Source organism: Achromobacter sp. (assembly GCF_050285585.1).
Lineage (GTDB): Bacteria > Pseudomonadota > Gammaproteobacteria > Burkholderiales > Burkholderiaceae_B > Achromobacter.
The window spans coordinates 1-54508 of sequence record NZ_JBLZXF010000029.1 but is presented as its reverse complement, the minus strand read 5'-3'; the positions used below and the strand labels follow the sequence as shown (position 1 = coordinate 54508).

The window sequence follows — 54508 nt, the reverse complement described above, 5'->3', positions numbered from 1 at the left end:
TCAGGCCGGCGGTCAGGAAGGCATGGTCCAGCCGCGCACGCAGCGTATTGGGCAGGCTGGGCAGGACCAGCGGCAAGGCGGCGAAATCCTCGATCGTCAAGGTGCGGCGCGGCAGCGCGACGCTGGCGTGGGCCAGCAGGAAGAGGCTTTCCCGCAGGAGCGGCGTGCGCAGCAGCCCCTGCATGGGCTGCTGGTCCGGAGACAGCGAAAAGTCGATGCGCCCCTGCAGGACCAGCTTGGTCAGATCGGCGCTGGGCACGTCGACGATTTCCAGCACCACCGAAGGCAGCTCCGCCTTGGCGCGGCGCATGAGCGGCAAGGCCAGCATGCGCGCGGTGCTGGAAGCCAGCCCGATCGACACTGTGCCGGTGACCTGGTCGGCCGTCTTGGACAACAGGCTGCGGGTGCTGTCGACCTGGCGCAGGATGGTCTGGGCATGCCGGTACAGCAGCAGGCCTTCCGCCGTGGGCTGCACGCCTTTGGCGCCGCGCACCAGCAGCGCGACGCCCAGGCCTTCCTCCAGCAGGGACATCTGCTGGCTGAGCGCGGGCTGCGCCACGTGCAGGCTTTCCGCGGCGCGGGTCATGTTCTGCATTTCCACGACACGGATGAAGTACTTGAGCTGGCGCAGATTCATGGAATAAGAAAAACTTATGGAATGATCGGAAAATAGTATTTTCTCTGCCTCTGAGGCGCTGCCTAGAATGGGTTTCGTATCAGAGGAGAGTGACGAGATGAGTCTGCCATTGGCCGGGCTGAAGGTGCTGGATCTGACCCGGGCGCTCTCCGGGCCTTTCTGCACAATGATTCTGGGAGACCTGGGCGCCGAGGTCGTCAAGGTGGAGCCCATGCCCGCGGGCGAGATGGCGCGGCAATGGGGGCCCTTCGATGATGATATAAGTGTTTATTATCTTAGCGCCAATCGCAGCAAGCAAGGCATAGGCGTCGATTTCCGCAAGCCGGAAGGGCTGGCGCTGCTTCGCAGGATGGCGCTGGCATCCGACATCGTGGTCGAGAACTTCAAGGTCGGCACGATGGACGCGATGGGCCTGGGGTACGCCTCCCTGTCGCAGGAACATCCCGGCCTGATCTTGGCCTCGATTTCAGGCTTCGGCAGCAAGGGGCCGGCCCGCGACTGGGCGGGCTTCGACCAGGTGGCGCAAGGCTATTCCGGTTTCATGAGCCTGACGGGCACGCCGGAATCGGGGCCAACACGGGTCGGCGTCGCCATCGGCGATCTGACCGCGGGAATGTGGCTGGCCATCGGCATCCTGTCCGCCGTCGCGCAGCGGGCGTCGACCGGGCGCGGGCAGCACGTGGAAACGTCCCTGCTGGCCGGGCTCATGGCGCTGCTCAGCGTGCAGGGCCAGCGCTATCTCAGCAAGGAGGAGGTGCCGCAGCCCTGCGGCAACGTGCACCCCGTCATCGCGCCCTATGGCACCTTTGAAACCGCCGATGGGCCGCTCAACCTGGCGCCCGCGACCCAGGCGATGTGGGTCAAGCTCTGCGGCATTCTCGGGCTTTCCCATCTGGTGTCCGACGCGCGCTTCCTCACTAACGCCGAGCGCATGCAGCACCGTTACGAGTTGAAGCTGGAGCTGGAGGCCGGGCTCAAGCGCAAGACGCGCATGGAATGGACGGCGCTGATGATCGAAGGCGGGATTCCCGCCGGACCGATCAACACCCTGGAAGACGTGTTCGCCGATCCGCAGGTGCAGGCCTGCGGGCTGGTGAAGTCGCTGACGCATCCGGTGCTGGGCGAATTGCGGCAGGTGGGCTTGCCGCTGGGCCTGAGCGGCGCGGAAGCGGCAAGCCACCGCGCTCCTCCCGTATTCGGCCAGCACACGCGCGAGGTCTTCGCGCGCTATGGCATGGCGCAAGCCGAGATCGACCGCCTGCTGGCCGACGGCGTGGCGCATCAAGCGGAGGCCGCCGCATGACAACCGCCTCCGAGACGCCCAGCCTGTCCGTCGAGGGGCGCATCGCTACCATCCGCCTGCGCAGGCCTGCCCATGCGAACCGGCTCGGCCCGCAGGACCTGGACGTCCTCCGGGACCACGTGGCCGCGGTGAACGCCAACGATGCGGTGCTGGTGCTGCGCATCGTCTCCGAGGGCAAGTACTTCTGCAGCGGCTACGACATTTCCTCGCTGGCCTCGGACAGCGCGCCCAGTTCGCTCTATTTCGGCCAGACCATGGACCTGATCGAGGCGGCGCGGCCCGTCACGATCGCGGCGGTCCAGGGGGGAGCCTACGGCGGAGGCACCGACCTGTGCCTGGCCTGCGATTTCCGCATCGGCACGCCGCGGGCCGACATGTTCATGCCGGCCACGCGTCTGGGCCTGCATTTTTATGCGGGCGGCATGTCGCGCTACGTGACGCGGCTGGGGCTGGCCCAGGCCAAGCGCCTGTTCCTGACCGCGGAGCGGATCCAGGCCGACGAGATGCTGCGCATCGGCTTCCTGACCGAGCTCGTGCCGGAGGATCGCCTGCAGGGCCGGCTGGACGCGTTGAGCGCCCAGATCGCCGCGATGGCCCCGATACCGCTGTTCGGCGTGAAGGCGCAGCTGAACCGCATCGCGCGGGGAGAGATCGATCTGGCCGGCATCGAACAGGCGGTATTGCGGTCAGAGCAGTCCCGGGACCTGGCCGAGGGCGCGCAGGCCTGGAAGGAGAAGCGCGCGCCGACCTTCACCGGCCGCTGACGCGGCCGGCGCATCCACGGAGGGCCGCGCCACAAGCGGCTCCGGATCCATCAAAGGAGACTCCCATGAACCCCGCAATTTCCGCCTGCGGCGCCTTGCTCGCCGCCGTCGTCACGTTGTCCGCGCCGCCAGGCGGCGCACAAGCCGCCGCCGCGTATCCGTCCAAGCCCATTACCCTGGTGATCGGATTTCCGCCTGGCGGGGGCGCGGACCAGGTGGGCCGCGTCTACGCGAATGCGCTGGCCAGGCAGCTCAAGCAGCCGGTCGTCGTCGAAAACCGCCCCGGAGCCGGTTCGACCATCGGCGCCAGCCTCGCGGCGCGCGCCGCCGCCGACGGCTATACCTTGTACCTGGGCAATTCCAGCGTCATGGGCAGCGACAGCGCCCTGTACAAGGTGGACTACACGCCGGACAACTTCGTGCCCGTGGCGCAGCTCACCACCGGTCCCATGGTCCTGATCGCGAATGCGAAGCTGGGGCTCAAGAGCGTGCAGGACCTGATCGACCGGGCGAGGAGCAAGCCGGGAACCATTAACGTAGCGTCGTCCGGCAACGGCGTCATCACCCATCTGGCGGCGGTCGAATTCATGACGCTCGCCGGCGTGAAGCTGATGCACATTCCATTCAAGGGCGGGGCTGCCGCGGCGCAATCCGTGGCGGCGGGCGATACCGATGTCTCGTTCGCGACCGCACCTTCGGCCAAGGCGGTCATCGATACCGGCAAGGTGGTGGCGCTGGCGGTAACGTCCGGCCAGCCTTCGCGGCTGTTGCCGTATCCTCCCATTTCGCAGACCGTGCCGGGCTACGATCTTTCCAACTGGTGGGGCGTCTTCGCGCCCAAGGGCACGCCGCCGGAGGTGCTGGAGGCGCTGTTCAAGGCGAGCAATGCCGTGCTGGCGCTTGAAGAGGTGCGGCAGGGCATGGCGGCCGGCTACGAGGAAGTGACGCCGTCCGCGTCGCTGGAGGCGTTCGGCGCGTTCGCCCGCAAGGAGGGAGGCAAGGGTTTAAGATTGGCCAAAGAGAGTCTAGATACTGCCAATTGACGGAGACACCATGCCCTACGCAACCCCATTGCAGGACTTCCGCTTTGCCTTGAAGGAACTGGCCGGGCTGGAGGAAGTCCTGAATCTGCCTGGCTTCGAAGAGGTGACGCCAGACCTGGTGGACGCCATCCTGGAGGAAAACGGACGCTTCGTCGAGCAGGCCGTCGCGCCGCTGAACGTGCCGGGCGACACGCATCCGCCGGTCTGGAAAGACGGCCAGGTCACGACCACCCCCGGGTATGCGCAGGGTTTCAAGGACTACGCGGCCGGCGGCTGGCAGGGGTTGCAGCATCCCGCTGCCTGGGGCGGGCAGGGGCTGCCCAAGGTGGTTGCCGCCGCGCCCGGCGAGAACATCCAGGCGGCCAGCCTGGCCTTTTCCCTGTGCCCCATGCTGACCGACGGTGTGATCGAGGCCATCCTGACCGTCGGCTCGGATGCGCAGCGCAAGCAATACGTGCCGAACCTGATCGGCGGCAAGTGGACCGGCACGATGAACCTCACCGAGCCGCAGGCTGGCTCGGACCTGGCCCAGGTCGCGACGCGCGCGGTAAAGCAGGACGACGGCAGCTACCGGCTGACGGGCCAGAAGATCTTCATTACCTACGGCGAGCACGATCTGGCCGAGAACATCATCCATCTGGTGCTGGCCCGGACCCCGGACGCCCCTGCCGGGGTGAAGGGCATTTCGCTTTTCATCGTGCCCAAGTTCCTGGTGCAGGCCGACGGCAGCCCGGGCAAGCGCAATGACGTCTGGTGCGCCTCGCTGGAGCACAAGCTGGGCATCCACGGCAGCCCCACGGCGGTGCTGTTGTACGGTTCCGGCAAGGGCGAGGTGGGCGAGGGCGCCATCGGCTACCTGGTCGGCGAACAGAACCGCGGCCTGGAATACATGTTCATCATGATGAACGCCGCCCGCTATTCGGTGGGGCAGCAGGGCATAGGCGTATCGGAACGCGCCTACCAGCATGCCCTGGCCTATGCGCGCGAGCGCGTGCAGGGGCGGGCGGTGGAAGGCTCCGCAGGGCCCGTGGCCATCGCGCGCCACCCGGACGTCCAGCGCATGCTGATGACGATGAAGGCGCTGACCGAGGCGGCCCGCGCCGTCTCGTACGTGGCCGCCGCCGCCCACGACAAGGGCACGCATCATCCCGATCCGGAGCAGCGCGCGCGCAACCGGGCCTTCTACGAATACCTGGTGCCCATCGTCAAGGGCTTTTCCACGGAGAGCGCCGTCGAGGTCGCCTCGCTGGGCATCCAGGTGCACGGCGGCATGGGGTTCATCGAAGAGACCGGGGCGGCGCAGTTCTACCGCGACGCGCGCATCCTGCCCATCTACGAGGGCACCACCGCCATCCAGGCCAACGATCTGGTGGGCCGCAAGACGCAGCGCGACGGTGGCGCCACGGCGCATGCCGCCATCGCGGCCATGCGCGACACGCTGCGCGCGGTCGAGGCCGAGGCGTCGTCCGCCGCGGCGGACGAGCGCGACGGGCTGCGGCTGTTGCGCGACAACCTGGACGGCGCCATCCAGGCATACGAGGCGGGCGTGGCATTCATCCTGGAGCAATCCGCGGCCAATGTCCGGGCGGCCTATTCCAGCAGCGTTCCCTACCTGATGCTGGCGGGCGTGGTGCACGGCGGATGGCAGATGGCGCGGGCCGTGCTGGCCTGCCGCCGCCATCTGGCCGCCGGGTCTACGGATCCGTTCCATGCTTCGAAGATCGCCACCGGCCTGTTCTACGCCGCGCACATCCTGCCGCGTTCGATGGCCCTGTCGGCCGCCGTGCGGTCCGGGGTCGTGGCGGACGCGTGCGGGGCCAGCTTGAATATTGCATAAGGTTATATGTCTTGCGTATTTCCCCGGCTAAAGGTTTGATGGAAGAATCGTTTTCCAGGCGCTAATCTTCGCCAAGAGACGAGTTCCCGCGTTGCCCGCTCCGGCGGGCAACCAGGCCTTCCCACCTGAATCCGCACACAGGAGACATCATGAGTCAACTACGCCTGGGCGATACCGCCCCCGATTTCGAACAGGAATCCTCGGCTGGGCCGATCCGCTTCCATGAGTATCTCGGTAATAGCTGGGGTGTCCTGTTTTCGCATCCGGCCGATTTCACGCCGGTCTGCACCACCGAGCTGGGCTATACCGCCAAGCTGGCGGACGAGTTCGCCAAGCGCAACGTGAAAGTGCTGGCCCTGTCGGTGGACGACACCGATTCGCATACGCGCTGGATCGACGACATCAACGACACGCAGTCCACCAAGGTCAACTTCCCGATCCTGTCCGACAAGGACCGCAAGGTGTCCGAGCTGTACGACATGATCCACCCGAACGCCAACGCGACGCTGACTGTGCGCTCGGTGTTCATCATCGATCCCAACAAGAAGGTGCGCCTGACCATCACGTATCCGGCCAGCACCGGCCGCAACTTCAACGAGATCCTGCGCGTCATCGACTCGCTGCAGTTGACCGACAGCCACAGCGTGGCCACGCCCGTGAACTGGGAAGACGGCGACGACGTGATTATCGTTCCGTCCCTGCAGGACGAGGCCGTGATCAAGCAGAAGTTCCCGAAGGGCTACAAGGCCGTGCGCCCGTACCTGCGCATTACGCCTCAGCCGAATAAGTAAATTCGGCATCCGCGGGGCAGGCCCCCGCGAGCCGCCGGAACCGCCGCGTTCCCCCCGGGGACGCGGCGGTTTTTTTTTTCGTCCCGCCCCGATCATGGATTGACGGCGGCCGGGAGGCGGGCCGGATTTTCCCATTGCTGGGACAGCTGTCCTATATGCCTGAGAGCGATGAGCAATCAAATAATGATTCGTTCCGTTCAGATCGGGCAACCCGCAAACTTGCTCCCACATTGTCAGATACAGGGAGCAGGAATGTCTTTCAGGAAAGCCGGTTGGCTGGCCGCCTTGGCCGCGGTCACGATGTCGTTTGCCGTGATGGCGCCCGCGCAGGCCCAGCAGAAGCAGACGCTGCTGAATGTTTCGTACGATCCGACCCGTGAACTCTATCGCGCCATCGACGATGCCTTCGCCAAGCAATACAAGGAAAAGGCGAACGTCGACCTGACCATCCGCCAGTCGCACGGCGGCTCGGGCCGCCAGGCCCGTTCCGTCATCGACGGCCTGGAAGCCGACGTGGTGACGCTGGCCCTGGCCTACGATATCGATGCCATCGCCGACCGCGGGCTGCTCCCCGCGGACTGGCAGGCCCGCCTGCCGCAGAACAGCTCCCCCTATACCTCCACCATCGTGTTCCTGGTGCGCAAGGGCAATCCCAAGCAGATCAAGGACTGGGACGATCTGGTGAAGGACGGCGTGCAGGTCATCACCCCGAATCCGAAGACCTCGGGCGGGGCGCGCTGGAACTACCTGGCCGCGTGGGCCTACGCGCTGGAGAAGAACGGCGGCAGCGAAGACAAGGCCCGCGCCTTCGTGGGCGACCTGCTCCGGCACGTGCCGGTGCTGGACACCGGCGCGCGCGGCGCCACCACCACGTTCGTGGAACGCGGTGTGGGCGACGTGCTGCTGGCCTGGGAAAACGAAGCCTTCCTGGCGCTGGAAGAGCTGGGTCCGGACAAGTTCGACATCGTGGTGCCGTCCCTGTCCATCCTCGCCGAGCCGCCGGTCGCCGTGGTCGACAAGGTCGTGGACAAGAAGGGCACCCGGGCGGCCGCGCAGGCCTACCTGGAATTCCTCTACACGCCCGCCGCGCAGGAGATCATCGCCAAGAACTACTACCGGCCCATCGACAAGACGGTGGCCGCCAAGTATGCAAGCAAGTTCCCCAAGGTCAAGCTCGTGACCATCGACGACAAGATCTTCGGCGGCTGGCGCAAGGCGCAGAAGGATCATTTCAGCGACGGCGGCACGTTCGACCAGATCTACCTGCCGCAGAAGAAGTAACCCCATAACGATCGGAACGACGGCCATGATTTCAGCCTCGAACCCCGCGGCAAGCGGCGCGCAAGCGCCTTTTGCCTTTCGCCGCAAGAGCCCGGGCGTGTTGCCCGGATTCGGCATCTCGATGGGCTACGCGGTGCTGTACCTGAGCATGCTCGTGCTCATCCCATTGGCCGCCCTGCCCATCAAGAGCGCGGGGCTGGGGTGGCAGGGCTTCTGGGACACGGTGGCCTCGCCGCGCGTCGTGGCGTCGTACCGGCTCACCTTCGGCGCCTCGCTGGTGGCCGCGCTGGTGAACCTGGTGTTCGGCACCGTCGTCGCCTGGGTGCTGGTGCGCTACCGTTTTCCCGGCAAGAAGATCCTCGACGCGCTGGTCGACCTGCCGTTCGCGCTGCCCACGGCGGTGGCGGGCATCGCGCTGACCGCGCTGTATTCCGAAAAGGGATGGCTGGGGGGCCCGCTGGCCGAATGGTTCGGCTGGAAAGTGGCGTTCACGCCGCTGGGCATCGTGGTCGCCCTGATCTTCATCGGCGTGCCCTTCGTGGTGCGCACGGTGCAGCCGGTGCTGGAAGACGTCGAGCGCGAGATCGAGGAAGCGGCCGCCAGCCTGGGCGCCAACCGCTGGCAGACCATCCGCCGCGTGCTGATGCCCATCCTCCTGCCGGCCCTGATGACGGGTTTCGCGCTGGCCTTCGCGCGCGCGGTGGGCGAGTACGGATCGGTGGTGTTCATCGCCGGCAACATGCCCATGGTGTCCGAGATCACGCCGCTCTTGATCATCGCCAAGCTGGAGGAGTTCGATTACGCGGGCGCCGCCGCCATCGCCACGGTGATGCTGCTGCTGTCGTTCGCGCTGCTGCTCGTCATCAACCTGCTGCAGGGCTGGCAGTCGCGCCGCAACCTCGGGAGGCTGGCATGAGCGCGTCGGACCGTCCCGCCCACCTGACCGAGCCGCGCTGGGTCCGCGGCGCGCTGCTCGCCGTCGCGCTGGCATTCCTGGCGCTGTTCCTGCTGGTGCCGCTGGCCGCGGTATTCGCCGAGGCCTTCAAGAAGGGCTGGCAGCTGTACGTGGCCGCCATCGTCGAGCCCGACGCGCTGGCCGCGATCCGCCTGACGCTGCTGGTGGCGGCCATCGCCCTGCCGCTGAACCTGGTGTTCGGGGTTGCCGCGGCCTGGGCCGTCACGAAGTTCCAATTCCGCGGCAAGCAATTCCTGGTGACCCTGATCGACCTGCCGTTCTCGGTGTCCCCGGTGGTAGCCGGCCTGGTATTCGTGCTGCTGTTCGGCTCCCAGGGCTGGTTTGGCGGCTGGCTGCAGGACCACGACATCAAGATCGTCTACGCGGTGCCCGGCATCGTCCTGGCGTCTCTGTTCGTGACGTTTCCCTTCGTCGCGCGGGAGCTGATACCCCTGATGCAGGCGCAGGGCAGCGAAGAGGAGCAGGCCGCGCTGACGCTGGGCGCCAGCGGCTGGCAGATCTTCTGGCGCGTGACGCTGCCGAACATCAAGTGGGGGCTGCTGTACGGCGCCATCCTGTGCAATGCGCGGGCCATGGGCGAATTCGGGGCGGTATCGGTGGTGTCGGGACAGATCCGGGGGCTGACCAACACGATGACCCTGCACGTGGAGATTCTCTACAACGAATACCAGTATGCCGCGGCCTTCGCCGTGGCCTCGCTGCTGGCCTTGCTGGCGCTGGTGACGCTGGTGGCCAAGAACATCGTCGAGTGGCGCAATGCGCGCTTCCAGCAAGCCGCCGACCTGCCGGTCGAGCATCCCGGCCAGGCGGCCGCCATCAAGCCGGCGGTCGCCTGAGGCGGCCGGCAAAGACGGAGACAAACATGAGTATCGAAGTCCGCAATCTGTCCAAGCGTTTCGGCGAGTTCCGCGCGCTCAATGACGTTTCGCTGCATATCGAGACGGGCGAGCTGGTGGCGCTGCTGGGGCCTTCGGGCTGCGGCAAGACGACGCTGCTGCGCATCATCGCGGGCCTGGAGTCGGCCGATTCCGGCAACGTGCTGTTCGCGGGCGAGGATGCCACGGCGGTGGACGTGCGCCAGCGCCAGGTCGGCTTCGTTTTCCAGCACTACGCGCTGTTCAAGCACATGACGGTGTTCGAGAACGTGGCCTTCGGCCTGCGGGTCAAGCATCGCTCGCAGCGCCCGTCCGAGGACCGGATCCGGCGCAAGGTGCATGACCTGCTTGGCCTGGTGCAGCTGGACTGGCTGGCGGACCGCTATCCGGCGCAGTTGTCCGGCGGCCAGCGCCAGCGCATCGCCCTGGCGCGCGCGCTGGCCGTGGAACCCAGGGTGCTGTTGCTGGACGAGCCGTTCGGCGCGCTCGACGCCAAGGTGCGCAAAGAGCTGCGGCGCTGGCTGCGGCGGCTGCATGACGAGCTGCACGTGGCCAGCGTATTCGTGACCCACGACCAGGAAGAGGCGCTGGAGGTGTCGGACCGCGTGGTGCTGATGAACGCCGGCCGCATCGAACAGGTCGGCACGCCGCGGGAGGTCTGGGAAGCGCCGGCCACGCCGTTCGTCTATGGATTCCTGGGCGATGTGAACCAGCTCCAGGGCGTGGCCACGCGCGGTGTCTGGAGCGGGGCGGGCCTGTCGCTGCCCGCGCCGGAGCTGGCGCAGGCCGACGCGCAGCGCGCGACCGCCTACGTGCGGCCGCATGAATTCGATATCGAACGCTATCGCGCCGGCGTCGACGGCATTCCGGTGCGCCTGGCGCACGCCTACCTGGCCGGGCCCAGCGCCTACCTGGAGCTGGCCCGCGAAGACTCCGCCTCGCTGCTGGAGGCCGAGGTGCCCGAGACCCTGTACCGGGAGCTGGGCCTGCGCGACGGTGAAATCCTTCTGGCGCGTCCTCGGCGGGCGCGCATTTTCGCGGTGCAAGCATGACGACTACCGATCTTCTTCCCGAACTCCATCCCGCCCTGGCCTTGCGCTGGCGCGAGCTGAACCAGCGTCTGTCCGACATCCGGCGGCGCTATCCCGATGCCGCGCTGGCCTCGTCGCTGGCCGCCGAGGACATGGTGCTGACGCATGCGCTCTATACCGCCGGCTCCGGCCTGGAGGTATTCACGCTGGACACGGGCCGTCTCCATGCGGAGACGCTGGGCGTGCTGGATGCGGTGCGCGAACGCTACGGGCGCGAAATCACCGTGTACCGGCCCGACGCGCAGGCGGTCGAGCGGCACGTTGCCGAGCATGGCGCCTACGCCTTCTACGAAAGCGTGGATCTGCGCCGCGCCTGTTGCCAGATCCGCAAGGTCGAGCCGCTCAAGCGAGCGCTGGCCGGACGCGGCGCCTGGATCACCGGGCAGAGGCGGGCGCAGTCCGCCACCCGCGGCGAACTGCCGTTCGAGGAAAACGACGCCGCCTTCGGCCTCTACAAGTTCAATCCCCTGGCCGAATGGAGCGAGGACGAGGTCTGGTCCGTCATCCGCGCGCTGGGCATCCCCTACAACCCGCTGCACGACCAGGGCTATCCGTCCATCGGGTGCGAACCCTGTACGCGCGCCATCCGTCCGGGCGAGGACCTGAGAGCGGGGCGCTGGTGGTGGGAGTCCTCCGACTCCAAGGAGTGCGGCCTGCACGCGGGCAACCGGGTCATTCCCGTCGTGGCGCGCGCCGGGTGACGCCGCCCATGAATTCAACATCTGTCTTAGTGGAGTAGTCATGTCTGCCGTCATTCAACGCAGCCATCTCGATTGGCTGGAATCGGAAGCGATATTCATCCTGCGGGAGGTCGCCGCGGAAAGCGAGAAACCCGTCCTGCTGTTTTCGGGGGGCAAGGATTCGGTGGTGTTGCTGCGCCTGGCCGAGAAAGCCTTCCGGCCCGGCCGGTTTCCGTTCCCGCTGATGCACATCGATACCGGCCACAACTTCGACGAAGTGATCGCCTTTCGCGACGCGCGCGCGGCCGAGCTGGGCGAGACCCTGATCGTGCGCAGCGTCGAGGATTCGATCGCGCGGGGCAGCGTGGTGCTGCGCCGTGAAACCGATTCGCGCAACGCCGCGCAGGCCGTCACGCTGCTGGAGGCGATCGAGGAGTTCGGATTCGACGCCTGCATCGGCGGCGCGCGGCGCGACGAGGAAAAGGCGCGCGCCAAGGAACGGATTTTTTCGTTCCGGGACGAATTCGGCCAATGGGACCCCAAGGCCCAGCGTCCCGAACTGTGGAGCCTGTTCAATACGCGCGTGCACCGCGGCGAGAACATGCGCGTCTTCCCGATTTCCAATTGGACCGAGCTGGATGTCTGGCAGTACATCCAGCGCGAGCGCCTGGCGCTGCCTTCCATCTACTACAGCCATGAGCGCGAGGTCGTGCGCCGCAAGGGGCTCCTCGTGCCGGTCACCCGGCTGACCCCGCCGCAGGACGGCGAGCGGGTCGAGCGCCTGCCGGTGCGTTTCCGCACCGTGGGCGATATCTCCTGCACCTGCCCGGTGGCTTCCGACGCCGCCGATGCCCTGGCCATCATCGCCGAGACGGCGGTGACGGACATCACCGAGCGCGGCGCCACGCGCATGGACGACCAGACTTCCGAGGCCTCGATGGAGCGCCGCAAGAAAGAAGGCTATTTCTGATCGCACAAGACGCCGGCGCCTGCCGGCGGCAAGGGACGCACATGAACGCACTGAACGATTCTTTCCTCTCGGGCGCCGACACCGGCGTGTTGCGCCTGATCACCGCGGGTTCCGTGGACGATGGCAAGTCCACCCTGATCGGCCGCCTGCTGTACGACAGCAAGGGCGTGTTCGCCGACCAGTTGGATGCGATCTCGCGCGCCAAGCACAAGCGGGTGGCGGGCGACGGCATCGATTTCTCGCTCCTGACCGATGGGCTGGAGGCCGAGCGCGAGCAGGGCATCACCATCGACGTGGCCTACCGCTACTTCTCCACGCCCACGCGCAAGTTCATCATCGCCGACGCGCCGGGCCACGAACAGTACACGCGCAACATGGTGACGGGGGCGTCGACGGCGGACGTGGCCGTCATCCTGATCGACGCCACCCGGGCGGCCGACGGCAGGTTGCTGCCGCAGACCAAGCGCCACAGCACGATCGCGCGCCTGCTGGGCATCCGCCACATTGTGGTGGCGATCAACAAAATGGACCTGGTGGACTGGGACCGCGCCGTGTTCGAGCGCATCCGCGACGCCTACGCCGATCTGGCGGACAAGCTCGGCATCGCGCATTTCGACGCGCTGCCGCTGTCCGCGCTGAACGGGGACAACGTCGTCACGCTGTCGCCGCAAACGCCGTGGTACGACGGACGGCCTTTGCTGTCGCTGCTGGAGTCGCTGGATCTCGCCAGCGACGACCGCGCCGCGCCGCTGCGCTTCCCGGTGCAATGGGTGGCGCGCCACGATGGCGATCGCAAGGAGGATTTCCGCGGCTATGCCGGGCGCGTGGCCAGCGGCGTGCTGCGTCCGGGCGACGAGGTCGAAGTGCAGCCTTCCGGCGTGAAAGCCGTGGTGCGCGAAGTGCGGGCTTTCGACCGCGCCTTGGACGAGGCGGTGAAGGGCGACTCGGTAACGCTGGTGCTGGATCGAGACGTGGATGTCTCGCGCGGCGATGTGATCGTGCATGCGTCCGCGCCCGCGCAGGTCGCGCGCGAGTTCGAGGCCGAGCTGTGCTGGCTGGACGCGCAGGCATTGAATCCGGCGCGCAAGTATCTGCTGAAGTCCGGCACGCGCCTGACTTCCGCGAAGATACGGGAAGTGCTGTCGCACCGTGACATCCACGAGTTGCAGGAAGTGGAGAACACCGAAGGCACGCTGCGCATGAACGACATCGGACGCGTGACCTTCACGACGCGCGACGCGCTGGCGGTCGATCGCTACGCCGACGTGCCGGCTACCGGCGCGTTCATCCTGATCGATGAAGCCACGCATCAGACCGCGGCCGCAGGCATGCTGCGTTAACGGACGAATGCCGGGCCGACCGAGGTTTTCTGAGCCGGATATTTGCTGTTGTTTTTTTGCTAAACCCAGTGCTGGTGCGGGTTTCCGGGCGATATCGCGTGGTGAAAACGATTTGTCCGGACGACGCCCGCGTCTTGCGGTAAAGTGGGGTTGTCTTACGAAAAGGCTTTTGGTGCTTGTCAAAACCACTGTGTTTTTGTACAGTAGTTTTCATGGCACGCACCGATCATTCTTTTCCCGCCGGTTCTGGGTCCCCGGCTGCCGCCCCCGCCGCCTTGCGCGGTCGGGGTGCGGTTACTAATGTTCGGCATCGCTTCCAGCGCGATGACCGCGTGCAAGTCGACGACGGCTGGTCCGGCTCCGGATTGCCCGCCGACTTCATAGATTCCGTCCCCGATAATTTTCCCAACGACGCGTCCAGGGTCATTCCGATCCTGCCCGACACGCGGCAGGCGCCTCCCGCCCCCAAGACCACGGTCACGGCGGAGCAGGCCCGCAAGATGCTGTCGCGCAACGATTCCCCCGACATCCCCTTCGAGGCCGCGGTCAATCCCTACCGGGGGTGCGAGCATGGCTGCGTGTATTGCTACGCCCGGCCCACGCATTCCTACCTGGGCTACTCCCCCGGCCTGGATTTCGAGACGCGCCTGGTCGCCAAGGCCAACGCCGTCCAGGCCTTGCGCGCCGAGCTCAGCCGCCCCGGGTACAAGCCGTCGCCCATCAACATCGGATCGGCCACGGATCCTTACCAGCCCATCGAGCGCGAATGGCGCCTGACGCGCGGCCTGCTCGAGCTCATGCTGGAAACCCGGCATCCGCTCTCCATCGTGACGAAGAACGGGCTGGTGGCCCGCGACCTGGACCTGCTGGCGGCGCTGGCCGAGCAGAAGCTGGTGGTGGTGTACATGAGCATCACCACGCTGGACGCCGGCATGGCCCGCACGCTGGAGCCGCGCGCCGCGGCGCCGTGGCGCCGCCTGGAGGCCGTGCGCAGCCTGACGGATGCGGGCGTGCCGGTGGGCGTGCTGGTCGCTCCCATCATTCCGTTCATCAACGACGAATCCATGGAGCACATCCTCCAGGAGTCCAAGGCGGCGGGCGCGCATTACGCCAGCTACACCGTCCTGCGGCTGCCGTGGGAGGTCAAGACCCTGTTCGAGGATTGGCTCAACGCCCATTTCCCCGACCGCGCCCAGCGCGTGCTGCACCGCGTCGAAGACATGCGCAACGGGCGGCGCAACGATCCCAACTTCGGTTCCCGCATGCGCGGTACCGGTGTCTGGGCCGATCTGCTGCGCCAGCGTTTCACGGTGGCCACCCGCAAGCTGGGGCTGAACCGGCATCGCCTGGCCCTGGACTGCGGCCGCTTCCTGCCACCGGCCGGCGCTCCCGGCCCGGCGGGTTCCGATTTTCCATCCCCGGCTGGCGCGCAAGCGTCTTCAGGGGTCCCTTTTCATGGCGTGTCGCCCGCTGCCGGCGGCGCTCAAGGGCGCGTGACGCGCCAGTTGCGCGCCGTGGCCGCAGGCCAGTTGTCATTGTTCGATTGACCGCAGGCCGTGGCCGCGGAGGGTTGCAGGGGCGCCGTGCCCCGGCGCTGGATCGTCTTTTCAAGGAGTTCCCATGAACACCGCTGATATTTCCGTCCTGTCGGATGAGCTTGTCGTTTCGCTGAACCCGCTGCGCCGCGGGGCGCGCCGCGCCCGCGCCGTCTGCGCCAGGCTGGCGGGGCTGGTCTTGCCGTGGAACACGGCCTCGGCCGGCGCGGATCCGCGCCAGCGCTCGCGCTCCGGCGCCGCGCCCGCCCGTTGGCCATTCCCGCCGGCGCCCTCCGAAGAGGGGCTGCCGACCGGCGAGGCTGCAGCGGTTCCGGCGGCCATGCCGGCACCCGTGGCCCGTCCCGTTTCTCCGGTCGTTCCGGTCGCGTCCGGCATGCCGGCGGCGCCCTCCGTGCGCGAATGCAGCCTGGGCAACGCCACGGCCGAACCCGTCACAGCCGGCATGACCCGCAAGGCGATGCTGATCGACGTGGCAATGGTGCTGGCGTGGGGCGCCATCATCCCCGGGCTGATGTGGTTGGGGGCGGCCGCCGGATTCTGAGCGGGCTTGCGCGTTCAGGGCCAGCAGCGTCCCGGAGGATTCCCGGCGCTCAGGTGGATCCCAGCAGAACCACGCCCACCAGGATGGACAGGCAGCCGGCCAGGCGGCCCGGGCCCACTTTCTCGCGCAGCAGGAACATGCCCGCCAGGGTGCCCAGCATCATGGACATTTCGCGCGCCGGGGCAACCAGGCTTAGCGGCGCGCCGTTGCGCAGGGCGTACAGCACCAGGATGTAGCCCAACGGAGACAACAGGCCGACCGCCAATGCCAAGTGCCAGTGTCCGCGCATGGATTCCCAGGCCTGGGCCCTGCGGCTCGCCATGTGGGGAGTCATCATCGCGGTGCGCGTCACGCAGGTGAACCAGTCGAACAGCACCGGGCTGATCAGCAGCACTTTCACGCCGTAGGCGTCCACCACGGTGTAGGCGGCTATGAAGAGGCCGATCACCATGCCCCAGCGCACGCCTACCCAGGCCTGGGCCTGCTTGAAAATGGCCAGCCGCCCTTGGGTGGCGATGAGCAGCACGCCGATCACGACGCAAAGCATGCCGGCAATGCCGGTGCCGGTGGCGGGTTCGCCCAGCAGTAAAAAGGCGCCGGTCGTGGAAAGCAAGGGGCCCGTGCCGCGGGCGATGGGGTAGACCACCGATAGATCGGCCACCTGGTAGCCGCGCTGCAGGCACAGGCTGTAGCCTAAATGCAACAGGCTCGAGGTCAGGATGGCGCCGACCACGGGCCAGGTCCAGGTCATGCCGTCGTGCATCAGCACCCAGACGACCCACGGCGCATACAGCACCGATGCGCACAGGCCGTAAGCGAACACGAAGGGAGCGCCCACCATGGCCGCGCGCTTGGCGAGCAGATTCCACGTTGCGTGGGCCATCGCCGCCAGGACGACCAAAATCAGGGACGAGTACGACATGAGGGGGTAAACCGCGTCGTGTGACGTGTTTGTTACAGAAACCGGAAGGTTACCGCAAACGGCTGCGGGCAGGGGGCATGTTACCTGAGGCCCAGCGGAATTTTTGGTGTAGAATCATTAGTTTGCCAAATCTCATCCTCTGCTTGCGGCACATGCACCGGGGTCCAGCCTAGCGCCGGGCGGCCGTGCACAAGCGAGACAAGGCGCCGGATAGCGGCTTCATTGCTTTCCGACGTTCTCGCGAACAACATCGAACGGCAAAAGTTTCAGCCCGCAACGACATGATGATCTAGGAGTTCTAATGAACCTTATCGCTATCCTGGAACAGGAAGAAATCGCCCGCCTGACCGGCGGTGTGGCCAAGCCTGAATTTGCTCCCGGTGACACCGTCATCGTGAGCGTGAACGTCGTTGAAGGCACCCGCAAGCGCGTGCAGGCTTTCGAAGGCGTCGTCATCGCCAAGCGCAACCGCGGCCTGAACTCCGCGTTCACCGTGCGCAAGATTTCGTCGGGTGAAGCCGTGGAACGTACGTTCCAGCTGTACTCGCCGCAAATCGCCGGCATCGAAGTCAAGCGCCGCGGCGACGTGCGCCGCGCCAAGCTGTACTACCTGCGCAACCGCTCGGGCAAGTCGGCACGCATCAAGGAAAAGCTGGTCAGCAAGCAAGCCTCCGCGGCTTGATCGCTTATCGGCACACGGCCCTACCAGTGTCGGACGCTTACGCCTTCCCGCGTTTTCGTCCGGCACGGGTTTCCGGGTTAAAAAGGCACCTGCGAGGGTGCCTTTTTCTTTTCAAAAAGCCGTATGTCTGATTCCTCGTCTTCCCCGCGGCCCCGGCGGCCGCTGGCGCGCCCCGGCTTCGACCCGGCGACCCAGCCATGGGTGCTGGCCAACGAGTCCCTGCCGGCCGTGCCTTCTCGTCTGCTCACTCCCGACTCCTTGCGCGGCACGCTCAGCCAGCCATCCACCTGGACGCTGGAGTTGTCTCGCGATACCGACCTGCGCTATCCGGGGCGCGAAGGCGCGCCGGTTCCGGCCGCGGTGCTGATTCCGCTCGTGACGCGCGACAACGGCGTGTCGATCATGCTGACGCAGCGCGCCGCCCACTTGCACGACCACGCGGGCCAGATCAGTTTTCCCGGTGGCCGCATCGAACTCAGCGACTCGACCCCCGAAGCCGCGGCCTTGCGCGAGGCGCAGGAGGAAACCGGCCTGCCGGCCAGCTATGTGGAAGTGCTGGGCAGCATGCCGCCGTATCTGACGGCGACCGGTTTTTCCATCATTCCCGTGGTGTCGCTCGTGCGGCCCGGCTTCGATCTGGCGCCGGATGCCTTCGAGGTGGCCGAGGTGTTCGAGGTGCCGCTGTCTTTCCTGATGGACCCCGCCAATCACCGCCTGTACGAGGCCCGCCTGGAAGACGGGCGGGTGCGCCAGTACTACGGCATGCCCTACGGCAAGTACTTCATCTGGGGCGCCACCGCCGGCATGCTGCGCAATCTGTACCATCTGCTGCGCCACGGCTTCGAGCCGCGTTGACCGGCCAGGGCGGGCGCCCACGTCAATAGCGCTGCTGCCCAGCCAGGTTTTCTTCCAGAATGCGTTCGTACAGCGCGTAGCGCGACGGGTCGATGGCGCCCGCCTGCAAGGCGGCCACCACGCCGCAGCCTGGTTCGTGACGATGGGTGCAATTGTAGAAACGGCACTGTTCGATCGGCCCGGTGAATTCAGGGAAGCCGCGGATGATGTCTTCGCGGCTCAGGTGCTGCAGCCCGAAGGCCTGAAAACCCGGGGAGTCGATCAGGTCGCCGCCCGGGGCGGGCAGGTGATAGAGGCGCGTGCTGGTCGTGGTGTGCTTGCCCATGTCCAGCGCGGTGGAGTGTTCGCGGGTGGGGGCGGCGGCATCAGGCACCAGGGCGTTGAGCAGCGTCGACTTGCCCATGCCGCTTTGCCCGAGCAGCAGGCTGGTGTGTCCGGCCAGGCGCGGCGCGAGCGCCTCGTGCACGTTTTCGGGTTCCCGCGCGCTGAGTTCGATCACGTCCACGCCCAGCGCCACGATCGGCGCCAGCCGCGCGCGCGCCGCGGGCAGCTCGTCGGCGAGATCGGTCTTGTTCAGGATGATGAGGGGCGAGATCCCGGCGCTCCACGCGCCGGCCAGGGCGCGCCCGGTAAGGTCGTCCGAGAAGGTGGGCTGGACGGCGACGACGATCAGCAACTGATCCACATTGGACGCGAACTGCTTGGATCGCATTTCGTCGGACCGGTACAGCAGGTTGCGGCGCGGCAGGATGGCATCGATGGCGCCTTCGTCCTTGCCCTGGGGCGTGATGCGCACGAGGTCGCCCACGGCGGCCCCGGCCTTTTTGCCGCGCGGAAAGCACTTGCGCAGCGTGCCGTCGGCAAGCTCCACGGTGTAGTGGCGGCCGTGGGCGGCGATGATGCGGCCTTCGTTCGGCCCGGCGGCCTGCGCGCCGGCGCGTTGTCCGTTCCGGATGGCGCCCTTGGGGCGGCTCGGGCCGCTCATGCGGCCGCCATCAGGTGGCGGATGCGCACGGCGGCGGGGGGATGGCTGTCGTAGAAGGCGGAATGCACGGGGTCGGGGGTCAGGGTGGCGGCGTTGTCGTCGTAGAGTTTGACCAGCGCGGAGACGAGGCGTTCCGGCGAGCTTTGCTCGGCCGCGTAGCGGTCGGCTTCGAACTCGTCGCGGCGCGAATACCAGCTGGCCAGGGGAGTGAGCATGAAGGTGAACACGGGGATGACCAGGAAGAACAGCAACAGCGCCATCGCGTCGTTGCGTCCGCCCAGTTGCGGCAGCACCCCCAGCCCCACATAGAACCAGGGTTGCTGCGAAACCCAGCCCAGGATGGCGAAGAAAGCCAGCGCGGCGGCGAAGCTGAATACGATGCGCTTGATGATATGGCGCTTGGCGAAGTGGCCCAGCTCATGCGCCAGCACCGCCTCGATCTCGTCGCCGTTCAGGCGGGCAAGGAGCGTATCGAAGAACACGATGCGGCGCGAGCGGCCGAAGCCGGTGAAATAGGCGTTGCCGTGGGCGGACCGGCGCGAGCCGTCCATTACGAAAAGGCCGTTCAGCGCGAAGCCGCAGCGCTGCGCCAGGCGCTGGATGCGGCCGGCCAGCTCCGGGTCGGACAGCGGGGTGAATTTGTTGAAGAGCGGGGCGATGAACATCGGATAGACGATCAGTAGCGCCAGATTGAATGCCGTCCAGAGCGCCCAGGCCCAGATCCACCAGTAGGCACCGGCGCTGCCCATCAGCCAGAGCACCGCGGCGGCCAGCGGCAGGCCGAGCACCGCGGCCACCAGCAGGCCCTTCAGGGCGTCGGCGGCGAACAGCCCGGGCGTCATGCGGTTGAAACCGAAGCGGGCCTCCAGGCGGAACTGCCGCCACAACGTGAAGGGCAGGCCCAGGACGCCCAGCAGCAGCGCCACCGCGACGAGCAGCAGCATCTGCCGGATGAAGTCGTTGCTGGTAAGCTGGCCTACCATCAGGTCGATGACCTGCAGCCCGCCCATCAGGGTCAGGCATACCAGCAGGATGGCGTCATAGGTGCGTTCCAGCATCCCAAGCTTGACCCGCGCCACGGTGTAATCGGCCGCGCGCTGATGGCTTGCCAGCCCGATCCGGGGGGAAAACTCCGGCGGCACCTGGTCGCGGTTGCGCGCGACATGACGGATCTGCCTGGACGCCAGCCACAGGCGCACGGCAATATCGGTCAGCAGGAAGGCAACGAACAACAGTGTGAACATAGGCGATGTGGCTTACTCAGGTAGTAGGTATATGTATATGCGAAAATCGCGTTTTTTGCCGCCGGGCCGCCCCTAGGTAAAAACGCCCCCCCCCGGGGGGCAGCAAGCCGAAGGCGCAGCGTGGGGGTATTTTCCACCGCCGGGCCGCCCCTAGGTAAAAACGCCCCTCGGGGGCAGCAAGCCGAAAGCGCCGCGTGGAGATGTTCATTTACCGCCGGGCCCGTCCGAAGGCAGAAAGCACCCCCTTTGGGGCTGCGAGCCGAGGGCGCGGCGCGGGGGTGTTTTTATAGGCAAATTATATGGCTGTGAATGAAAACCGCCTGGTTTGGCTGGACATGGAAATGACCGGCCTGGACCCTGAAAAAGAACGCATCATCGAGGTCGCCGTGGTCGTGACCGAGGCCGACCTGACGGTCGTGGCCGAAGGCCCCGTGCTGGTCGTGCACCAGCCGGACAGCCTGCTCGACGCCATGGACAACTGGAACAAGTCCACCCACGGCAAGAGCGGCCTGATCGACAAGGTCAAGGCTTCCACCATCTCCGAGGCGCAGGCAGAGGATACGCTGTTGGCGTTTCTCGCGCAGCACGTGCCGGCCGGCAAGTCGCCGCTTTGCGGCAACACCATCAGCCAGGACCGCCGGTTCATGTTTGCTTACATGCCGCGCCTGGAGCAGTTCTTCCACTACCGCAACCTGGACGTCAGCACGCTGAAGGAACTGGCGCGCCGCTGGGCCCCCGCGGTCTACAAGGGATTCGAGAAGAAGAGCCGTCACGAAGCGCTGGCGGACATCTACGAATCGATCGATGAACTGAAGTACTACCGCGAACACTTCCTGAAAGTGTAGCCTCAGCGCCCATGCCGACCGCCGCGTTCGCCTGCGAACCGCTCATCGGGGACCATCCATCGATGGCGGCGTTGCGCGATCTGGTGGGCCGGGTCGCGCGGAGCAGGGCCAGCATCGTCCTCATCTACGGCGAAACCGGCACCGGCAAGGGGCTGGTCGCCCGCAGCCTGCACGCGCAGTCGGCGCGGGCAAGCAAGGGCTATACCGAGATCAACTGCGCCGCCATTCCGGGCAACCTGCTCGAATCCGAGCTTTTCGGCCATGAGCGCGGAGCGTTCACGGGAGCCGTGGCGCGCAAGACCGGCTTGCTCGAGGCGGCCAATGGCGGCAGCGTGTTCCTGGACGAGATCCGGGAGCTGGATCCGGTCATGCAGGCCAAGATCCTGACGCTGCTGGACAGCCGGCGCTTCCGCCGCATCGGCTCCGTGCAGGAGGTCTCGATAGACGCCAGGTTCATCGCCGCCACCAACAAGATCCTGCTGGGGGAGGTCCAGGCGGGCCGGTTCCGGGACGATCTCTATTACCGGTTGCAGGTCGTGTCGATCAACCTGCCGCCGCTGCGCGAGCGCGGCGACGACGTGCTTGTGCTCGCGCAGCGTTTCCTGGAGCGGTACAACGCTACCCATGGCAGCGCCTTTACATCCATGGACCCCGAGGTCCGGCGCATATTCAGGGCCTATTCCTGGCCGGGCAATGTGCGCGAGCTGAGCAATCTGCTCGAGCGGATCTGCATCCTGGAGGACGGCGATACCGTGTTGCCGCAGCACCTGCCCCAGCGCATCCTGCGCGACGCGGGCAAGCCCGTGCCCGCGCCGGCGTCCGCCCCGGCCGGCGATTACGCCGAACAGACCGCCCGGTTCCAGCGCGGGCTGATCAGCTCGACCCTGCAGGCGGAGGGCGGCAACCTGGGCCGCGCCGCCCAGCGCCTGGGCTTGACGCGGCATGCGCTGCGGCACCAGATGCTCAAGCTGGGGCTCGAGCGCTGAAGGCTATTCTGAACTGATCCCGTGCTTGCGGGCGATCCCCTGCCAGAGGGACAGTTCATCGCGGACGCGCGCGCCGAATTCGGCGCTGCCCATGCGGGCCGGCGCGGTGCCGTCGATATCGAGCAATGCCGACATTTCCGGGGATGCCGAGATTTCGTTCAACGCCGCGTTGAGCTTCTCGATATAGGGCTGGGGTGTGCCCGCCGGCGCGAACACGCCGACCCAGATCTGCACGGAATAGCCGGGCAGGGTCTGCGCGGCCGGGGGCAGGCCGGGAAAAGCGGGCTGGGGCGAGTCCGCGGTCGTGGCGAGCAGTTTGACCTTCTTGCCCTGGACGACGGGGGCGAGGGTGCTGTAGTTGGACAGCATGACGTCGATAAGGCCCCCGGCGAGGTCCGACGCCGCATTGGCCGCGCCCTTGTACGGAACGTGCGTCATCCTCGTGCCCGCGGCGTCGTCCAGCATCACGGTGGCCAGGTGCGCCAGCGAGCCCACGCCCGCCGACCCGTAGTTGAGGACGCCGGGCCGCTTGCGGGCTGCGTCCAGCAGCTCTTGCAGCGACCCGTAGGGCGTTTGGGCCGAGGTCGCGATCACCAGGGGGCCCTGGCCTATCATCGCGACCGGAGCGAATTGCTTCAATGGGTCGTAGGGCAGGTGCGGCTGGGTGGCGGCGGTGGTGAGGAAGGTCGACGAGGTCAACAGCAGCACCGAGCCGTCCTTGGCCGAGCGCGCGACGTATTCGGAGCCGATCGCGCCGGCGGCGCCGCCTCGGTTTTCCACGATCACCGTATTGCCCAGCCGGGCAGCTAGCTGAGGGGCGATCGCGCGCGCGATCGCGTCGTTGCTGGCGCCGGCGGTAAATGGCACCACGATCTTGACCTGTTTGGGCACATCCGGCCGGGCTGCCGACGCCGCGCCGCAGAGGGCGGCTCCGGCCAGGAACAACAAGGTTTCTTTTAGCGCTTTCATGAGCGATTCTCGAAGGAAGCGAAAGGGGAAGGGCGCCGTCTCCGGCGCCCGCGGCATTCAGCCCGGCATGGGAACCGCGATGTCGAGCAGCGGCGCATATTGCTGCGCGCCGAAGATATCGCCATCGCCCGCCGAGCCGCTGGGGGTCAGCCGGTAGATCGTGAATTTGATGGCCAGGCCGGGATCGTAATGCACGAAGTCGGAAATACGGCCGTCCTCGATCCGGTAGAGGGCGGCCACGCTGGCGCGCGTTAGGGCGCCGGAGCGCTTTACCGCTTCGTAGACCGAGGGTTCCCGGAAGATGATGTCGAAGGTGATCTTGTTCACGCCCGCGTTCTTGCTGCGGATGGTCTTGGCCAGGGAGCTGAGTTTCTGAGTATTCATGGTCTTGCCGGCTCAGGCGCCAGCCTCGGTGAGGTAGGTCGGGAAGAGTTCGCCGGCATTGCTCACCGGCAGGGTGTGGTTCAGCGTCCAGCGGTAGGCCGCGCTCGTGCGCACGACCTCATCCAGCGGAAACGACACCGAGCCCGCCGTGCCTTTCACGTCGGGCAGGCGGGCGTAGAACATCTGGCGCAGGCCGGTCAGGGTCAGTTCCTCGGCCATCTCGGCCGTGGGAGCGACTCCTTGCACCATGACGCAGAGTTCGTGGCCGGGCTGGTCCCGCAGCGGCTCCAGGTCGCCCATGACGCCGTCGCGCCCGTATACCTTGTAGTGCAGTTCGTAGCCCGAATCGCCGAAACGTTCGCGCACCTTTTCGCGCGCCCAGGCGATGACGCGGTCCACGTTCTCGATGGTGTAGGGGTCCCGGATGCCGCAAAGCCCCATGTAGCGCTCGCCGACCTTGCCGGAGCCTTCCAGCTTCACGCGGACCTGCTCCGCGGGCACGAACCGCGAGCCGGTGATGCGGGTGGTCTTTTCGCTCAGTTGCTCGTAGTTGCAGTGGGTCATGTCCAGCTTGCCGCCCGCGAAGAATTCTTCATACGGGTTGGAGCGCTCGTACATCGCGTGGCCGGCCACCGACGCGATGGTGCAGCGCTGATCGGGATGCATGGCCGTGACGCGCACGTCTTCCGCCGAGATCTCTCCCATCACGGTTTCCTTGCCGCCGTAGGGTTCGGCGCAGAACGACGCGCACTCCAGCACCTTGCCCAGGTAGTACGCCTTGTCCGCGTCGTAGCCGCGATACAGCGCGGGCGCGGCGAACACCGCGGCATCCGAGCTGCGACCGCCGACGATGACGTCCGCGCCGGCTTGCAGCAATTCGACATAGGGGTGCACGCCGGCCACCGCTACGATGCGGTCCGTGGCGTCCAGTTCGGCTTCGGTCAGGTTGGCGTAGCCGTCCAGCCCGGCCACCTGGACGCCGTCGCGCAGCGCCTTGCGCACGCGCTCCTTGTCCACCTCCGAATAGAAGTAGCCGATCTTGAAGGGCGCCAGCCCGTGCTCGGCGGCGATCTCCTTGATGAGGCGCACGTACAGGTCGACGCGGCTGTTGGCGCCGGTGTCGCCGGCGGAGCCCACGATCATGGGCACGCCGAGCTTGCGGGCGGCCAACAGCATCTGCTCGAGGTCGTGGCGCTGCCACGCTTGCGGGCTGGTGGACGTGTCGGAACCCAGAGGCACCGGGCCCACGTCATCGCTGCCCGAATCGGCGGCGATGAAGTCGGGGCCGGCGGCGACGCCGAGCTGGAAGCTTTCGGTGCGCAGCGGGGCGAATCCTAAGTGCCCGTTCGGGCAGATGATGCTCATGGAACGCATTGGTATAGTCTCTTCGGTTGAGTCGCCCGGTCCCGCTCGGACCGGCTCCGCATACGACGCAAAATGCGTGCCAGACCAGCCGCGGCGGATACCCTCGGGGATTCGCCGCGATAGAGGCCGCTTTGGCCATGAGTCGTTGGTAAATTTCCGCGCAATGCGTGAATTCCACGCATTCGCCCTCGGGGCAGGCCTGCGGTCTTGCCCCCACAGCGCCAGGTATCCGCCATGCAGACTTCCTATTCCGTAGCCCGGATCCGTGACGCCGAACGCCAGGCCCTGGCCAGCGGCAGGCGGCTGATGCCCCTGGCCGGGGCGGCCGCGGCCCGGTTCGTCGCCGCGCGGGCCGGGCCGCAGGCGCCGGTGCTGGCAGTGGCCGGGCCAGGCAACAACGGGGGCGATGCCCTGGAGGCGGCAACCCTGCTGCGCGCCATGGGCCGCGATGTGCGGGTATTGCTGCCCGCGGGCGCGCAAGGGCTGCCCGCCGATGCCGCCCGGGCGCACGCCGGCTGGGTTGCGGCGGGCGGGGCCACCCTGTCCGTGCCCGAGCCCGGCTTCGTGCCCGGGCTGGTCATCGATGGCCTGTTCGGCATCGGATTGAATCGTCCGCTGGGCGCCGGCTGGCAGGCGCTGGTGGATACGGTCAACGGCTGGGGCGTGCCCGTGCTGGCGCTGGACGTGCCCAGCGGCATCGACGCGGATACGGGGAAGGCCCTGGGACGGCCGATCCGGGCGCGCTGGACCTTGTCCTTCATCGCCCGGGCCAGAGGCCTGGCCCACGCGCCGGCTGACGTGCTTGGCGAATCGCACGTGGACACGCTGGGCGTGGCGATGCCGGAAGAGGGCGGCGCCTGATCGTGGTCCGTCCCGGCTCGCGGCCGGCGCGCCGTGTTGGCGCGGGGGCGGACGATGGGGAAAGGCGCGCGGGCCTTTCGCTTCAGGCGGGTCTGCCGCCGAAGCGCGATGCGATGTCGGCCGCCAGCGGCGTATACCGTTCGTTGTCGCGGCCGGCCAGGGTGTCCAGGTGCGCTTCCGAGGCGTCGAAGACCCGCCAGTAGATGCGGCCGCAGATCTCGCGGGCGGCGTGGCCGGGCCAGTTGTCGGGCAGCATGGGCCCGGGCAGCTGCGGATCGTGCAGGACGATCCGGCGCCAGCTGTGCAGCAGCATGACGCGGACGATGAAGGCCTCGGACGGCGAAGGCGGGGTCTCCAGCAGCTTTTCCAGCGGGCCGAAATTCTTGGTGAACAGCCGGTACTGTTCGGCCACGTTTTCGAGGTTCCAGCACTGCGAGGCCAGGCTGGCTATCGGCAGGCCGCCAGCGCCGGCGAGGTCGCGGGCGGACAGCACCAGGGCCCGGTCCGGGATGCCCAGCTTTTCCAGGATGTCGTGCGCGGCGCGCGCCTCGGTGTGGGGGTGGGCGAAGAGCCCGGGCGCGATCATGCCGAAGCCTTCCCAGACCAGTTCCCGGCGCAGCTCGGCGCGTTCGGCCAGGCCGTTGCCGGTGCGCGGCAGCGCGACCAGCGTCCATTCCCCGTTCCATTCCTGGGGCGCGCCCTCATAGATGCGCTGGGAGGCGTGCGCCGTGTGGCGCAGTCCCTGTTCGGAAATCAGGTAGAGGCTGCGGCGCCCATGGCGTTCGGATTGCAGCCAGTTCTGCGCGACCAGCCGGAACACGCTGGTGCGCAGCAAGCGTTCATTGATGCCCAACGGCGCCAGCAGTTCGATCAGGTCGCCCAGCCAGATGGCGCCGCCATGGGGCGCCAGGGCATCGCCGAGCAGGCTGACGCAGAGCGACTTCGCGCGCGGCGGATCGTTCTTGATCAGGCGGGACAGGAAGCGGTCCAGGGGCGACTGAGGGTTTGCCATTAGAAGGGGCCTGGGGCGGCCGATATCGGGATCGGCAATATGATACATAAATCTAATGTGATACAGATTTGAGTTTGACAATGAATTTTTTGTATTAAATAATCCTCGTATGACATGACGGCACTGCGGAACGTTTGCTTTGCGTTTTCGCAAACCGTCTCAAGGAGACATACATGTACGCTCAACTCGTCGAAACCGGCGTCAAGCAGGTCAAGACCGCGGACCAGCTCGAAGGCCAGGAACAGGCGTTCCAGCGCCGCATCGACGACGGTATCCGCATCGAGGCCAAGGACTGGATGCCCGAGGCCTACCGCAAGACGCTGGTGCGCCAGATTTCCCAGCACGCGCACTCCGAAATCGTGGGCATGCTGCCGGAAGGCAACTGGATCACGCGCGCGCCGTCGCTCAAGCGCAAGGCTATCCTGCTGGCCAAGGTCCAGGACGAGGCCGGTCACGGGCTCTACCTGTACAGCGCCGCGGAAACCCTGGGCGTGTCGCGCGACGACCTGATCGACGACCTGCACGCCGGCCGCGCCAAGTACTCCAGCATCTTCAATTACCCCACGCTCAGCTGGGCCGACATCGGCATGATCGGCTGGCTGGTCGACGGCTCGGCCATCATCAACCAGATCCCGCTGTGCCGCTGCTCCTATGGCCCGTACGCGCGCGCCATGGTGCGCGTCTGTAAGGAAGAGTCCTTCCACCAGCGCCAGGGCTACGACCTGCTGATGCAGATGTGCCTGCACGGCACGCCCGAACAGAAGGCGATGGTGCAGGATTCCCTCAACCGCTGGTGGTGGCCCGCGCTGATGATGTTCGGTCCGAGCGATGCCGATTCCCCCAACAGCGCCCAGTCCATGGCCTGGAAGATCAAGCTTTTCTCCAACGACGAGCTGCGCCAGAAGATGGTGGACCAGACCGTGCCGCAGGCCGAGTTTCTGGGGCTGACCATTCCGGATCCCGAGTTGAAGTGGAATGCCGAGCGCGGCCACTACGATTTCGGCGAGATCGACTGGAGCGAGTTCTATGCGGTGCTCAAGGGCAACGGCCCGTGCAACCGCGAACGCCTGGCGGCGCGCGTCAAGGCGCACGAGGACGGCGCCTGGGTGCGCGAGGCGCTGGTCGCCTACGCCGACAAGCGGGCCGAGCGCAAAGCAGCCTGAGAGGATGACGCCCACCCCCCGAAGCGCACCGGCAACGCCGGCCCCGCGCGGCCGCGCTGCGGCTCGGGCGGCAGCGCGGCCGGACTCACTCTTCTAACCATTGCAGATCAGGGCGCGCGGCGCGCGCCCGGTATTCGAGGACATCCATCATGAGCAAAGACTGGCCCCTGTGGGAAGTATTCATCCGCAGCCAGCACGGCCTGGCGCACAAGCACGTCGGCAGCCTGCATGCCCCCGACGCCGAAATGGCGATCAACCACGCCCGCGACGTCTACACCCGCCGCAACGAAGGGCTGAGCATCTGGGTGGTGCGTGCCTCCGATATCGCCGCCAGCAGCCCGGGCGACAAGGATCCGCTGTTCGAGCCGGCCAACAGCAAGGTCTATCGGCACCCCACGTTCTTCCCGATGCCCGAAGAAATCAAGCACATGTAAGGCGGCGGGGGAGACATGGACAAGACTCTGTTTGAATATCTGCTGCGCCTGGGCGACTCGTCGCTCATCCTGTCGCAGCGGCTGGGCGCCTGGACCGGCCACGGCCCTATCCTGGAAGAAGACCTGGCGCTGACCAATACCGCGCTGGACCTGCTGGGCCAGGCCCGCATGTGGCTGACGCTGGCGGGCGAAGTGGAGGGCGCCGGGCGCGACGAAGACGCGCTGGCCTACCTGCGCGACGCGCACCAGTTCCACAACGTGCTGCTGGTGGAGCGGCCCAACGGCAATTACGCGGACACCATGGCGCGCCAGTTCCTGTTCGACGTCTGGCACTACTTCCTGCTGCAGCGCCTGGAAAAATCGTCCGACGAGCGCATCGCGGCCATCGCGGCCAAGTCCATCAAGGAAGTGACTTACCACGTGCGCCGTTCGTCGGACATGGTGGTGCGCCTGGGCGATGGCACGGCGGAAAGCCACGCCAAGATGCAGGCCGCCATCGACGACGCCTGGCGCTTCACGGGCGAATTGTTCGCCGACGACGCCATCGACCAGGACGTCGCGGCCCGAGGCATCGGCTGCGAGCTGGCCGCGCTGCGCCAGCCCTGGCTGGCCCACGTGCGCGAGGTGCTCGAGGAAGCCACGCTGACGGTGCCCGATGAGGCCGCCGCCAACCACCTGGCCCACCGCGGCGGCCGCCAGGGCAAGCATTCCGAGGAGCTGGGCTATGTCCTGGCCGAAATGCAGTTCCTGCCGCGCGCCTATCCCGGAGCGAAGTGGTGAACGCGCTGGCACCCGTTTCCGCCGACCAGGTCTACGCCTGGCTGCAGGAGGTCCCCGATCCGGAGATCCCCGTGCTGTCCGTGGTGGATCTGGGCGTGGTGCGGGACGTGTCCTGGGATGGCGGCGCCTGTGTCGTCGTCATCACCCCGACCTATTCCGGCTGTCCGGCCATGCGCGAAATCACCCAGGACATCCAGCAGACGCTGGCGCGCCACGGCATTGCCGAGGTGCGCGTGCAGACCCGGCTGGCGCCGGCCTGGACCACGGACTGGATGAGCGAGAAGGGACGCGAGGCGCTCAAGGGCTACGGCATCGCCGCGCCCGCCGAACGCGCCGTCGACATCTCGGGCATCAGCCGGCGCGCCGCCGGCCCCGCCATCGCCTGCCCGCGCTGCGGCTCGAAAGACACGCGCCTGGTCAGCAATTTCGGGTCCACCTCGTGCAAGGCGCTGTATCGCTGCGTGTCCTGCCGCGAGCCCTTCGATTATTTCAAGACTCACTAAGAGCGGTTTCGAGATGAGCCAGAACCCATTCCATTCATTGACGGTGGCCTCCGTCGCGCGCAATACGCGCGACGCGGTTGTCGTCACCTTCGAGCTGCCCGAGGCGCTGGCGGAGGAATTCGCCTTTCTGCCCGGCCAGTACCTGACGTTGCGCACGCAACTGAACGGCCAGGAGCAGCGCCGCTCCTATTCGATCTGTTCCGCGCCCCACGACAAGCTTTTGCGCGTGGCGATCAAGAAGGTGGACGAAGGCGTATTTTCCAGCTGGGCCAACCACGAACTGCAGCCGGGCCAGACGCTGGAAGTCATGGCGCCGGCGGGCAACTTCACCGTCGATTTTTCGCCGGAAAACGAACGCCACTATGTGGCGTTCGCCGTAGGCAGCGGCATCACGCCGGTGTTTTCGCTGGTCAAGACGGCGCTGTCCACCGAGCCGCGCAGCAAGTTCACGCTGTTCTTCGGCAATCGCGCCTCGTCGGCGGTGCTGTTCCGCGAAGAGATCGAAGACCTGAAGAACCTCTACATGGAGCGTTTTTCGCTGGTCTACATCATGAGCCGCGAAACCCAGGACATCGAACTGTTCAATGGCCGCCTTGATGGGGACAAAGTCGACCAGCTGATGTCGGCCTGGATGAGCCCCGAGGATATCGATTACGCTTTTGTCTGTGGCCCGCAGACCATGACCGAAAGCGTGGTCGAGAGGCTGCAGGCCCGCGGCATCCCGAAATCGAACATCAAGTTCGAACTCTTCGGCGCGCCGAAGGGGCCGCGCGCGCTGCGCACCGGCCAGGACGCCCGCCAGGCGCCCGGCAAGGGGCAGTGCGAGGTGACGGTGGTGCAGGACGGCCACAGCCGTATGTTCGTTATCGACAAGAACAAAGACAGCGTGCTGGATTCGGCGCTGGCGCAAGGAATAGAACTGCCGTATTCGTGCAAGGGCGGGGTGTGCTCCACCTGCCGCTGCAAGGTGATCGAGGGCGAGGTGGACATGGACGCCAACTTCGCCCTCGAAGACTACGAAGTGGCGCGCGGCTTCATCCTCAGTTGCCAGAGCTTCCCGGTCAGCGACCGCCTGGTCATCGACTTCGACCAGGAAACCTGACCCGGCCCGCGCCAGGCAGAAAAAACCCATTCATCTGGAGAGACGCAGTGTCCCAAGAATTCTTCGAACGCCACCAGCCCCTGCTGGAACAAGCCATGGCCGCGGCCGCCCTGCGCGGCTACTGGAGCCCCTACGCCGAATCGCCCAGCCCGCGCAACTATGGCGAAACCGCCAATGACGACGGTCGCGCCGCGTTCGAGGCCTTGCGCGGCAAGCCCTTCCCGCTGGACCTGCGCGACGCCGACGGCACCGTGGGCGGCGAGCAGTCGCCCTACGGTTTCGATCTTGGCATCACCTATCCCCATGTGCCGGCCGACAAGCTGGTCGCGTCGTCCAAGCGGGCGCTCGAAAGCTGGCGTCGCGCCGGCCCGCGCGCCTGGGTGGGCGTGTCGCTCGAGATCCTGGCCCGCCTGAACAAGCTCAGCTTCGAAATCGCCTATGCGGTCCAGCACACGACCGGCCAGGGCTTCATGATGGCCTTCCAGGCCGGCGGCCCGCACGCGCAGGACCGCGGCTTCGAAGCCGTTACCTACGCCTGGCAAGAGATGTCGCGCATCCCGGGCGTGGCCGTCTGGGAAAAGCCCCAGGGCAAGAACGACCCGATCCGCATGGAAAAGCAGTTCACCGTGGTGCCGCGCGGCGTCGCGCTGGTGATCGGCTGCTCCACCTTCCCGACCTGGAACGGCTACCCGGGCCTCTTCGCCAGCCTGGCCACCGGCAACACGGTCATCGTGAAGCCGCACCCCGGCGCGATCCTGCCCCTGGCCATCACCGTGAAGGTGGCGCGCGAAGTGCTGCAGGAAGCCGGCTTCGATCCGGACGTGGTGCTGCTGGCCGCCCACGAGGCCGGCGATGACACGGCGCAGAAACTGGCGCTGGATCCCGCCGTCAAGATCATCGACTTCACCGGCAGTTCCGCCAACGGCGATTGGCTCGAGAACAACGCCCGCCAGGCGCTGGTCTACACCGAGAAGGCCGGCGTGAACCAGGTCATCATCGATTCCGCCGCCGACCTGAAGGGCGTGGCGCGCAACCTGGCGTTCTCGCTGGCCCTGTATTCGGGCCAGATGTGCACGGCGCCGCAGAACATCTATGTGCCGCGCGACGGCATCGAGACGCCGGAAGGCCGCGTGAGCTTCGACGACGTCGCGGCCGCGCTCGGCACGGCGCTGGAGAAGGTCAGCGCCGACGCCGCGAAGGCCGTCGAGCTGACCGGCGCCATCCAGAACGAAGGCGTTGTCGCCCGCATCGAAAAGGCGCGCGCGCTGGGGCTGCCCGTGGTGACCGACAGCAAGACGCTTGCCCACCCGCAATTCGAGAACGCCCGCATCCGCACGCCGCTGCTGCTGCGCGCCGAAGCCGGCAACGACGCCATCAGCCAGGAGTGGTTCGGCCCGATCGCGTTCGTGGTGGCCACCGATTCCACCGCCCACAGTATCCAGCTGGCGCGCGACAGCGTCATCCAGCATGGCGCGCTGTCCCTGTCGGCCTACACCACGGACGACTCCGTCGCCGAACAGGTGCAGGACGCGGCCGAGGTCTCCGGCGTCTCCCTGTCGCTCAACCTGACGGGCGCGGTATTCGTCAACCAGACCGCGGCCTTCAGCGATTTCCACGGCACCGGCGCCAATCCGGCGGCGAATGCCGCGCTGTCCGACTCGGCCTTCGTATCGAACCGCTTCCGCGTGGTGCAAACCCGTCGTCATATTTAAGCCCACCCCCCGAAGCGCTGCGCGCTTCCCCTTCCAGGGGGCGCAGCGGCGGACCGGCAAAGCCGGCGCCGCGCTGCCCGGCTAGGGGGGGCTGATTTTTGATGCGAGTGGCGTGCCCGCAATGGATAACTGAGATGAGCTATCAAGATATTCAATTCGACCTGTCCGGCGGCATTGCGCGCCTGACGCTGAACCGCCCGGACAAGCTGAACAGCTTCACCGCCAACATGCATGGCGAAGTCGCCGACGCACTGACCCGCGTTGAAGCGGAGGGCGCCCGCGTGCTGGTGCTGACCGGCGCGGGCCGCGGCTTCTGCGCGGGCCAGGACCTGAGCGAGCGCAAGCCCGCCGCCGACGGCACCCCGCCCGATCTGGGCGAAACCGTCGACAAGTTCTACGCGCCGCTGGTGCGCCGCCTCAATGCCCTGCCCATGCCCGTCGTCGTGGGCGTGAACGGGGTGGCGGCAGGGGCGGGCGCCAACCTGGCCTTCGCCGGCGACATCGTCATCGCCAAGGCATCGGCCAGCTTCATCCAATCGTTCTGCAAGCTGGGCCTCATCCCCGACACCGGCGGCACCTTCGCGCTGCCGCGCCTGGTCGGCCGCGCCCGCGCCATGGGGCTGGCCATGCTGGGCGACAAGCTCAGCGCCCAGCAGGCCCAGGAATGGGGCCTGATCTGGCAGTGCGTGCCGGACGAGGCGTTCGACGCCGCGCTGGACCGGCTGGCCCGGCATTTCTCCCAGGCCCCCACCAAGGGGCTGGCGTTCACCAAGCGGGCCATCCAGGCCAGCCTGGGCAACGATCTTTCCACTCAATTGGACCTGGAGCGCGACATGATGCGCGAGCTGGGCCGCAGCGCGGACTACGCGGAAGGCGTGGACGCCTTCCTGGGCAAGCGCGAACCGCAGTTCAAGGGGCAATGATGAACGCACACGTTCCCGCCGTTGACGTACCGGCCGATCCGCAGGAGCTTGCGCAGGCCGTGGGCACCGTGATGTACGCGGGCGACGCCGCGTCGCAGGGCCTGGACATGAAAGTCGAGGAAATGGGGCCGGGCTACGCGCGCCTGACGATGCGCGTGCGCCCCGATATGCTGAACGGGCACAAGACCTGCCACGGCGGCTTCATCTTCGCGCTGGCCGATAGCGCTTTTGCGTTTTCCTGCAATTCACGCAACGTCAGTACCGTGGCCTCCGGCTGCACCATCGATTACCTGGCGCCTGGGTTCGAGGGCGACCTGCTGACCGCGGTGGCCCAGGAACGTTCGCTCGCCGGGCGCACCGGCGTCTACGACGTAACGGTCACCAATCAGGACGGACGCAACGTGGCCCTGTTCCGGGGCCGCTCGTACCGCATCAAAGGCCAGATCGTCGGAGTCCCCGCGGACGCTTGAGCCCACAACCATCCAACCGAAGACAAGGCCGCCGGCCCGGCCGTGCGCGCGCGGATTTCCCCGCGTGCCGCGTGACCGGGCTCCGCGTAGAGAGAGAATTTCAGGAGAGAGATAATCATGTCCAACACCATGAGCAAGCCGGGGCTGGACCCCATCGAGCATGCCAGCCAGGATGAGTTGCGCGCCTTGCAGCTGGAGCGGCTGAAGTGGTCGCTCAAGCATGCCTACGAGAACGTCCCGCATTACAAGAAGGCGTTCGACGAGGTCGGCGTCCACCCCGATGACTTGAAGCAGCTGTCCGACATTTCGAAGTTCCCCTTCACGACGAAAAAGGAACTGCGCGAAAACTACCCCTTCGGCATGTTCGCCGTGCCGCGCGAGCGCGTCTCGCGCATCCATGCGTCCAGCGGCACCACCGGCAAGCCGACGGTGGTGGGCTATACCAAGAGCGACCTGGACAACTGGGCCAACCTCGTGGCGCGCTCGATCCGGGCCGCCGGCGGCAAGCCCGGCGACACGATCCACGTCGCGTACGGCTACGGCCTGTTCACGGGCGGCCTGGGCGCGCATTACGGCGCGGAACGCCTGGGTTGCACGGTCATTCCGATGTCGGGCGGGCAGACGGAAAAGCAGGTGCAGCTGATCAACGATTTCCGTCCGGACATCATCATGGTCACGCCCTCCTATTTCTGCAATATTCTGGAGGAACAGCGCCGCCAGGGGATTGACCCGCGTCAAAGTTCGCTGCGCATCGGGATTTTCGGCGCCGAGCCCTGGACCGGCCAGATGCGCGCCGACATCGAGGCCGAAGCCGGCATCGACGCCGTGGACATCTACGGCCTGTCCGAAGTGATGGGCCCCGGGGTCGCCAGCGAATGCGTCGAAACCAAGGATGGCCCTGTGGTCTGGGAAGACCACTTCTACGCCGAGATCATCAACCCGGACACGGGCGAACCCGTGGCCGAAGGCGAGCCCGGCGAACTGGTGTTCACCTCGCTGACCAAGGAAGCGATGCCCATCATCCGCTACCGCACGCGCGATCTGACCCGCCTGCTGCCGCCGACGGCGCGCAGCATGCGCCGCATCGGCAAGATCACCGGCCGCAGCGACGACATGCTGATCGTGCGCGGGGTGAACATGTTCCCGACGCAGGTCGAGGAGCTGGTCCTGAAGATCGCCCAGCTGGCGCCGCACTACCAATTGGTGCTGTCGCGCACCGGCAACCTGGACGAGCTCGAAATCCTGACCGAGCTGCGGGCCGAGTTCTCGAACCTGTCGGATGCCGACCGCGCGAGCCTGGGCAAGCAACTCCAGCACGCGGTCAAGACGCACATCGGCGTCAGCGCGCGCATCCAGGTGTCGGATGCGGGCCATGTGGAACGCACGCTGACCGGGAAGGCCCGCCGCGTGATCGACAAGCGTCCGAAATAGGGAGGCGCTCCCTGGAGGGCCCTTGAGCCCGGCAAGAAAAAAGCAGCCCCAGGGCTGCTTTTTTCTTGCGCTACCTTATCGCGGCGCGCACGATGCGCCGATACCAGTAGTGCAGCAGGGCGGCGGAAAGCGCCAGGCCGACCATGGCCATCAGCCACATGCTGCCGGCGCCCTGGGGCGAGCCGGGCACGAGGACGGCGCGCAGGCCGTCCAGGCCGCCGCGGCCCGGGCCGAAGCCGAACCACCAGCCGCCGATCAGGCCCACGCCCGCCAGCGCGACCATCTGCAGCAGCAGGGGCACCACCGCCACCTTGTAGGCGCGCAGCAGGTAGGAGTTGATGCATTGCATCGAATCGAACAGGTGGAACAGGGGCAGCACGGCCAGCAGCGTGGTCGCCACGGCCGCCACCCCGGGGTTGTCGGTATAGGCCGCCAGGATGAGCGGCCGGCCGATGAGCAGCACCGAGGCCGTCAGCAGGGCGCCCAGGATGCCGAGCGTCAGGCCCGCCATGCCGGTGCGGTGCGCATGGTCCAGGTTGCCGGCGCCGATGGCCTGCGCGGTCAGTGCGGCGGTGGCCACGCCCAGCGCCATGGGCATCATGTAGCAGAGAGCGGCCAGGTTCGACATGATCTGGTGGCCGCCGGTCACGAAAGTGCCTTCGCGCGCGACCAGCAGGGCCATGAACGTGAAGGCCGACACTTCCACCAGATAGGAGCCGCCCATGGGGATGCCCAGGCGCAGCAGTTCTTTCAGCGTCTTCCAGTCGGGCCTGCCCACCCGCAGCTTGAAGCGCCGGTAGTAGCGGTCGTGCGTGATGACCCACAGCCCCAGTCCCAGGCTGATCCACGAGACCATGGCGGTCGCGAGGCCGGCGCCGGTGGCGCCCATGGCCGGCAGGCCCAGCTTGCCGTAGATGAGTACCCAGTTGAAAAAGGCCTTGAAGCCGATGGCCGTCAGGTTGATCGCCATCACCAGCTTGGGACGCGATACCGAGGTGCCCAGCGCGTAAATGGTGCGGAACACCAGCGCGGCCGGCAGGGCCAGCACCAGGGCCTGCAGATAGGAGCCGACGCGCGCGCGCACCGCGGGGTCGACCGCGCCCGACAGCGATAGCCACATGTCGGGGAACAGCATCAGGGCCGCGCCCGCGACGGACAGGCCGAGGGCCAGCCAGACGCCCTGGCCCCAGCTGCGTCCCACCTCGAGATTCTGGCCCGCGCCGAAGTGCTGGGCCAGGATGGGGATGAGGGCATGCACCACCCCCATCAGTCCGACGAAGATGGTGATGTAGATGGACGCGGACAGGGCCATGGCGGCCAGGTCGTCGGCGCTGGAATGGCCCGTCATGGCGGTGTCCAGCACCCCGAAGGAGATGCCGGCCCATTGGCTGACCAGCACCGGCCAGGCCTGCTTGGCGATGCCTCGCAGGGTGGCGCCGAAGGTCATCGGCGCGGCGGGCGCCGGCGTCATCGGTTCGAACCGATGCGAAGCAGGCGGAATACCTCCTGCCGGTCCGCCCGCCGGCCGCCCTGCCACAGCACGTCGGCGCCTTCGCTATAGGCGGCGGTGTTGTCGCGCAGGCTCTGGTTGCTGGTCTGCTGCAGGATCAGCGTGCACTTCGCGTCGAACGTGAACGTCAGATTATTGAAGATCAGGAACGAGGCGCGCTGGCCGCTGCCCAGGCTCAGGCCCCGCACGCATTCGCCCGGACGGATGTTCTGCTCCAGCGCCTGGGCCAGCTGGCCCGACACGGTGCGATAGCTGCGCGCGTAGTCGACCGCCGGCTGCCACAGCAGCACGAGCAGGATCCAGGTCACGGTCAGTCCGCCCGCCGACAGCACGGTGCCGCGCCACAGCGCCTGGGGTTTCACGCGCAGCCGCCACACGACCAGGGCGATCCAGGCCAGCGTGAATACCAGGGCCAGCGCGAAGGCGACCCAGGAAATGACCGGTTCGTAGCCCGTGGTCTGGCGGGCGATGTTGCGCGAGATCTGCGCGGGCCAGTGGAAGTGCAGGGCGACCCAGCCGAGCCAGACGGTGGCGGCGGTCAGGGAAAAGCACATGACGGCGAACCAGTCCAGCGTGTTGACCACGCCGCGGCGCAGCGTCGGCAGCGAAAAGGCGGCCAGCACGGCGCAGGGGGCGGCCAGCAGCACGTACTCGGCGTCCGTGGCCTCTTCCAGGCCGAACAGCACCAGCGTGGAGCAGGCCAGCAGGGTCAGCGGCAGCCAGATATGGGGCGCGTAGATCCAGGAGCGCCAGCGCCAGATGGCCAGCAGGGCGAGCGGCCAGGTCGGCCATAGATACCAGGGGAGATCGCGCAGCGTGCGGCCCATGTCGTGCCAGGAAGGCAATGCGAAGGACGACAGGTTCCAGGTCTTCCAGTTGCGGATCCAGTATTCGCTGCCATGGCTGGCGGGGATCCACCAGGCCAGGATCAGGACGAGGGTGACCAGCGCCGCCCAGGGCAGCCAGCGGCGGCAGCGCCACAGCTGGGTGCGCGGGTAGAAGGCCAGCAGCGAGCCGACCATGATGGGGATCGCGCCGACCCAGCCGCGGGTCAGGAAGCTGGCGGCCAGGGCGATGCCCAGGGTGGTGCAGCCCGTGAAGGGGCGGTCCACGCTGCGGGCCAGCGAATAGAAGGCGAGCGCCTGCCACGCCATGATTGCGGGCACGACGGTGGTTTCATGGGTGCGCTGCAGGATGCCGACGGTGGCGAGCAGCAGGAGCAGCGCGGCGTCCGCCAGCATGCGGCCGTAGTCGCGCGGTTCGGGTTCGCCGCCGAAGGGCAGCGCAAGGGGCTGGGCTTCGGCGCGGCGGCCCAGAAGATAGGTGCCGTACCACACGCTGGTGGTGGTGATCGCGAACCACAGCAGGTTGGGCAGGCGGCCGGCGGGGATGTCGCCGATGATCGGGCCGAACAGCCAGATGCAGAATGCGCCCACCCAGGTGATCAACGGGCCTTCCTCGGCGTGAGCCAGCAGGCCGACCTGCGGCAGTAGCCAGGTGATGCCGCCTTCGCGGATCGCCGTGATCATGGTCGCCAGTCCGACCGCATCGTCCGTTTTCCACGGGTCGCGCATGAACAGGCCGGCCACGATATAGGCCAGCAGCAAGCCCAGGAGTATCAGCCTGGGCAGTTTCGCGGTGGCCACGGACGTCAGCCGGGCCGGTGTGGAAAAGGATAGTGGGGACACGGGCGTTAATGTAACCGAGTGGTCGGGTTGCGCTAGCCCCCAGCGCGGGAATAGGCGGCTAGGGAGGAAAAAAAAGCAGCCCGAAGGCTGCCTTTTTGCTGTGGCTCCTGCGGGAGCGACAGGATCAGGAAGCGGACTTGACCGTGCCGGCGGTACGGGCGAAGCGGGCGCGGAACTTTTCCACGCGGCCGGTTTCGACGATACGCGTCTGGGCGCCCGTGTAGAACGGGTGCGATTCGGAGGTCACGTCGCACTTGAAGAGCGGGTACGTCTTGCCGTCCAGATCGATGGTTTCGCGCGTTTGCACGGTCGAACGGGTGATGAACTTGCTGCCCGTTTGCAGGTCGGCGAAGACGACTTCGCGGTATTCGGGGTGAATGCCTTCTTTCATGGTGCTTTCCTAGGGCTCTTTCGAGCCTTCCTCGGTTGTTAGGGTCGCCAGCCAGGACGCCAAGCATCCAACTTCGGCGCTAGCCACGTATCCAAAAAGTAACCCTGAATTCTAGCATGGGAATTTTTTATGGGCCAAGGAAAACCGGCGGGAAGCGGCGGGGCGCCGTCCGCCGGAAAATGGGGCCATAAGAAAGCGGTGCCTCAGAGATCCGTGCGCAGCTTCCAGATCTCGGGGAACAGCACCACTTCCAGCATGCGGCGCAGGTAGGCGACGCCCGAAGTGCCGCCCGTGCCGCGCTTGAAACCGATGACCCGTTCGACCGTCGTGACGTGGCGGAATCGCCACAGCCGGAACGCGTCTTCCAGGTCCGTCAGCTTTTCGCCCAGTTGATAAAGGTCCCAGTAGCGCTCGGGTTGCCGGTAGACGGCCAGCCAGGCCGCCTCGACCCCTTCCGAGGATTGATAGGGCTGGGTCCAGTCCCGCCGGAGATGGTCGGCGGGCACGTCCAGGCCCCGGCGCGCCAGCAGCCGCAGCGCTTCGTCGTACAGGGAGGGCGCCTCGTAGGCCTCTTGCACCTGGGCCAGCAGGTCCGCGCGGTGTTCGTGCGGCTTGAGCATGGCGGCGTTCTTGTTGCCCAGCAGGAATTCGATCTGGCGGTATTGGTAGCTCTGGAATCCGCTGGAGCGCGCAAGATAGGGACGGAGCGCGGAGTATTCGGGCGGTGTCATGGTCGCCAGCACGTCCCAGGCGTGCACCAGCTGCTCCATGATCTTGCTGACCCGGGCCAGCATCTTGAAGGCGGGCTGGAGGCGGTCGGCCGCCACGTTGTCGATCGCGCCGCGCAATTCATGCAGCATCAGCTTCATCCAGAGTTCGCTGGTCTGGTGCTGGATGATGAAGAGCATTTCATTGTGCTCGGGCGACAGCGGGTGCTGCGCGCCCAGCAGGGCGTCCAGGTGCAGGTAGTCGCCGTAGGTCATGTCGCGCGTGAAATCCAGCTGCGCCTTTTCCTCGCGGACGATGTCTTCGGGGCGTTCGGTCTGGCTCATGCGCGGCCTCCCTGGCAGGGCGGCGCGGCGCGTCGCGCGGATGCGGGCAGGGCGCGCCAGCGCGGCGCGTGGCGGCGGGCGCGGGCCGGCGCCGCGAGAGGGGCGGGATGATGTCTCATTGTGGTGCTTCCAGAATGGGGCGGCGGGAAGATTGCGTTGCGCCGCCCGATGTCCGTCGGACCGGCCTACAGTTCGCGCAGGACTGCGCGTACCGGGCTGGCATCCGCCTGGACCAGCGCCAACGGCAGGGCGATCAATTCGTAATCGCCCTCCGGCACGGCATCGAGCACCAGGTTTTCCAGTACCCGCATATCGTGCCGCAAGATCGTGTGGTGGCTGTCCAGGGTCTTGCTGGACGCGGGGTCGATGCTGGCCGTATCCAGCCCGATCAGCATGACGCCGCGTTCGGCGAGCCATTCGATGGTCTGGGGGGCGTAGGCGGAAAAATCGTCGGTCCACCAGTCTTGCGCGGCATGCTTGGCCGTGCGGACCAACACGCGGGGCGGCAGGTTCAGGGCGGCATGGGCCAGGTGATCGACGGTGATGAGCGGGCCGCAGTCGATGGCGTGGATGACGCGGCAAGGACCCAGGAAGGGCTCCAGCGCAACGGACCCGATGGCGGCGGCGCCATTCTGGTAGTGCAGGGGCGCATCGGCATGCGCGCCGATATGCGGCGACAGCGTGATCTCGCTGACGTTTACCGGGCAGCCGGGCTCAAGCGACCATTTCCATTGCTGGCGGTATGGTGTGTCGCCTGGAAAGACAGGCGAAGCAGCGGAGACGGGCGGGGAAATATCCCACAGGCGCTTCATGTCGGGCGGAAAAAGGTCGCGTGATGCCGGAATTAGGTTAAGCCTAAAGCAATAACGGGCGGTAGTCTAACGAATTCCGGCGCATGCCGCAGCGGGCCTACAGGCTGCCCCGCTCCGCCATGGACACCACGGTGCCGCCGGCCACCACCAGGTGGTCCACGAGCTTGATGTCCACCAGGGCCAGCGCCTTTTTCAGGTGCTGGGTGAAACTGTGGTCGGCGGCGCTGGGCTCGGCCACGCCCGAAGGGTGGTTATGGGCGACGATGAGGGCGGCGGCGTGATGGCGCAGGGCCTCGCGCACGACCTCGCGGGGATAGACCGAGGCTTGCGACAGCGTGCCGCGCGCCAGCTCGCCGGTGGCGATCAGCCGCAGCTGGTTGTCCAGGTAGAGGGCGATGCAGTGCTCCACCCGGCGGTGCCCCAGCGCGACTTTGCAATATTGTTTTACCTGCCAGGGCTGGTCCAGGCTGCTCACCCGCGGCAGTTCCTCTTCGATGGCGCGGCGGGCCAGTTCCAGCAGGGCGGCAAGCATGCAGGCCTTGGCGGCTCCCAGGCCAGGAACCGCCATCAATTCTTCGGGCGCGGCCCCCAGCAGGCCCCGCAGGCCGCCGAACTGCCTCAGCAGCCGGTTACATAATTCCACGACGTGCAGGCCGGGAATCCCCGTGCGCAGGGTGACGGCGAGCAGCTCCGCATCCTGGAGCGCGGCGGCGCCGTGGCGCATCAGCCGCTCCCGGGGACGCTCATGTTTTTGCAGCCGAACGGACAATTTCATAAGAGGCTCTAAAATCAAGGTTTATTCAATTGCCTATACGGTGGCAGATCTTGAGCACCGCCTCTAATGAAGTGAACGTTTTGGTCCGTCCGGATTCCTACCTGACGCTGCACTACCGGATTACGCTGGCCTCCGGCCCAGGCAAGGATTCGGTGTTCGCCGACACCTTCGACGGCCGTCCCGGCACGCTGCAAATGGGCAGCGGCCAGTGGGCGCCCGGCCTGGAGGCGGCGTTGATCGGCCGCGCCGAGGGCGAGCGCTTCAGCGTCACCGTGGCGCCGGCCGACGCCTACGGCGAGCGCAATCCCGAGCTCATCCAGCGCGTCACGCGCGCGATGCTCGCCGAGCACGCGGGCGCCGACGCCACGTTCGAGCCGGGCGACCTGGTGGAATTCGCCGCGCCCAATGGCGGACGCTATTCGGGCGTCCTGAAGGAAATCAACGAGGAATCGGCGCTGTTCGATTTCAACCACCCGCTCGCGGGCATCAGCCTGCGGGTCGACGTGGCGCTCCTGGGGGTGCTCTGATGAGCCAGGCTGTAACCGCTTCCGACGCCGAAGTCCTGCTGGCGCAGCCGCGCGGCTTCTGCGCGGGCGTGGATCGCGCCATCGATATCGTCGAGCGCGCCCTCGAATTGCATGGCGCGCCGATCTACGTGCGCCACGAGATCGTCCACAACCGCTATGTGGTGGAAGACCTGCGCGCCAAGGGCGCCGTCTTCATCGACGAGCTGGACGATGCGCCCTCGGGCTCCATCGTGGTGTTTTCCGCCCACGGCGTTTCCAAGGCGGTGCGGGCCGAGGCCGAGGCGCGAGGCCTGCAGGTTTTCGACGCTACGTGCCCGCTCGTCACGAAGGTCCATATCGAAGTCGCGCGCATGCGGGCGGCGGGGCGCGAGATCATCATGATCGGCCACAAGGGCCATCCCGAGGTCGAGGGCACGCTGGGCCAGGCCCAGGGCGGCATGTATCTGGTCGAGACGGCGGAAGACGTCGCCGGCCTGCAGGTGGCAGACCCGGAGAACCTCGCCTACGTCACGCAGACCACCCTGTCCGTGGATGACGCCGCGGCGGTGTCCCAGGCGCTCAAGGCGCGCTTTCCCAGCATCATCGAACCCAAGAAAAGCGACATCTGCTACGCCACCCAGAACCGCCAGGACGCGGTCAAGGTGATGGCGCCGGATTGCGACCTGGTGCTGGTGGTCGGCAGTCCCAACAGCTCCAACTCGAACCGCCTGCGCGAGGTGGCCGAACGCAAGGGCGTGGCGTCCTTCCTGATCGATGGCGCGCAGTCCATCGATCCGGCCTGGCTGGTCGGCCGCAAGCGCATCGGCGTGACGGCAGGCGCCTCGGCGCCCGAGATCCTGGTGCAGCAGGTGATCGAACGCGTCAAGGAACTGGGCGCGGTGTCGGTGCGCACGATGCCGGGCCTGGAGGAGAACGTGGCGTTCCCGCTGCCCAAGGGGCTGTCGCGCAAGTCGGCCCAAACGGAATCGCTGGAATAGGCGCGCGGGCGCCGCCGCGGGCGGCCCCGGAACAGAACATCAAGGAGACTTCATGCAGTTGTACAGCTACTTCCGCAGTTCGGCCGCGTACCGCGTGCGCATCGCCCTCAACCTGAAGGGCCTGCCCTATGAGTACGTGCCGGTGCACCTGCTGAAGGATGGCGGGCAGCAGCTGTCGGCCGATTACCGCAAAATGAATCCGACAGGCCTGGTGCCGACGCTGGTCGATGGCGACGCGGTCATCGGGCAATCGCTGGCCATCATCGAATACCTGGAAGAAACGCATCCGCAGATCCCGTTGCTGCCGGCCGACGCGATCGGCCGCGCGCGCGTGCGGGACCTGGCCCTGGGGATCGCCTGCGATACGCATCCGCTGAACAATCTGCGCGTGCTGAAGTACCTGAAGCACACCCTGGGCGTGGACGAGGACGCCAAGACCGCCTGGTACCAGCATTGGGTGCATCAAGGCCTGCAAGCCCTGGAGGCGCAGCTGGCGAATTCCAGCGCCACCGGCCGCTTCTGCCATGGGGATGCGCCGACGCTCGCCGATGTGTGCCTGGTGCCCCAGGTGGCCAACGCGCAGCGTTTCGGATGCGATCTGTCGGCCATGCCCAATATCGTGCGCATCGTGGCGGCCTGCGGCGAGCTGCCGGCCTTCGATGCGGCCGCGCCGGGCAAGCAGCCCGACGCGGAATAGCGGCGGCCCTCGGGAAGAGGGCCAACCGGCCTCAGCCGATCTGCACCGGCACGAAGATCTTGTCTTCGCCGCGCTGCACCAGCAGCGCAACGGTCTTGCCGGCCTTGGACAGCGCCTCCTTGACCTGCCCGACGTTGTGCACGGGCACCCCGTTCAAGGAGAGCAGCACGTCGCCGGCTTCGATGCCGGCCTTGGCGGCCGGCCCGATGGACCGTTCGATCAGCAGGCCTTCGGCGCCCGCCGCCTGCTGCTCCTGCGGGCTCAGCGGCCGCAGCGCCAGGCCGAGCTGGCCGCGCTGCACTTCCTGGTCTCCCGCCGACGCCTGCGTCTTGTCCGCGGGGACGCCGCCCAGGGTGGCGACCAGTTCCTTGTGCGCGCCGTTGCGCCAGATGTCCAGCTTGATCTTCTCGCCCGGCGAGGCCAGCGTGATGGTGGAGGCCAAATCGCCCGAGGACACGATGGTCTTGCCGTCGATCTCCCGGACCACATCGCCCGGCTGCAGGCCGGCCTTGGCCGCGGCGCTGCCCTTTTCGACGCTGGACACCAGCGCGCCCGTGGGGGAATCCAGCTTGAAGGAGTCGGCCAGGTCCTGGTTCACCTCCTGCACCGTCACGCCCAGCCTGGCGTGGCGCACTTTGCCGTGTTCGAGGATCTGGTTCTTGATCTTGTAGGCCACGTCGATCGGGATCGAGAAGGACAGGCCCTGGAACCCGCCCGTGCGGCTGTAGATCTGCGAATTGATGCCCACGACTTCGCCGCGGTCGTTGAACAGCGGGCCGCCGGAGTTGCCGGGGTTGACCGCCACGTCGGTCTGGATGAACGGGACCGAGGTGTCGTCGGGCAGCGAGCGGCCCTTGGCGCTGACGATGCCCGCCGTGGCGGTGTTTTCCAGGCCATAGGGCGAGCCGATGGCCAGCACCCATTCGCCCACCTGCAGCTGGTTGACGTCGCCCACCTTGACCACGGGCAGGTTCTTGGCGTCGATCTTGATCACGGCGACGTCGGTCTGCGGATCCGAGCCCAGCACCTTGGCCTTGAATTCGCGGCGGTCCGTCAGCTTCACCGTGACTTCCTTGGCGTCCTGCACCACGTGCGCATTGGTCAGGATGATGCCGTCGCTGCTGACGATGAAGCCGGAGCCTTCGCCGCGCATCGGCACCTCGCGGGAGGGCATCTGGCCGCGTCCGCCGGGGAACTGGCCGAAGAACTGGGCGAACGGGTCCATGTCTTCGGCGGACACCTTGCGCGTGCCGCTGACACTGATGTTCACGACGGCCGGGCCGTAGTCGCGCGTGATCTGCGCGAAGTTGGGCGGGGTGGACGGACTGATCGTCTGGAAGGAGGCGGTGGCGGCCGGCGCGGTGGCCGCCATCGAAACGCCGCCGATGACGGCGGTCGCGCCGGCGCCGCCAATGGCGCCTGCTGCCAGCAGCGCCATCACCAGGCGCGAGGGCTTCATTTGGGAGGTCTTCATGTCGGCTCCTGCGTTCATGTTGAAGGACATGGCGCTATCTTCGGGCCTGACACTTAGGGGAATCTTAAGTCGGGAAAATCACCTTCACGCGCAGGCCCGGGCCGGACGGCGCATCATGCAGCTCGATCGTCGCGCCGTGCCGGTCGGCGATGGCGCGCGCGATGGCAAGCCCCAGTCCGCTGCCGTGTTCGCCATTGCCCTCGATGCGGTAGAAGCGGTCGAACACGCGCTCGCGCTCTTGCGGCGGGATGCCGGGGCCTTCGTCGTCGACCAGCAGCGTGGTCCGTCCCTGCGCCTGTTCCAGGCGCAGGCGGATGCGCTTGCCGGCGGGCGTGTACTTGACCGCGTTGTCGAGTAGGTTGCGGACCAGCAGCGCAAGCGCGTCCCGATGACCCCGCACCCACGCCTGCTGCGCGCCGTCCAGATCCACCGTGATCGATTTCGCGTTGGCCTGGGGCAGCGTTTCCGACAGGGCCTGGCGCAGCACGTCCGCCAGGTCCACGGATTCGGCGGGCGCATGTCCGGCCGCGTTTTCCTGGCGGGCCATGGACAGCAGCTGCTCCACCAGCCGCGTCGCGCGGTCGATGCCGGCCGTCAGGCGCTGTTCGGCCACCCGGCGCGCGTCCGCGTCGCCCGCGCGCTGCAAGGCCTGCGATTGCAGGCGCAGCGCCGCAAGCGGAGACCGCAGCTCATGCGCGGCGTCGCCCACGAATTGCTTTTGCTGGGCGAACGCGCCCCGCATGCGTTCGAGCAGCAGGTTCAGCTCCTGGACCAGGGGGCGGATTTCGTCGGGCAGCCCTTGCACGCTGATGGGCGACAGGTCTTCGGGCTGCCGCGCCGCCACCTGCGCGCGCGCGCGTTTCACCGGCCGCAGCGACCAGCTGACTACGCACCAGACGATCAGCATCAACAGCGGCGCCGCCGCCGCGATGGGCGCGACGGTGCGCAGCGCCAGCGCGCGCGCCATGTTCTTGCGCACCTCCATGTCCTGCGCGACCTGGATGACCTGGAAGGGCGTTGCCAGGGAGTACACGCGGTAGGTGCTGCCCTCCATTCTTGCGTCGGAGAACCCCAGGATGATCTGGTCGGGCAGCGGGCGGCGCGAACGCGAATTGAAGACGCGCACGCCGTCAGGCGTCCAGATCTGGATGATGAGGTCGTCGGCCATGGGCGAGCCCGCGCCCGGCGCATGCCGAGGCCCGGCGCTGAGCAGCCCGTCGCCGGTGCCCAGCGAGAGAGCGGTGCGTTGCAGCAGTGAATCGAAGATGTCGTCGGCCTGCGCCAGCGTGCTGCGATAGGCGATCGCGCCTTGCACCAGCGCGCCGACCACGATGGCGGCCAGCAGGAAGAAAAGCAGCCGGGCCCTCAGCGAATAGCTAAGCGGAATGCTCATGTTTTGGGGATGACATAGCCGACGCCTCTGACGTTCTGGATCAGGTTGGGACCCAATTTCTTGCGCAGGCCATGAATATAAACCTCAACCGCGTTGCTGCTGATGCTGTCCTTCCAGCTATACAGTTTTTCTTCCAGCTGGGCGCGCGAGAAGATCATGCCCGGGCGCGCGATCAGGGGCTCGAGCACGGCCCACTCGCGGGCGGTCAGCGCCACGGGGGTGCCGTCCACCATGGCGGCATGGGATTGCGGATCGATGGTGATGCCTTCGTGCTCGAACACCGGTTCTGCGCGGCCCGCGCTGCGGCGGATCAGCGCGCGCATGCGGGCCAGCAGTTCGTCCACGTCGTAGGGCTTGACGACATAATCGTCCGCGCCGGCGTCCAGCCCGGCGATCCGGTCGCTGACCGCGTCGCGGGCGGTGGCGATCAGCACCGGCGTGCGGTCCTTGCGCGAGCGCAGGTCGCGCAGCAGCGCAAGGCCGTCGCGCCTGGGCAGGCCCAGGTCCAGGAGGATCAGGTCGTAGGCATCGGTGCGCAGCGCGAGGTCCGCGGCATTGCCGTCCTTGACCCAGTCGACGGCATAGTGCTCCGCGCGCAGGCAGTCCAGCACGCTTTCGCCGATCATGATGTCGTCTTCGACAAGGAGAATGCGCATGGCGGTGTCCGCTAGGATGGTCCGGTAAGTTGGACGCGTGCGGGCGGGCGGGAGTTCCCTGGCGACGACGACCGGCGCGGCTGCCCCGGAAATGAAAAAAGCAGCCCGAACGGGCTGCTTTTTGAAATTCTGGTGCCGGCAATAGGAGTCGAACCTACGACCTTCGCATTACGAATGCGCTGCTCTACCAACTGAGCTATGCCGGCAAGACCATTTGCTTGGCGTTCCGGCGATGCCGAAACAGAAAAGCAAAAATCTTTCTTGGTACTTCTTTGGTGCTTCTTTCTTATTCTTCCGGGCCGCTTGCCCCTGATTTATGGGGTGCGATCTGGAAAGACCGAGATCATATCAGAGTTTTTTTCCGATGTGAAACAGAGGGGGCGAAAAATGCGAAAAAAATGCAGACTTGCGCGAGTCGAAAATTTCGTTCATAATTTCGTTCTTAGCAGTTCCCCGATAGCTCAGTCGGTAGAGCGACGGACTGTTAATCCGCAGGTCGCTGGTTCGAGCCCAGCTCGGGGAGCCAAAGAATTCAGGGTCATTCACGCAAGTGAATGGCCCTTTTGGTTTTCGCCGTCCGTGAAAGACGGCTGCGCAGGCGGCGCCCCTCATTTGGGCGGGGCCATCGGATGGGTCATATGGAAAACGACAAGCGCATCGGCGTTACGGTGATTTCCGGCTTTCTGGGCAGCGGCAAGACGACGCTTCTCAATCGCTTGTTGCGCGACCCGGCCTATTCCGACGCCGTCGTGATCGTCAATGAGTATGGCGAAGTGGGCGTCGACCATCATCTGGTGCGGCAGGCGCGGGACGGCGTTGTCCTGGTCGAGGGCGGGTGCCTGTGCTGCGTGGTCAGCGGGGCTGTGGTCGATACCTTGCGCGACCTTTTCATGCAGGCGCTCAGCCGCCGGATCAAGCCCTTTCGCCGCGTGCTTATCGAGACCAGCGGGCTGGCGGACCCCGCGCCCGTCCTGTTCACCCTCAAGCACGATCGCTTCCTGTCCGAGCGCTACGAGTACCGGGGCGCGATCGTGCTGGTGGATGCGTGTCACGGACTGGATCAGATGGCGGAGCAGCCGGAGGCTTCGCGGCAGCTGGCCCTGGCCGACGCCGTGGTATTCAGTAAATCGGATCTGGTCGGCGCCGAGCAATTGCGCCGGGTCGAGCAGGCGGTGATGGCGGTCAATCCGGGGGCGCAGCGTTGCGTGCAGCGTCCCGGCGAGCCCCTCGTCGATGTGCTGCGGGACGGGCCGGCCGCGCGCGCCGGGCGCGACGGGGCCGCGCTGGCGAACTGGCTGCGACCCTTTTCGGCGCGGCCGGCGGGCGGGCATGTCCATCGGGTGGCCAGCTTCGCGCTGGTCCTGGATGCGCCAATCAGCCGACCGGCCTTTCTGGCCGGGGTGTCGCGGATCCAGGAGCGTTTCGGGCCGGCCCTGCTTCGGATGAAGGGGCTGGTGTGTTTCGAGGGCGAGGCCCTGCCATGCGAGGTGCATGGGGTGCATGGCGAGCTCTATCCGATCCGCCAGCTGGCCCAATGGCCGGACGATGACCGCGCATCGCGCCTGGTCTATATCTTGCGCGGCCAGGATGGCGGCGAACTCCGCAGCACGGTCGGCGAAGCGTTGGGCCAACGGCTGGCCTGACGGCGCCGGGCGGCGGTTTCAAGCCCGCCGCCGTTGATTTCCGATGTCGGTGTTGCACGGAAATACGGTATAACCGATCGGTCTGATGCAGAAATCGAGACAATCATGGATCGTCTGAAAGCCATGCAGGTGTTCGTCGAAGTCGCCGACAGGGGCAGCCTGTCGGCGGCGGCGGTTCACCTGGACATGTCGCGCGCCATGGTATCGCGCTACCTGGCGGAAATGGAGCAGTGGGTCGGCGTGCGCCTGCTGCATCGCACGACGCGCCGCCTCAGCCTTACCCCGGCGGGCGCCGAGACATTGCCACGCTGCCGCCAGATGCTGGACATGGTGGGGGACCTGCGCAGCGCGGTCGCCACGCCGGACGATACGCCGCGCGGCCTGCTGCGCATCACCACCAGCATGTCCTTCGGGTCCCGCCATCTGGCCAGTGCCATTACCGATTACGTGAAGCGGCATCCGGGCGCTTCCGTGGACCTGATGCTCGTCGACCGGGCGGTCAATCTGGTGGAGGAGCGTGTCGATCTGGCCGTGCGCATTACCAATGACCTGGATCCCAACCTGATTGCCCGCAAGCTGGCGGTGTGCCGCTCGGTTGTCTGCGCTTCGCCGGAATATCTGCAGCGCGAGGGCGTGCCGGCGCGGATCGAGGATCTGTCCTTGCGCAATTGCCTGACTCATTCGTACTTCGGCAAGAGTCTGTGGCGTTTCGAGCGCGATGGCGAGCCCGTGGACGTGCCGGTAAGCGGCAACATCAGTGCGAACGAAGTGTCGGTGCTGGCGCGCGCGGCGCTGGAGGGGGCGGGCATTGCGATGCTGCCGACCTACTATGCTTCCGAGTACGTGGCGGCCGGCCGTCTGCGCGCGATCCTGACGCACTGCAAGCCGCAGGAGCTGGGCATCTACGGAATCTATGCGTCGCGCCGCCAGATGCCGCTGATCCTGCGTTCGATGCTGGATTTTCTGGTCGAGCGGCTGGAATCCACGCCCTGGGACAGGCCTGCGGCATAGCGGCCGCGGCTGCGTTGCGGGATGCCGGCGCTTGAGGGCAGGGTAGTTGACGGTATAATTTGGCGACGGCTTGAGCGGGCCTGGCGCGGTTGGCCGAGGCTCGTGCCGGAAAGCCGTCGTATGGCGGGCGGATGTCCGCCGTCATGTGGTCTTGGAAAATATCTAAGAATCGTAGTTTCGGCTCGGGGAAGAGCCGCGGCGCCGCGGAACCGGTTTCCGGGCGCACGAGGGGAGGCGCATCGGGCTTCCGGATCGTGGCGGGTCGTCCGCCGCGCCCGTGGCGTTCGATGCCTGGCGATTCAGGTCCTTGATATCGTTGCCGCGGAAGGCGGTGCCGGGTTGCCGGCGCGCTCCGCAGGCTAGTTGGCGATTTATGCCAGCTTTTCCAGAAATTGCTTAAGGTGTTTGCCGCGCACGGTCGCGGCAGGCATTCCGCCCAAGTTCGATTGGCGCGGCCGTTTCGGCGCATGGCCGAAGCGGGCGGCGGTACACACAGGAATCCAGTGAGAACTTCGCAAACCCACGCTGTCTGTTGCTGGCTCGCCATTGAGGCCGTGCGCCAGGCGGCGGGGTGCGTGGGTCGTGGCGGCGCGCAATCGGCGCCGCCGAAAATGAAAAAGGCCCGGCGAATTCGCCAGGCCTCGATCAATTTGGTTGCGGGGGCAGGATTTGAACCTACGACCTTCGGGTTATGAGCCCGACGAGCTGCCAGACTGCTCCACCCCGCGTCTGAGAAATGAATAGTAGCCTTATTTTTAACCTAGCGCAAGTTAGCCCTTTTGAATTTGAATGTCGATGAACGATAGCGAGGCAATAGTCGTGCTCGAAACCGCGCTCTTGTGCGCGGCGCAGCCGATGCAACTGTCCGAAATGCGCAAGCTATTCGGGGACGATGAACAATTCGACAATAGCGCGCTGCGCGCGCTGCTGGAGACGCTTCAGAACAACTGGGCGGATGGCGGCCTGGAGTTGGTGCAGCTGGCGACGGGGTGGCGCTTCCAGAGCCGTCCGCGCATGCAGCGCTATCTCGAAAGGCTCAATCCGGAGAAGCCGCCCAAGTATTCCCGCGCCGTGATGGAGACCCTAGCCATCGTGGCGTGGCGCCAGCCGGTGACGCGGGGCGATATCGAAGACATCCGCGGGGTGACTGTCTCCTCGCAGATCGTGAAGGCCCTGGAGGACCGAGGGTGGATCGAGGTCATCGGCCACCGCGACGCGCCCGGCCGCCCCGCGCTGTTCGGCACGACTCGGCAGTTTCTCGATGACCTGGGCCTGCGCGCCCTGGACGAGCTGCCCGCGCTGGAATCCGCGCAGGCGGCCGCGGCGCTTGCCGGGCTGGACCTGGGCGAAGTGCAGCAGGTGATGGGCGAATCCGCGGCCGATGCCAGTGGCGAGGACGGGGCCGAGGCCGAGGCTGAGGCTGAGGCTGAAGGCGAGGCCGCGGCTGGCGCCGGAGACGATGCCGAAGCCGGCCGCGAGGGTGGCGCTTGCGCCGAGGAAGCCGAGGCGGATGGTGAGCCGGCAGCGGCTATCCCAGTTGCGGAATTGTCTGTTTCGGAACAGGATATACCCATAGACCCGGTCGATAGCGTAGAATTCCGGCTTTCGCGCACAGAAGAAGGCGCGGATCCCGCCGACGAATCCACCGTCCGGGAGCAAGCCGAAGGCTTGTCCGATACGCCAGCCGCGCCCGGTTTTCCCGACGGCGAGGCGGGCAGCGACATTTCCGATATGGCCGCCGATGCCCCTGAGGCCGGTGCTGCAAAGGAAAGCGTCGAGAACGCAAAACACGCGGAACCGACCGACCCGATTGACGAGACCGATAGCGCGGCGCCTGCCGCTGCCGGGCATGAGCCCGCCTCCGGTCTTGCCGATCCTGTTCGGCCTGGCCCGGATGCCGCCTCCCCGGAATCGGACGAGGCAGGCCTTGAGCGGCCCGAGGCCGACCGAGAGTCGGCGTCCCCCGATGATGACGAGCCTGCCCCCGGCAGGCCTACCCAAGTTTGAAATTCGGAGCTGTCCCAGTGACAACGAATACAACAATGCAGGACGACAATCCCCGTTCGGATGATGCCGTTACGAGCGGCCAGCCGGAATCCTCCGCCGCGCGCGAGCCGGCGGCCGAAGGCGAGGCCGGCGCGCGCGGGCGCGGCCGCAAGCTGAGGACGCCGTTTCGCCGCCGCCGCGGCGATGCCGCGGCCGAGCAGGCGCCCGCTGGCGACGCCCAGCCCGCAGCGGCGGAAGCCGCCGCCCCGGTCGAGTCTCCGGATTCCCGCGGCACCGAGCAGGAAGCCGAGCAGGCCTTGTCGTACCTGGATACCGCGGACCGCATGGAGCAGCGGCTGGGCAAGTACCTGAACAGCGAGGCCGTCATGCCCAAGCTGCACAAGGTGCTGGCCGACGCGGGCATCGGGTCGCGCCGTGAAATGGAAGAGCTGATCGTGGCGGGCCGCGTGTCGGTCAATGGCGAGCCGGCGCACATCGGCCAGCGCGTCGCGCCCAACGATCAGGTCCGCGTCAACGGCAAGCCGATCGTGCGGACGAACACCAAGAAGCCTCCGCGCGTGATCCTGTACCACAAGCCTGCCGGCGAGATCGTCAGTCATGACGACCCGGGCGGCCGCGCGAGCGTCTTCGCGCGCCTGCCCAAGCTGCGCACCGGGAAGTGGCTGTCGGTCGGCCGCCTGGACCTGAATACCGAAGGCTTGCTGATCTTCACGACTTCCGGCGACATGGCCAACCGCATCATGCATCCGCGCTACGGCACGGAGCGCGAGTACGCGGTCCGCGTGCTGGGCGAGATGGACGAGGCGCAGCGCCAGTCCCTGGTCGATGGCATCCAGCTGGACGACGGCATGGCCGCGTTCGGGTCCCTGGACTACCTGGGCGGTGACGGCAGCAACCGCTGGTACCGCGTCACCCTGCAGGAAGGCCGCAACCGCGAGGTGCGCCGCATGTTCGAAGCGGTGGGCGTCACCGTCAGCCGCCTGATCCGCACGCGCTTCGGCGATATCGTCCTGCCGCGCACGCTGCGCCGCGGCCGCTGGGACGAGCTGGATCCTTCCCTGGTCAGCGCGCTGATGGTGCAGCTGGGGCTGCTGCGCGAAGATGACGATTCCGGTGGCAACCGCCGCCGTTCCAAGCAGCCGCAATCCCATGACAGCGCCTTGCCGCCCGGCTTCGGCACGATGGACCGCAACGGGATGAACGGCGCCCGCATCGGCCGCCGCGGCAAGCTGCAGGGCGGCCGCCAGGGCAGCCCCGGCCAGGCGCTGGCTTGTCCCTCGGATCCTTTCGGAACCGGCCTGATGTTTGCGGGCGGCTATGCCAACGGCCATCCGTTGTCCGGCGAGGGCGGCAATCGCAAAGGCGGTAAATCCGCGGGCGGACGGGCTCAGTCGGCCGGCGGCAAGTCGGGGGGCAAGTCCGGCGGCAAGGGGCGCGGGCCGCGCGCCGCGTCGGCAAACGGCCCCTCGGGCAACGTGGCGTCCGGCAACGTGGCCGAAGTGCCGGCCGGCGCCGGCCGCAAGGCCTCCGGCGGAAAATCCGGCGGCGGCAAGCCGGGTGCGCGAGGCGGCAATGCCGGTCGCGGCGGCAAGCCGGCGGCAGGCGGCCGCGGTGGAAACAAGGCCGAGGGCGCGCGCTCCGGCGGCAACAAGGGTCCGGGCGCTGGCGGCAAGCCGCGCGCCCCGCGCAGCGCCTCGCCGCGCGGCGACGACTGGCAGCCTCGCGGCGCTTCGGCGCACGAGTCGCGGCTGGGCGTGATGGGCGGACGCAGCCACCGGGGGCGCTGACCGGGCCGAAGCGGCGCGCTGGCCGCGCCGCCGGGTCCGATGTGTCCCACATAAACGTAAGCCCGTGACGAATCAGGCGTTTTTCCAGTTTATCTGGTAAAATCAATGGTTTTCATGGCTTTCGCGTCTTTGCCTAGCCCGATGGTTGCCTGAGGCTACCCCGCGCGGTTCAGGGGCGGTTCAGGATTTCCGGGGGCGGTCCGCTAGATGGGCCGTTGCGGCGCAGGCCAAAATTTAGGTCGCAATATAGGGCACTGCCCAGCATTGCTCCTTACGTGCAGTAGGGTGGCGGCTGGGCTCTGTGCAATACGGTGGGCTGGGCGTGCAGCCCATTTTTTTTGAGTATATGGCTGATTTATTCGCATTGACCAAAGAGGCTCTGGCCGGCATGGACGTCGAACTCGTGGACGTCGAGCGTGCCGCCCTGGGCCTTTTGCGCGTCACGATCGATCGGGTCGGCGGTGTGCGCATCGAAGACTGCGAGCAGGTGTCCCGCCAGTTGTCGCGGGTGTTTGAAGTCGAGAACATCGACTACAAGCGGTTGGAAGTCGGTTCGCCGGGCGTGGATCGCCCGCTGCGCAACGAGGCCGATTTCCGCCGTTTCGCAGGCGAGCGCATCGAAATCAAGCTGCGCGAGGCATTGGACGGACGCAAGGTCTTTTCCGGCACGTTGACCGTGCCCGAAGAGAGCGCCGCAGCCTCCGACGCGGCTGCTGGAGTGCACAAGACCGTGTTCGGTCTCGAATTTGAGGCAAAAAAGAACGAAGTCCAGGTGTTGAATTTCACGGTCGAGGA

General features: G+C 66.8%; 53 protein-coding genes and 3 tRNA genes (1 of these 56 cut by a window edge). 37 read left to right on the top strand and 19 right to left on the bottom strand.

Annotated elements, in window-relative coordinates:
* On the bottom strand, window positions 1-637 hold the 5' portion of the coding sequence (locus ACN6PJ_RS25480) for a LysR substrate-binding domain-containing protein (protein ID WP_427998572.1). The gene continues 287 nt to the left of window position 1, outside the view; only the first 637 of its 924 coding nucleotides appear in the window; the start codon lies at window positions 635-637; the stop codon falls past the left edge of the window.
* A gap of 97 nt (window positions 638-734) precedes the next feature.
* Here ACN6PJ_RS25480 and ACN6PJ_RS25475 point away from each other — a divergent pair, with 97 nt between their 5' ends.
* From ACN6PJ_RS25475 to ACN6PJ_RS25410, 14 genes are all read left to right on the top strand, one after another.
* The gene (locus tag ACN6PJ_RS25475; protein ID WP_427998571.1) at window positions 735-1940 is read left to right on the top strand and encodes a CaiB/BaiF CoA transferase family protein; all 1206 of its coding nucleotides are present in this window, start codon (window positions 735-737) and stop codon (window positions 1938-1940) included.
* The gene (locus ACN6PJ_RS25470) at window positions 1937-2704 is read left to right on the top strand and encodes an enoyl-CoA hydratase/isomerase family protein (RefSeq protein WP_427998570.1); all 768 of its coding nucleotides are present in this window, start codon (window positions 1937-1939) and stop codon (window positions 2702-2704) included. Before ACN6PJ_RS25475 ends, ACN6PJ_RS25470 begins: the two co-directional genes overlap by 4 nt.
* A gap of 65 nt (window positions 2705-2769) precedes the next feature.
* Window positions 2770-3747: a tripartite tricarboxylate transporter substrate-binding protein gene (locus ACN6PJ_RS25465; protein WP_427998569.1), complete on the top strand. Its 978-nt coding sequence runs from the start codon at window positions 2770-2772 to the stop codon at window positions 3745-3747.
* 10 nt (window positions 3748-3757) lie between these two features.
* On the top strand, window positions 3758-5584 hold the full coding sequence (locus ACN6PJ_RS25460; protein ID WP_427998568.1) for an acyl-CoA dehydrogenase: 1827 nt from the start codon (window positions 3758-3760) through the stop codon (window positions 5582-5584).
* Between the two features lie 149 nt (window positions 5585-5733).
* Entirely contained in the window at window positions 5734-6375 is a 642-nt protein-coding gene (locus ACN6PJ_RS25455; protein WP_043543063.1) for a peroxiredoxin, read from the top strand.
* Window positions 6376-6675: 300 nt separating this feature from the next.
* Window positions 6676-7656: a sulfate ABC transporter substrate-binding protein gene (locus ACN6PJ_RS25450; protein WP_427998577.1), complete on the top strand. Its 981-nt coding sequence runs from the start codon at window positions 6676-6678 to the stop codon at window positions 7654-7656.
* Window positions 7657-7681: 25 nt separating this feature from the next.
* The gene (gene cysT, locus ACN6PJ_RS25445; RefSeq protein ID WP_427998567.1) at window positions 7682-8572 is read left to right on the top strand and encodes a sulfate ABC transporter permease subunit CysT; all 891 of its coding nucleotides are present in this window, start codon (window positions 7682-7684) and stop codon (window positions 8570-8572) included.
* A complete protein-coding gene (cysW, locus tag ACN6PJ_RS25440; RefSeq protein ID WP_427998566.1) occupies window positions 8569-9468 on the top strand; it encodes a sulfate ABC transporter permease subunit CysW in 900 nt (299 codons plus the stop codon). Before cysT ends, cysW begins: the two co-directional genes overlap by 4 nt.
* A gap of 26 nt (window positions 9469-9494) precedes the next feature.
* Window positions 9495-10559 (top strand): sulfate/molybdate ABC transporter ATP-binding protein, encoded by a 1065-nt coding sequence (locus ACN6PJ_RS25435; protein ID WP_427998565.1) that lies wholly within the window; start codon window positions 9495-9497, stop codon window positions 10557-10559.
* Window positions 10556-11299, top strand: a complete 744-nt coding sequence (locus tag ACN6PJ_RS25430) for a phosphoadenylyl-sulfate reductase (protein WP_427998564.1) — start codon at window positions 10556-10558, stop codon at window positions 11297-11299. Before ACN6PJ_RS25435 ends, ACN6PJ_RS25430 begins: the two co-directional genes overlap by 4 nt.
* Before the next feature lie 40 nt (window positions 11300-11339).
* Window positions 11340-12248, top strand: coding sequence for a sulfate adenylyltransferase subunit CysD (gene cysD / locus ACN6PJ_RS25425; RefSeq protein ID WP_427998563.1), 909 nt, complete (start codon window positions 11340-11342; stop codon window positions 12246-12248).
* A gap of 41 nt (window positions 12249-12289) precedes the next feature.
* Window positions 12290-13588: a sulfate adenylyltransferase subunit 1 gene (locus tag ACN6PJ_RS25420; RefSeq protein WP_427998562.1), complete on the top strand. Its 1299-nt coding sequence runs from the start codon at window positions 12290-12292 to the stop codon at window positions 13586-13588.
* 212 nt (window positions 13589-13800) lie between these two features.
* The gene (locus ACN6PJ_RS25415; RefSeq protein ID WP_427998561.1) at window positions 13801-15135 is read left to right on the top strand and encodes a PA0069 family radical SAM protein; all 1335 of its coding nucleotides are present in this window, start codon (window positions 13801-13803) and stop codon (window positions 15133-15135) included.
* Window positions 15136-15208: 73 nt separating this feature from the next.
* Window positions 15209-15685 (top strand): hypothetical protein, encoded by a 477-nt coding sequence (locus tag ACN6PJ_RS25410; RefSeq protein ID WP_427998560.1) that lies wholly within the window; start codon window positions 15209-15211, stop codon window positions 15683-15685.
* A 49-nt stretch (window positions 15686-15734) separates the two neighbouring features.
* On the opposite strand, the gene ACN6PJ_RS25405 is transcribed toward ACN6PJ_RS25410, so the two are convergent.
* Window positions 15735-16607 (bottom strand): EamA family transporter, encoded by an 873-nt coding sequence (locus ACN6PJ_RS25405; protein ID WP_427998559.1) that lies wholly within the window; start codon window positions 16605-16607, stop codon window positions 15735-15737.
* 301 nt (window positions 16608-16908) lie between these two features.
* On the opposite strand from ACN6PJ_RS25405, the gene rplS reads away from it, so the two are divergent.
* On the top strand, window positions 16909-17289 hold the full coding sequence (rplS, locus tag ACN6PJ_RS25400; protein ID WP_043543023.1) for a 50S ribosomal protein L19: 381 nt from the start codon (window positions 16909-16911) through the stop codon (window positions 17287-17289).
* Between the two features lie 123 nt (window positions 17290-17412).
* Window positions 17413-18144 (top strand): CoA pyrophosphatase, encoded by a 732-nt coding sequence (locus ACN6PJ_RS25395; RefSeq protein WP_427998558.1) that lies wholly within the window; start codon window positions 17413-17415, stop codon window positions 18142-18144.
* Between the two features lie 22 nt (window positions 18145-18166).
* Here ACN6PJ_RS25395 and rsgA read toward each other — a convergent pair whose 3' ends face one another.
* Together rsgA and ACN6PJ_RS25385 are read right to left on the bottom strand one after the other, a co-directional pair.
* Window positions 18167-19129 carry a ribosome small subunit-dependent GTPase A gene (rsgA, locus tag ACN6PJ_RS25390; RefSeq protein ID WP_427998557.1) on the bottom strand — a complete coding sequence of 321 codons (963 nt, stop codon included), beginning with the start codon at window positions 19127-19129 and terminating at the stop codon, window positions 18167-18169.
* Window positions 19126-20373, bottom strand: coding sequence for a M48 family metallopeptidase (locus ACN6PJ_RS25385; protein WP_427998556.1), 1248 nt, complete (start codon window positions 20371-20373; stop codon window positions 19126-19128). The genes rsgA and ACN6PJ_RS25385 overlap by 4 nt, the downstream gene beginning before the upstream one ends.
* Before the next feature lie 299 nt (window positions 20374-20672).
* On the opposite strand from ACN6PJ_RS25385, the gene orn reads away from it, so the two are divergent.
* Both orn and ACN6PJ_RS25375 read left to right on the top strand, forming a co-directional pair.
* The gene (gene orn, locus ACN6PJ_RS25380) at window positions 20673-21218 is read left to right on the top strand and encodes an oligoribonuclease (RefSeq protein ID WP_062683861.1); all 546 of its coding nucleotides are present in this window, start codon (window positions 20673-20675) and stop codon (window positions 21216-21218) included.
* An 11-nt stretch (window positions 21219-21229) separates the two neighbouring features.
* Complete coding sequence (locus ACN6PJ_RS25375; RefSeq protein WP_427998555.1) at window positions 21230-22204, top strand: sigma-54 interaction domain-containing protein; 975 nt, start codon at window positions 21230-21232, stop codon at window positions 22202-22204.
* Between the two features lie 3 nt (window positions 22205-22207).
* On the opposite strand, the gene ACN6PJ_RS25370 is transcribed toward ACN6PJ_RS25375, so the two are convergent.
* The 3 genes from ACN6PJ_RS25370 to ACN6PJ_RS25360 are packed head-to-tail and all read right to left on the bottom strand — an operon-like array spanning window position 22208 to window position 24931.
* On the bottom strand, window positions 22208-23173 hold the full coding sequence (locus tag ACN6PJ_RS25370) for a tripartite tricarboxylate transporter substrate-binding protein (protein ID WP_427998554.1): 966 nt from the start codon (window positions 23171-23173) through the stop codon (window positions 22208-22210).
* Between the two features lie 57 nt (window positions 23174-23230).
* A complete protein-coding gene (locus ACN6PJ_RS25365) occupies window positions 23231-23557 on the bottom strand; it encodes a DUF4387 domain-containing protein (protein ID WP_427998553.1) in 327 nt (108 codons plus the stop codon).
* A gap of 12 nt (window positions 23558-23569) precedes the next feature.
* On the bottom strand, window positions 23570-24931 hold the full coding sequence (locus ACN6PJ_RS25360) for an acyclic terpene utilization AtuA family protein (protein ID WP_427998552.1): 1362 nt from the start codon (window positions 24929-24931) through the stop codon (window positions 23570-23572).
* 225 nt (window positions 24932-25156) lie between these two features.
* On the opposite strand from ACN6PJ_RS25360, the gene ACN6PJ_RS25355 reads away from it, so the two are divergent.
* Complete coding sequence (locus ACN6PJ_RS25355; RefSeq protein WP_427998551.1) at window positions 25157-25783, top strand: NAD(P)H-hydrate epimerase; 627 nt, start codon at window positions 25157-25159, stop codon at window positions 25781-25783.
* 82 nt (window positions 25784-25865) lie between these two features.
* Here ACN6PJ_RS25355 and paaX read toward each other — a convergent pair whose 3' ends face one another.
* Window positions 25866-26795, bottom strand: coding sequence for a phenylacetic acid degradation operon negative regulatory protein PaaX (gene paaX / locus ACN6PJ_RS25350; RefSeq protein WP_427998550.1), 930 nt, complete (start codon window positions 26793-26795; stop codon window positions 25866-25868).
* Between the two features lie 173 nt (window positions 26796-26968).
* Here paaX and paaA point away from each other — a divergent pair, with 173 nt between their 5' ends.
* From paaA to paaK, 9 genes are all read left to right on the top strand, one after another.
* The gene (gene paaA, locus ACN6PJ_RS25345; protein WP_427998549.1) at window positions 26969-27958 is read left to right on the top strand and encodes a 1,2-phenylacetyl-CoA epoxidase subunit PaaA; all 990 of its coding nucleotides are present in this window, start codon (window positions 26969-26971) and stop codon (window positions 27956-27958) included.
* Between the two features lie 149 nt (window positions 27959-28107).
* Window positions 28108-28392, top strand: coding sequence for a 1,2-phenylacetyl-CoA epoxidase subunit PaaB (gene paaB / locus ACN6PJ_RS25340; protein WP_043543033.1), 285 nt, complete (start codon window positions 28108-28110; stop codon window positions 28390-28392).
* Between the two features lie 15 nt (window positions 28393-28407).
* Window positions 28408-29172 (top strand): 1,2-phenylacetyl-CoA epoxidase subunit PaaC, encoded by a 765-nt coding sequence (gene paaC / locus ACN6PJ_RS25335; protein ID WP_427998548.1) that lies wholly within the window; start codon window positions 28408-28410, stop codon window positions 29170-29172.
* Window positions 29169-29675 carry a 1,2-phenylacetyl-CoA epoxidase subunit PaaD gene (gene paaD / locus ACN6PJ_RS25330; protein ID WP_427998547.1) on the top strand — a complete coding sequence of 169 codons (507 nt, stop codon included), beginning with the start codon at window positions 29169-29171 and terminating at the stop codon, window positions 29673-29675. The genes paaC and paaD overlap by 4 nt, the downstream gene beginning before the upstream one ends.
* 13 nt (window positions 29676-29688) lie before the next feature.
* Window positions 29689-30777 (top strand): 1,2-phenylacetyl-CoA epoxidase subunit PaaE, encoded by a 1089-nt coding sequence (gene paaE / locus ACN6PJ_RS25325; RefSeq protein WP_427998546.1) that lies wholly within the window; start codon window positions 29689-29691, stop codon window positions 30775-30777.
* A 47-nt stretch (window positions 30778-30824) separates the two neighbouring features.
* Window positions 30825-32489 (top strand): phenylacetic acid degradation protein PaaN, encoded by a 1665-nt coding sequence (gene paaN / locus ACN6PJ_RS25320; RefSeq protein WP_427998545.1) that lies wholly within the window; start codon window positions 30825-30827, stop codon window positions 32487-32489.
* Window positions 32490-32623: 134 nt separating this feature from the next.
* A complete protein-coding gene (gene paaG, locus ACN6PJ_RS25315) occupies window positions 32624-33412 on the top strand; it encodes a 2-(1,2-epoxy-1,2-dihydrophenyl)acetyl-CoA isomerase PaaG (RefSeq protein WP_427998544.1) in 789 nt (262 codons plus the stop codon).
* Window positions 33412-33882 carry a hydroxyphenylacetyl-CoA thioesterase PaaI gene (gene paaI, locus ACN6PJ_RS25310; protein ID WP_427998543.1) on the top strand — a complete coding sequence of 157 codons (471 nt, stop codon included), beginning with the start codon at window positions 33412-33414 and terminating at the stop codon, window positions 33880-33882. Before paaG ends, paaI begins: the two co-directional genes overlap by 1 nt.
* A gap of 117 nt (window positions 33883-33999) precedes the next feature.
* The gene (paaK, locus tag ACN6PJ_RS25305; protein ID WP_427998542.1) at window positions 34000-35313 is read left to right on the top strand and encodes a phenylacetate--CoA ligase PaaK; all 1314 of its coding nucleotides are present in this window, start codon (window positions 34000-34002) and stop codon (window positions 35311-35313) included.
* Between the two features lie 70 nt (window positions 35314-35383).
* On the opposite strand, the gene ACN6PJ_RS25300 is transcribed toward paaK, so the two are convergent.
* The 6 genes from ACN6PJ_RS25300 to radC all read right to left on the bottom strand — a co-directional run bounded on the left by ACN6PJ_RS25300 (window position 35384) and on the right by radC (window position 41541).
* On the bottom strand, window positions 35384-36784 hold the full coding sequence (locus tag ACN6PJ_RS25300; protein ID WP_427998541.1) for an MATE family efflux transporter: 1401 nt from the start codon (window positions 36782-36784) through the stop codon (window positions 35384-35386).
* Window positions 36781-38511 carry an ArnT family glycosyltransferase gene (locus tag ACN6PJ_RS25295; RefSeq protein WP_427998540.1) on the bottom strand — a complete coding sequence of 577 codons (1731 nt, stop codon included), beginning with the start codon at window positions 38509-38511 and terminating at the stop codon, window positions 36781-36783. Before ACN6PJ_RS25295 ends, ACN6PJ_RS25300 begins: the two co-directional genes overlap by 4 nt.
* A gap of 124 nt (window positions 38512-38635) precedes the next feature.
* Complete coding sequence (locus ACN6PJ_RS25290; protein ID WP_427998539.1) at window positions 38636-38902, bottom strand: type B 50S ribosomal protein L31; 267 nt, start codon at window positions 38900-38902, stop codon at window positions 38636-38638.
* Between the two features lie 203 nt (window positions 38903-39105).
* On the bottom strand, window positions 39106-39954 hold the full coding sequence (gene kynA / locus ACN6PJ_RS25285) for a tryptophan 2,3-dioxygenase (protein WP_427998538.1): 849 nt from the start codon (window positions 39952-39954) through the stop codon (window positions 39106-39108).
* A 185-nt stretch (window positions 39955-40139) separates the two neighbouring features.
* Window positions 40140-40766 (bottom strand): arylformamidase, encoded by a 627-nt coding sequence (gene kynB, locus ACN6PJ_RS25280; protein ID WP_043549050.1) that lies wholly within the window; start codon window positions 40764-40766, stop codon window positions 40140-40142.
* 97 nt (window positions 40767-40863) lie between these two features.
* Window positions 40864-41541: a RadC family protein gene (radC, locus tag ACN6PJ_RS25275; RefSeq protein ID WP_427998537.1), complete on the bottom strand. Its 678-nt coding sequence runs from the start codon at window positions 41539-41541 to the stop codon at window positions 40864-40866.
* Between the two features lie 50 nt (window positions 41542-41591).
* Here radC and ACN6PJ_RS25270 point away from each other — a divergent pair, with 50 nt between their 5' ends.
* The 3 genes from ACN6PJ_RS25270 to maiA are packed head-to-tail and all read left to right on the top strand — an operon-like array spanning window position 41592 to window position 43742.
* On the top strand, window positions 41592-42068 hold the full coding sequence (locus ACN6PJ_RS25270) for an FKBP-type peptidyl-prolyl cis-trans isomerase (RefSeq protein ID WP_081955266.1): 477 nt from the start codon (window positions 41592-41594) through the stop codon (window positions 42066-42068).
* Window positions 42068-43045, top strand: a complete 978-nt coding sequence (ispH, locus tag ACN6PJ_RS25265) for a 4-hydroxy-3-methylbut-2-enyl diphosphate reductase (protein WP_427998536.1) — start codon at window positions 42068-42070, stop codon at window positions 43043-43045. Before ACN6PJ_RS25270 ends, ispH begins: the two co-directional genes overlap by 1 nt.
* A 52-nt stretch (window positions 43046-43097) precedes the next feature.
* Complete coding sequence (maiA, locus tag ACN6PJ_RS25260) at window positions 43098-43742, top strand: maleylacetoacetate isomerase (protein ID WP_427998535.1); 645 nt, start codon at window positions 43098-43100, stop codon at window positions 43740-43742.
* A 31-nt stretch (window positions 43743-43773) separates the two neighbouring features.
* Here maiA and ACN6PJ_RS25255 read toward each other — a convergent pair whose 3' ends face one another.
* The 4 genes from ACN6PJ_RS25255 to ACN6PJ_RS25240 form a co-directional block, all read right to left on the bottom strand.
* A complete protein-coding gene (locus tag ACN6PJ_RS25255; protein ID WP_427998534.1) occupies window positions 43774-45216 on the bottom strand; it encodes a DegQ family serine endoprotease in 1443 nt (480 codons plus the stop codon).
* A gap of 64 nt (window positions 45217-45280) precedes the next feature.
* A complete protein-coding gene (locus ACN6PJ_RS25250) occupies window positions 45281-46609 on the bottom strand; it encodes an ATP-binding protein (RefSeq protein WP_427998533.1) in 1329 nt (442 codons plus the stop codon).
* Window positions 46606-47265, bottom strand: coding sequence for a response regulator (locus ACN6PJ_RS25245; RefSeq protein ID WP_427998532.1), 660 nt, complete (start codon window positions 47263-47265; stop codon window positions 46606-46608). The genes ACN6PJ_RS25250 and ACN6PJ_RS25245 overlap by 4 nt, the downstream gene beginning before the upstream one ends.
* A gap of 130 nt (window positions 47266-47395) precedes the next feature.
* A tRNA-Thr gene (locus ACN6PJ_RS25240) sits at window positions 47396-47471 on the bottom strand.
* A 244-nt stretch (window positions 47472-47715) separates the two neighbouring features.
* Between ACN6PJ_RS25240 and ACN6PJ_RS25235 the strand changes: the two genes are divergently transcribed.
* The 3 genes from ACN6PJ_RS25235 to ACN6PJ_RS25225 all read left to right on the top strand — a co-directional run bounded on the left by ACN6PJ_RS25235 (window position 47716) and on the right by ACN6PJ_RS25225 (window position 49919).
* Window positions 47716-47791: transfer RNA gene (locus ACN6PJ_RS25235), tRNA-Asn, on the top strand.
* Between the two features lie 103 nt (window positions 47792-47894).
* Window positions 47895-48908, top strand: a complete 1014-nt coding sequence (locus ACN6PJ_RS25230) for a CobW family GTP-binding protein (RefSeq protein WP_427998531.1) — start codon at window positions 47895-47897, stop codon at window positions 48906-48908.
* A gap of 105 nt (window positions 48909-49013) precedes the next feature.
* Window positions 49014-49919, top strand: a complete 906-nt coding sequence (locus tag ACN6PJ_RS25225; RefSeq protein WP_427998530.1) for a LysR family transcriptional regulator — start codon at window positions 49014-49016, stop codon at window positions 49917-49919.
* 651 nt (window positions 49920-50570) lie between these two features.
* On the opposite strand, the gene ACN6PJ_RS25220 is transcribed toward ACN6PJ_RS25225, so the two are convergent.
* Window positions 50571-50647, bottom strand: a tRNA-Met gene (locus tag ACN6PJ_RS25220).
* Between the two features lie 61 nt (window positions 50648-50708).
* On the opposite strand from ACN6PJ_RS25220, the gene scpB reads away from it, so the two are divergent.
* The 3 genes from scpB to rimP form a co-directional block, all read left to right on the top strand.
* Window positions 50709-51926, top strand: a complete 1218-nt coding sequence (gene scpB / locus ACN6PJ_RS25215) for an SMC-Scp complex subunit ScpB (RefSeq protein ID WP_427998529.1) — start codon at window positions 50709-50711, stop codon at window positions 51924-51926.
* A 35-nt stretch (window positions 51927-51961) separates the two neighbouring features.
* The gene (gene rluB, locus ACN6PJ_RS25210; protein WP_427998528.1) at window positions 51962-53713 is read left to right on the top strand and encodes a 23S rRNA pseudouridine(2605) synthase RluB; all 1752 of its coding nucleotides are present in this window, start codon (window positions 51962-51964) and stop codon (window positions 53711-53713) included.
* Between the two features lie 346 nt (window positions 53714-54059).
* A partial coding sequence (rimP, locus tag ACN6PJ_RS25205) for a ribosome maturation factor RimP (RefSeq protein WP_427998527.1) occupies window positions 54060-54508 on the top strand: 449 nt, incomplete at its 3' end.

What these genes read in the sequence shown, in the direction of transcription:
- ACN6PJ_RS25410 (WP_427998560.1), top strand. Translation starts at nt 15,209, where the DNA reads ATGAACACCGCTGATATTTCCGTCCTGTCGGATGAGCTTGTCGTTTCG.
- paaC (WP_427998548.1), top strand. Translation starts at nt 28,408, where the DNA reads ATGGACAAGACTCTGTTTGAATATCTGCTGCGCCTGGGCGACTCGTCG.
- cysD (WP_427998563.1), top strand. Translation starts at nt 11,340, where the DNA reads ATGTCTGCCGTCATTCAACGCAGCCATCTCGATTGGCTGGAATCGGAA.
- ACN6PJ_RS25460 (WP_427998568.1), top strand. Translation starts at nt 3,758, where the DNA reads ATGCCCTACGCAACCCCATTGCAGGACTTCCGCTTTGCCTTGAAGGAA.
- ACN6PJ_RS25470 (WP_427998570.1), top strand. Translation starts at nt 1,937, where the DNA reads ATGACAACCGCCTCCGAGACGCCCAGCCTGTCCGTCGAGGGGCGCATC.
- maiA (WP_427998535.1), top strand. Translation starts at nt 43,098, where the DNA reads ATGCAGTTGTACAGCTACTTCCGCAGTTCGGCCGCGTACCGCGTGCGC.
- ACN6PJ_RS25370 (WP_427998554.1), bottom strand. Translation starts at nt 23,173, where the DNA reads ATGAAAGCGCTAAAAGAAACCTTGTTGTTCCTGGCCGGAGCCGCCCTC.
- cysW (WP_427998566.1), top strand. Translation starts at nt 8,569, where the DNA reads ATGAGCGCGTCGGACCGTCCCGCCCACCTGACCGAGCCGCGCTGGGTC.
- ACN6PJ_RS25230 (WP_427998531.1), top strand. Translation starts at nt 47,895, where the DNA reads ATGGGTCATATGGAAAACGACAAGCGCATCGGCGTTACGGTGATTTCC.
- ACN6PJ_RS25360 (WP_427998552.1), bottom strand. Translation starts at nt 24,931, where the DNA reads ATGCGTTCCATGAGCATCATCTGCCCGAACGGGCACTTAGGATTCGCC.
- ACN6PJ_RS25225 (WP_427998530.1), top strand. Translation starts at nt 49,014, where the DNA reads ATGGATCGTCTGAAAGCCATGCAGGTGTTCGTCGAAGTCGCCGACAGG.
- ACN6PJ_RS25385 (WP_427998556.1), bottom strand. Translation starts at nt 20,373, where the DNA reads ATGTTCACACTGTTGTTCGTTGCCTTCCTGCTGACCGATATTGCCGTG.
- scpB (WP_427998529.1), top strand. Translation starts at nt 50,709, where the DNA reads ATGTCGATGAACGATAGCGAGGCAATAGTCGTGCTCGAAACCGCGCTC.
- radC (WP_427998537.1), bottom strand. Translation starts at nt 41,541, where the DNA reads ATGAAATTGTCCGTTCGGCTGCAAAAACATGAGCGTCCCCGGGAGCGG.
- rluB (WP_427998528.1), top strand. Translation starts at nt 51,962, where the DNA reads ATGCAGGACGACAATCCCCGTTCGGATGATGCCGTTACGAGCGGCCAG.
- ACN6PJ_RS25355 (WP_427998551.1), top strand. Translation starts at nt 25,157, where the DNA reads ATGCAGACTTCCTATTCCGTAGCCCGGATCCGTGACGCCGAACGCCAG.
- paaX (WP_427998550.1), bottom strand. Translation starts at nt 26,795, where the DNA reads ATGGCAAACCCTCAGTCGCCCCTGGACCGCTTCCTGTCCCGCCTGATC.
- ACN6PJ_RS25435 (WP_427998565.1), top strand. Translation starts at nt 9,495, where the DNA reads ATGAGTATCGAAGTCCGCAATCTGTCCAAGCGTTTCGGCGAGTTCCGC.
- paaG (WP_427998544.1), top strand. Translation starts at nt 32,624, where the DNA reads ATGAGCTATCAAGATATTCAATTCGACCTGTCCGGCGGCATTGCGCGC.
- kynB (WP_043549050.1), bottom strand. Translation starts at nt 40,766, where the DNA reads ATGAAGCGCCTGTGGGATATTTCCCCGCCCGTCTCCGCTGCTTCGCCT.
- ACN6PJ_RS25405 (WP_427998559.1), bottom strand. Translation starts at nt 16,607, where the DNA reads ATGTCGTACTCGTCCCTGATTTTGGTCGTCCTGGCGGCGATGGCCCAC.
- ACN6PJ_RS25415 (WP_427998561.1), top strand. Translation starts at nt 13,801, where the DNA reads ATGGCACGCACCGATCATTCTTTTCCCGCCGGTTCTGGGTCCCCGGCT.
- ACN6PJ_RS25395 (WP_427998558.1), top strand. Translation starts at nt 17,413, where the DNA reads ATGTCTGATTCCTCGTCTTCCCCGCGGCCCCGGCGGCCGCTGGCGCGC.
- ispH (WP_427998536.1), top strand. Translation starts at nt 42,068, where the DNA reads ATGAGCCAGGCTGTAACCGCTTCCGACGCCGAAGTCCTGCTGGCGCAG.
- ACN6PJ_RS25430 (WP_427998564.1), top strand. Translation starts at nt 10,556, where the DNA reads ATGACGACTACCGATCTTCTTCCCGAACTCCATCCCGCCCTGGCCTTG.
- ACN6PJ_RS25420 (WP_427998562.1), top strand. Translation starts at nt 12,290, where the DNA reads ATGAACGCACTGAACGATTCTTTCCTCTCGGGCGCCGACACCGGCGTG.
- paaK (WP_427998542.1), top strand. Translation starts at nt 34,000, where the DNA reads ATGTCCAACACCATGAGCAAGCCGGGGCTGGACCCCATCGAGCATGCC.
- ACN6PJ_RS25250 (WP_427998533.1), bottom strand. Translation starts at nt 46,609, where the DNA reads ATGAGCATTCCGCTTAGCTATTCGCTGAGGGCCCGGCTGCTTTTCTTC.
- ACN6PJ_RS25365 (WP_427998553.1), bottom strand. Translation starts at nt 23,557, where the DNA reads ATGAATACTCAGAAACTCAGCTCCCTGGCCAAGACCATCCGCAGCAAG.
- paaI (WP_427998543.1), top strand. Translation starts at nt 33,412, where the DNA reads ATGAACGCACACGTTCCCGCCGTTGACGTACCGGCCGATCCGCAGGAG.
- ACN6PJ_RS25255 (WP_427998534.1), bottom strand. Translation starts at nt 45,216, where the DNA reads ATGAAGACCTCCCAAATGAAGCCCTCGCGCCTGGTGATGGCGCTGCTG.
- paaE (WP_427998546.1), top strand. Translation starts at nt 29,689, where the DNA reads ATGAGCCAGAACCCATTCCATTCATTGACGGTGGCCTCCGTCGCGCGC.
- ACN6PJ_RS25375 (WP_427998555.1), top strand. Translation starts at nt 21,230, where the DNA reads ATGCCGACCGCCGCGTTCGCCTGCGAACCGCTCATCGGGGACCATCCA.
- ACN6PJ_RS25455 (WP_043543063.1), top strand. Translation starts at nt 5,734, where the DNA reads ATGAGTCAACTACGCCTGGGCGATACCGCCCCCGATTTCGAACAGGAA.
- ACN6PJ_RS25465 (WP_427998569.1), top strand. Translation starts at nt 2,770, where the DNA reads ATGAACCCCGCAATTTCCGCCTGCGGCGCCTTGCTCGCCGCCGTCGTC.
- ACN6PJ_RS25290 (WP_427998539.1), bottom strand. Translation starts at nt 38,902, where the DNA reads ATGAAAGAAGGCATTCACCCCGAATACCGCGAAGTCGTCTTCGCCGAC.
- ACN6PJ_RS25450 (WP_427998577.1), top strand. Translation starts at nt 6,676, where the DNA reads ATGTCGTTTGCCGTGATGGCGCCCGCGCAGGCCCAGCAGAAGCAGACG.
- orn (WP_062683861.1), top strand. Translation starts at nt 20,673, where the DNA reads ATGGCTGTGAATGAAAACCGCCTGGTTTGGCTGGACATGGAAATGACC.
- kynA (WP_427998538.1), bottom strand. Translation starts at nt 39,954, where the DNA reads ATGAGCCAGACCGAACGCCCCGAAGACATCGTCCGCGAGGAAAAGGCG.
- paaB (WP_043543033.1), top strand. Translation starts at nt 28,108, where the DNA reads ATGAGCAAAGACTGGCCCCTGTGGGAAGTATTCATCCGCAGCCAGCAC.
- rplS (WP_043543023.1), top strand. Translation starts at nt 16,909, where the DNA reads ATGAACCTTATCGCTATCCTGGAACAGGAAGAAATCGCCCGCCTGACC.
- paaA (WP_427998549.1), top strand. Translation starts at nt 26,969, where the DNA reads ATGTACGCTCAACTCGTCGAAACCGGCGTCAAGCAGGTCAAGACCGCG.
- ACN6PJ_RS25300 (WP_427998541.1), bottom strand. Translation starts at nt 36,784, where the DNA reads ATGACGCCGGCGCCCGCCGCGCCGATGACCTTCGGCGCCACCCTGCGA.
- rsgA (WP_427998557.1), bottom strand. Translation starts at nt 19,129, where the DNA reads ATGAGCGGCCCGAGCCGCCCCAAGGGCGCCATCCGGAACGGACAACGC.
- cysT (WP_427998567.1), top strand. Translation starts at nt 7,682, where the DNA reads ATGATTTCAGCCTCGAACCCCGCGGCAAGCGGCGCGCAAGCGCCTTTT.
- ACN6PJ_RS25475 (WP_427998571.1), top strand. Translation starts at nt 735, where the DNA reads ATGAGTCTGCCATTGGCCGGGCTGAAGGTGCTGGATCTGACCCGGGCG.
- ACN6PJ_RS25245 (WP_427998532.1), bottom strand. Translation starts at nt 47,265, where the DNA reads ATGCGCATTCTCCTTGTCGAAGACGACATCATGATCGGCGAAAGCGTG.